Source organism: Sphaerotilus sp. FB-3, from assembly GCF_023706025.1.
Classification (GTDB): domain Bacteria; phylum Pseudomonadota; class Gammaproteobacteria; order Burkholderiales; family Burkholderiaceae_C; genus Sphaerotilus; species Sphaerotilus sulfidivorans.
In genome coordinates this window covers 165,248-221,858 of sequence record NZ_BQWE01000011.1, presented here as the reverse complement: position 1 = coordinate 221,858, position 56,611 = coordinate 165,248, and the positions used below count along the sequence as shown (strand labels likewise).

Below are 56,611 nucleotides of genomic sequence, written 5' to 3'. Positions count from 1 at the left end.
CGCAAGCACTTCACCGCCATAGACTGTGTCTTGCCAGTGCCTGCGGCACCACGCAGCCTCACGGGCCCGTCATGCGGCTGATCGACGAATTTGCGTTGCTCGCGGTTCAGGCGTTGGTCGTACCACTCCTGCAGCGTCCCAGAACTTGACAACCGAACGCCGAGCGGTTCGGAAAGCAAGACGCCGAAGTTTCCAACGGGTGGCGGGGCCGAGGGCTCCGTCAGCAGGGCATCGCAGAGGCCATCCATCGCGCGCTCAAACAGCGCACGGTCCTCAGGTACGCCGGCCAGGTCTTCCGGGTTCTCTGTGACGGCAAATGCATAGAGATTGCCATCCACGTCTGGCGCCTGATCAAAATAAATGCGTTGCCTGACGTTACGAGAGGACTGCCCGTATACCGAAAGCCGGGAGCCCATGTGATAGGGTTGCCATTGGATCGGAATTGCAATGCCGCGCTCGAAATGTCGTAGCGCAACGCGGATCACCCGATCGAAGGCAATACGCGGCTTAGCCAATCCAACAGTATTGGCGAAAATTTCGGTGTTGATGACCAAGTAGCCGCTTTCGAGCTCGGCTTCCTCGGACAGCAGGTAGACGATGTCACCGGATTGCACACGGCGAAGGCCGTCAGTGTTCTGCGGCACTTCAAATTTCCGAAACCAAATATCTTCTACGAACCCCCGGTCCAAAATTCGGATAGCCTTTTTATCGATGACGACAGCAGAGATGATGTCGCTATTGCAATCATTCATAGTCACACCTCCTTGATGTGCTTCTTGAAGAATTCTTCAACCGTGATTTCGGTCGCTGCCTCGCAGGCGGACTCGAATGTCGTAGGCATGCCAATACGAGAAAACAAGAACGCAAGCTTCTGGGTGATCGCAAACCGGATACCATCGTTGAGGCGGCCGACACGATGGAAGGCACCTGGGTGGCCATCGATACGAGCGTCCTGCTCAGTGAGGTAAAGCTCCGGCGCCATAATGGCCCACATCGAACGCAGCATCACCACGAATCCAAGACCGCTCTGCCTGGGCAACTCCGGGAGTACGAAGTAGTCTTGGAAGCCACCACCATCCTTGAAAGCGTTGCGAACACTGTCCTGTTGAGTCTTCTCGTCGGTGCCAAAAAGCTTCCAGGCATCTTTCAGCCGATCGAAAGCGCTAGTGCCTTCCTCGGCGATCACCGTGAGCGCGAAGCCTTGGAGGTCGCGCAGCTGCTTGGAATCCGGCGATGGCTTCTGGCCAGTGGTGCTAGTCAGAATTTCTGCAGCGGTTTTGTCGCGCAGCCACTGCACAAGGGATTCATGGGTCAGATCTGCAACGTCAACTTTCAGCTTGCGTATCTGCCCCGTGAGTTGCTGACAAATCGGTTTCGAACGCTTCTCGGAAAGCTTGCGCAGCTGCTCCTGCGCCCAAGGCCCCTCGATATAGGCGGCCATCGGCATAATTTCCAACAAAGTGTAGCGATCTCCGGCCTTCCTATTTGCGATATCGCAATCCGCCGTTATCACGACCCCCAGCTTTTTTACCACGCCCGTCTTAGTAGGATCGAGCTGGCGGATTATGTCGCCTTGACGCACATCTTCTGTATCATCGATTGACGTGAAGAAGTCGTTCATCTGTATTTTCCCGGATCAAAAAATCAGATAATAAGAGGAACAAGCCCAGCCGATACCGGGGCTTCACCACGCACCACCCAAAATCGGCAAATTTACACACAAACGACACGACTCATCCGTTTCAAAGCACAGCGCAAGCCTCGAAAAAGCATGAGCAGACCTGTGGTGACCTTGATGTCAAAGCCACGGCCCTGACAAGCAAAGCCGACTGACAGCACCGTCTATGTGGACAAAATTTTCTTTTTTATTAAACCGGCAACTATTTACATGACATGAATCCGATGTTTTCCCCTGCAAATCAATTACTTACAAATTTTCCAACATAATGCCTTTAATTGCCGGTTTAATAAATCAAAAACTTAAGATCATCCGTAGCCATTGACAGCCATCGCAACGAAATGTCTACCATGGGTCAAAGTACCGACTCCGATCCTGAAAACTCACGGTCATGCTTCCGCAGCGATTGGCGAATACCTCACCGTGACACCCGCCCGCGCATCCAGCCCGAGCGCAACCCGCTCCACCGCCCCCGACTCCCCACACGCCCCCAGCACCAGCCGATACGTCGCCCGCGTCATCGCCACATACAGCAGGCGCCATTCCTCCTCCTCGCTGTGGTGCGCGTCCGGCACGGCCTGCAGCCCGACGATGGCGACGGTGTGGAACTCCAGCCCCTTGGAGGCGTGCAGCGTGGTGAGCTTGACGCTGTCCGGCTCCCACGTTCCCGCGCGCTGCAGGCGCTGGGTGCGGATGCCGCGCAGGTGCAGCGCCTTTTCCACCGGGTCGAGCAGGTCGTGCCGGCGCGCCAGGACGCCCATGTTGGCCGGGGACACGCCGTCCGCCAGCGCCTCGGCGAGGCGCTCGGCGACCAGCTCGGCCTCCTCGCGCGGCGTGCGTCCGCGCAGCAGTTCCGGCGCGGGGCCGCTGCGGCCGGCGCCGAGCGGGGTCTGCTGCACGATGTCGCTGTCGCCCTCACCTGGGCCGTCCACCGCCCCGTCCGGCTCGCCGCCGCGCAGCAGCTGGCCGGCGGTCGCGGTGGCGAGCTTCAGCACCTCGGCCGTGTTCCGGTAGTTGACCTTCAGCACGCTGGTGCGCCCGCGCGCCTCGATGCCGACGCTGGCGAAGCTGAACTTGCGGCGCGGCTGGCGGTAGATCGACTGCGCGTCGTCGTAGAGCACCAGCAGCGAGTTCGTCGCCGGATCGACCAGCTGGGGCGCCAGCCGCAGCCACGCATCCTCGAAATCGTGCGCCTCGTCGATCATCAACGCCGCGTACTGCGCCCGCGGGATGCGGCCATGCGCCACCGCCTCGACCACCCGGTCGGCCAGCGCGTCGTAGTCCGGCCGGAAGCCCTTCTTCGGGATGCCGAGCTGGTAGGTGTCGGCCATGTCGTAGCACCAGCCGTGGAAGGTGCGCACCTGCACCCGCTCGTCCAGCCCCCGCTGCCGCATCAGCGCGTCGATGCGCGCCGCCAGCGGCCGGTTGTAGCAGAGCACCAGGATCGGCCAGTCCGGCCGCGCCGCGGCGGCGAGCTGCTGGGCGCGGTAGACCAGGATCATCGTCTTGCCCGACCCCGCCACGCCGTGAATGACCCGGTGCCCCTCGCCCATCGAGCGCGCGAGCTGCTCCTGCTGCAGGTCCATCACCAGCATCAGCGCCTCGCTCGGCGACGGCGCCGCCGCAGCGCCGGGCTCGCCCGCGTCGTCGCCGTCCTCGTCCAGCAGCGAGGCCTGCGTCTGCAGCCGGATCTCGGGAAAGAGGTGCCAGCGGATGCGGTCGCGCTGCGGCAGCGTCAGCGCCGTCTTCAGGCGGAACTCCACCGTGAACATGCCCCACAGCCGTTCCTGGAAGACGGCCGGATCCAGATCCTCGGCCAGATCCTCGCGGGTCAGCGTGGTGGCCGGCGGAAAGAACTCGTCCCAGTGCGGATCGGTGATGCGCTGGCGCTCGATGTTGGCGAACACCACCCCGCTGCCCCAGGGCACGGCCAGATTGCCCTTGTGGCGCCCCTCGGTCTGGCACAGGCAGGGATCGCGCTGCATCTGGTTGACCAGCTCGATCGCGTAGCCGCGCGCCTGCAGGCCGGGGTGGATCCGGCTCACCCGCCCCTGACCGTTGGCCAGGTTCAGCTCGACATCGTGGCGCGAGACCTGGTGCAGCGCGCCGGCCCGCCAGCCCTTGACCTCCAGCACCAGCAGGCCGCGGCCCGGATGCAGCACCACGAAGTCCGGCAGGCGCCCCTTGTTGCCCACCGGCACGTTGTGCCAGACGAGATAGTCGTCCTCCAGACAGCGCTGGAGCTGCCGCAGCACGCGCCGCTCGGCGCCGCCGTCCTCCGTGTTGCGGCAACGCGCCGCGATGTTCTGGTATCCCTGTGGAAAGATGGCCACGTCCGTACCCCTGAAGCGTGAATCGCTTTTTCTTGTTCAGGCTGGAAGCAGACCATAGCTACCGAACGGGAGCGGAATGCAGGCTCACAGGAGCCACACAAAAGCGGGCCATTTTTCACAGAACGGCCGTGGGGTACCACCGCGCCGCATCGAGATGCGGCGGCGCGTCGCCGCTCCCGTCATGCCCGCGAAGGCGCACCGGGCATGATGGCAGCCGATGCCGCCCACACCCACTCCCCGCCGCCCCCTGCCACGCATCGACCCCGCGCGCTGCACCGGCTGCGGCTGGTGCGTCGCGGTCTGCCCGCCGCATGTGCTGTCGCTGCAGGTGGTGGCCTGGCGCAAGCGCTCGGTGCTGGAGGACGAGGCCGGCTGCACCGGCTGCTCGAAGTGCGAGCCGCGCTGCCCCTTCGGCGCGATCCGGATGGAGCGGCCTCAGCGGCCCGACAGCGGCAGCGGCGAGGGATCCGGGTCGAGTTCTTCCATCTCGTAGGCGTCGGCCACATAGGCCGGGCCCTTCATCACCCGGACGATGAAGCAGCCGACCGCCAGCGTCAGCAGCAGCGACCAGTGCAGCACGACCAGGCCGATCATCTTGTAGGTCCAGATCATCAGGTCGCGTTCGGCCTGCGCGGTGGTGCCGCCCTCGCCGATCAGGTGACGCGCCAGCACGATCAACGCCGGCAGCAGCGTGCCCCACAGCAGCAGCGCCGGCAGCCGTCGCCACAGCGCCCACTCCAGCCCGGGCGCAGCCCGGACCGAGCCGGGCAGTCGTTTCAGCATGTCCATCGCCGACGACCTCCTCGCGGCCGACTGTAGGGGCCGCAGGACCCCATTCTTCGCCCGGGGTCAAGGGGCGTCGATCCGGGGGCACCACGAGCATCGCGATCGCCGAGGCGCAGCCGCGGTGATTTGTCAATGCGTGCGCCTTGGGCCGTCCTGAACAGGCGGCCGCACAAGGACCGGAACATGATCGATCTCATGTTCCCGTCGCGTCAGCCGGTCTAGATTGGGGCCATGAAGATCGCAACTGCACGCCCCTCTGTCTCGCTGCTGCCGGCCCTGCTGGCGGCCCTCGTGATCACCGCGGCTCCGGCCGCCCAGGCCGCCGATGGCTGGCAATGGCTGCCGGCGCTGAACGATCCGGCCTGGAAGCCCGATGCGACGCTGGCGCTGACCGGCAGCCGCATCGACCCGGATCCCGGCCGCAGCGCCAACGCCTGGGGTCTGGAGCTGGCGCTGCAGTGCGGCCTGATGCAGACGCCGGACCGCCGCATCCGCACCCATCTGAACTACAGCCACGCCTCGCGCGAGGGCACGCGCTTCGACACGCTGACGCTGTCGCCGCGCTACACCGTGCCGCTGGGTGACGGCCTGTCGATCGGCGCCGGCCCGAGCCTGGGCCTGTTCCGGGTCGAGGCCCCGAGCGCCGCGCGCACGCTGCCGGGCCTGGGCGTGGCCGCCGGCCTGAACTGGCGCATCGGCGCGCTGCTGACCGGCGTGGATGTGGGCTGGCACGGCACGCGCGAGCGCGGCGGCCTCGATCAGGATCCGCTGACGGTCGGCGCGAAGATCGGCTTCAGCTTCTGAGCTGGTCCTGGCCGCTCAGGGCGTAGCGCCGCAGCAGCTGCAGCGGCGCGCCGACGCTGGGCTCGACGAACAGGCTCAGCGCGTCGCAGCGCCAGGGCTGCTCGAGCGCCGGCGCGAAGAAGGTGCGCGCCAGCTCCAGCCAGACCGCACGCTCGCCCTCGTCGGGAATCAGGTCGCTGAGCGTGCAGTGGAAATGCCAGCGCTCGAGCACATGCGGACAGCCCCAGCGCGACAGCAGCGCCTGCTGCTCGTCGTCGAGCGGCGCACGCACCCGCCAGCGCGCCAGATCGGACGGGGTGGCGGGCTCGCGGAAGACATCCAGCTCGGTGATGCAGCGGTCCGCCAGGTCGCGCAGCGGATGGGCCTCGGCCAGCGGGCCGGCCGTCTGCAGCACGATCAGATCCTCGAACAGTCCCACCTCGAGCGCCGGCATGTCGAAGGGCGCCACGGTGCGCACCAGCGCGCACAGCGCCTGGTGCAGCGACTGCAGCGAGCAGCCCTCGGCCAGCCGCATCGGCGTCTTCAGCGTCGCATGAAAGCCGTAGCGCCACGGCGCGGCCCGGCGCGCCGGTGCCGCCGGCGCCTCGTCACCGGACGGATCTCGGCCCAGCCAGGTGCAGCCGGACTGCCACAGCGGGTGGTCGACAGGCGGAGTCAGGTAGATCGCGTAGCGGGCACTCATCGAGGCAGGACAACCGGGACAGACGGGAGATCAGGTTCGGACAAGGCCACATAGACTACCTTGTTCCGGCAGGTCGTGACATCCCACCGTGAGAGATTTGCGAATTCAATACCGCTGCGTACCTTTCCGGAAGCTGTGAATCGTGCACATCCGCGCACAAGCAACGGCGGTCACACTCGCGAACATGCAAGATTCACTCATGCAGGGAGAAAAAGTCCTGACCGGCGCACGGCTGGTGCTGGCGGATCAGGTCATGCTCGGCAGCGTGCGGCTGCGCGACGGGCGCATCGTCGACATCGATGCCGGGCGCATGCGGCTGCCGGGCGCGATCGACCTCGAGGGCGACCACCTGCTGCCCGGACTGGTCGAGCTGCACACCGACAACCACGAGCGCCACGCGATGCCGCGCCCGGGCGTGCAGCAGCCGGCCTGGAGCGCGGTGCAGGCGCATGACGCCGAGATCGCCGCCGCCGGCATCACCACCGTCTTCGACGCGATCGGCATCGGCGATCCCTACCGGCGGGGCTTTCGCGGCCGCGACCAGAGCGAGATGCTGGCGGTGCTCGATGCGCTCGACGAGGCCGGCGTGCTGCGCGCCGACCACCGGCTGCACCTGCGCTGCGAGCTGCCGGCCGACAATGCGCTGGAGCTGTTCGAACCCTATGCCGGACACCCCCGGCTCGGCCTGATGTCGCTGATGGATCACACGCCCGGGCAGCGCCAGTGGAGCGATCTGGTGCGCGCGCGCCTGTACTTCACCAGCAAGAAGGGCTGGAGCGGCCAGCAGTTCGATCAGGAGATCGCCCGGCCGCACGGCCCCGGGAGCGAGCGCGGCCGCCGGGCCGAGGCCAATCGCGGCGCCTTCGTCGCGCTGGCCCGGGCGCTCGGGGTGGCGCTGGCCTCGCATGACGACACCACCGCCGCGCATGTCGACGAGGCCCATGCGCTGGGCGCCTCGATCTGCGAGTTTCCGACCACGCTGGAAGCCGCCCGGCGGGCGGCCGATCTGGGTCTGCTGACCCTGGGCGGCGCGCCCAATCTGCTGCGCGGCCATTCGCATGCCGGCAACGTGCCGGTGGCGGCGCTGGTCGAGGCCGGCGTGCTCGATGCGCTCTCCTCCGACTATGTGCCGGCGACGCTGCTGGCCGCGGCCTGGACGCTGGCGCGCTGCAGCCTGGCGCAGCCGGCCGATGCGGCCCGGCTGCCGCAGGCCATCGCCAAGGTCAGCCGGGCCCCGGCCCGCGCCGTCGGCCTGCACGACCGGGGCGAGATCGCGCCCGGCCTGCGCGCCGACCTGGTGCGGGTGCGCGAGGTCGCGGGTCAGCCGGTGGTGCTGGGCGTCTGGCGCGGCGGGCGTCGGGTGGCCTGACACGAAACCCGGCAGGACCGGAGCAGCCCGGATGCCGGGCGCGCGGGCACTGCGTCATCATCGGGCCATGACCGCCGCCACCCTGCCCGACTTCCGCTCGCCCGATGTCCTGCGCGCGCACATCCGCCACACGATGGCCTTCTACGACGGGCGCTGCATCGACCCGTCCGGAGGCTTCTTCCATTTCTTCCGCGACGACGGCACGGTCTACGACCGGCGCACCCGCCACCTCGTCAGCAGCACCCGCTTCATCTTCAACCACGCGATGGCCTGGCGCCACCTGGAGCGCCGGCCGCAGTGGCTGGAGGCGGTGCGCCACGGCCTGCGCTTCCTGGACGAGGCGCATGCCCAGCCCCAGGGCGGCCACGCCTGGGTGATCGAGCACGATCCGGACCGCTCTGCCGGCGGCGCACCGGGCGCCCGCCCGCGGGTGATCGACGGCACGAACCACGCCTACGGCCAGGCCTTCGTGCTGCTGGCGCATGCGCACGCGCTGATGGCCGGCGTCGAGGAGGCGCGTGCCGGGCTGGAGACCTGCTTCGCGCTGATGGAGACGCGCTTCTGGGAGCCCGCGCACGGCCTGTACGCCGACGAGGCCTCGGCCGACTGGCAGACGCTCTCGTCCTACCGCGGCCAGAACGCCAACATGCACGCCTGCGAGGCCTGCCTGGCCGCGTGGGACGCCACGCAGGACGCCAAGTACCTGCAGCGCGCGCTGACGCTGGCGACCTCGGTCACGCAGCGCCTGGCCGCGCAGGCCGCGCCGCAGGCGGCCGACGGCGCGCTGGTCTGGGAGCACTGGCAGCGCGACTGGACGCCCGACTGGGACTACAACCGCCACGACCGCAGCAACATCTTCCGCCCCTGGGGCTTCCAGACCGGTCACCTGACCGAATGGACCAAGCTGCTGCTGCAGCTGGAAAGCCGGCTGCCCGCCAGCCAGCGGCCCGACTGGATCGTGCCGACCGCGCGGCATTTCTTCGAGGTGGCGATGCGCCGCGGCTGGGACGCGCAGCACGGCGGCCTGGTCTACGGCTTCGCGCCCGACGGCACGGTCTGCGACGCCGACAAGTATTTCTGGGTCCAGGCCGAGAGCCTGGCCGCAGCCGCGCTGCTGGCGATCCGCACCGGCGACACCGCCCTGTGGTCGGCCTACGATCGGCTGTGGACCTACAGCTGGACGCACCTGGTCGACCACCGCCACGGCGCCTGGTTCCGCATCCTCACGCCCGACAACCGCGCCTATTCCGACGAGAAGAGCCCCGCCGGCAAGACCGACTACCACACGATGGGCGCGTGCTGGGATGTGCTGCGGGCGATGGGGGCGTTGCAGACAACGTAGGATGCGTCCGGCCTCCAGAGCCGGTCTGGCCTGACGCGCGGATTGCAGCCGGGTGCGCATCATCAGGACACCCCAACCCACCGCCTCCGCCAGGAGGTCACAAGGAGTCCCGCATGAACTCGCCCTACATGACCACGCCGTCCTCCAGCCAAGGTGCCCGCATCGTCGGCGAGGGCCTGTCCGACACCAGCGGCCCCGGCCCGGAGCTGATGACCGCCGCCACGCTGACCGGCAACACCGTGGTCAACACCGCCGACGAGACGCTGGGCAAGATCGAGGAGATCATGCTCGACGTGCCGGGCGGACGCATCGCCTATGCCGTGATGTCCAGCGGCGGCTTCCTGGGCCTGGGCGAGAAGCTGTTCGCCATTCCGTGGGGCGCACTGACGCTCGACACCAATCGCGAATGCTTCGTGCTGGACGCGCGTGCCGAGACCTTCGAGAACGCCCCCGGCTTCGACAAGGACCACTGGCCGACCCAGGCCAGCGATCTGCAGTGGCACCGCGACGTGCATGCGCACTACGGGCAGAGCGTGACCCCGCTCGGCAGCGTCGTGCGCTGACGAACGCACAGCCGGCCTGGCGTGATGAAGCCCGTGCAGCCCGCCCGGCCTGCGATCGACACGCGCACGGCGCCGCTGCATCTGATCGTCAATCCGCGGGCCGGCGGCCGCCGTGGCGGGCCGGATGAACTCACCCGCCAGCTGACCGAAGCGCTGCCGCCCGGCACTCGGCGCTGGCATGTCCACCCGCCACGCTCGCCGGCCGAGCTGCCCGCGCTGGCGGCACGGGTGGTGGCGCGGGCCCGGAGCGACGGCGGCGTGATCGTCGCGGCCGGCGGCGACGGCACGCTCAACACCGTCGTGCAGGCGCTCTGGGAGCACCCGATTCCGTTCGGTGCGCTGCCGCGTGGCACCTTCAACTTCTTCGGCCGCCAGCACGGCCTGCCGACCGACACCGACGCGGCGCTGCCCCACCTGCTCGCCGCGATCGAGGCGGGCGACATGCGTCCGGTGCAGCTCGGCCGCATCGGCGACCGCATCTTCCTGGTCAATGCCAGCCTGGGCCTGTATCCCGAGCTGCTGGAAGAACGCGAGGCAATGAAGCGCCGCCATGGCCGCAGCCAGTGGATCGCGCGGCTGGCCGGACTGGCCAGCCTGATGCGACCACGCCGAAGCTGGCGGCTGCACCTGACCCGCACCGACCTGGACGGCCAGCGCCACCGCGAGCAGCGCGAGGCCTCCACCCTCTTCATCGGCAACAACCCGCTGCAGCTGCGCGAGGTCGGCCTGTCCGACGCGGCGCTGCACCAGGGCGGCCTGGGTGCGCTGACGCTGGCGCCGGTCGGCCGCGCGGGCATGCTGGGCCTGATCCTGCAGGGCCTGATCGGACGCCTCGGCCGGGCGCAGGCGGTGCAGGACTTCGCCTTCTCCCGGCTCGACATCGACCTGCCGGGGCGCCGCCAGGTCCGCATCGCGATCGACGGCGAGCGCATCCGGCTGCCGCTGCCGCTGCGTGTCGAGGTCGCGCCCCGGCCGCTGTGGCTGCTCGGCGCCCGCGACACGGCCGATTCAGCCTGATCCAGAAGGCATGAGCCGGCTGCTGCACCTGTCCGACACCCATTTCGGCACCGAGCTGCCCGCGGTGCTGAGCGCGCTCGAGCGGCTGGTGGCCTGCGTGCGCCCGGAGGTGCTGGTGCTCTCGGGCGACATCACCCAGCGCGCGACCGCCGCGCAGTTCGCCAGCGCCCGCGACTGGCTGGCGCGCCTGCCGGTGCCGCACCGGCTGGTGATCGGCGGCAACCATGACATTCCGCTGTTCGATCTGGCCGAGCGGCTGCGCCATCCCTACCGGCGCCTGAGCGCCGCCTTCGGCGCGGAGCGCGAGCCGCGGCTCGACCTGCCCGACTGGCAGGTGCTGACGCTCGACACCACCCGCTGGTGGCGCCACCGCGACGGCACGCTCTCGCGCAGGCAGATCGCACGCACCGCCGACGCGCTGCAGGCGGCCGCACCGGGCCAGATCCGCGTGGTCGTCACCCACCATCCGCTGCAGGTCACCCGCAGCGGCGACGAGGTGCACCGCCCGACGCATCACCGCGAGGCGCTGTCGGCCTGGGCCGGCGCCGGGGCCGACCTGCTGCTGAGCGGCCACATCCATCTGCCGGCCGTCGTGCCGGTGGCGGTCGAGCCGCTGCCCGCGCCCCCGGGCGCCGAGCCCCGGCCGCCGCGCCGGGTCTGGAGCATCCAGGCCGGCACCGCCGTCTCGCGCCGCCTGCGCGAGGGCATCCCGAACACCGTGATGCTGCTGGAGGCGCTCTCCGGCGAGCGCCACGGCCGGCTGTGCCGCTGCGAGACCTGGCAGTGCCCGCCCGAAGGCGGCGCCTTCCGGCGCGTGGCCTCGCAGCTGCTGGCGCTGTCGCCGCTACGCGGCTGAAGGCGCCTGCTCCAGCCACAGCACCGCCCCGTCGGCCAGCGACTCGCGCAGCACGATCTCGCCCGGCTGCAGCCGGCGCGCCGCCGGTCCGAGCTCGCGCGCCAGCCGCCCGCCCTCGCCGGCGCGCACCACATGCAGCGTCAGCCGGCGGCCGTCCAGCGCCAGCCGCAGCGTCGCCTGCGGCCAGTGCGGCGGCAGGCAGGGCTCGAGCGCCAGCGTGCCGGCGCGCAGCTTCAGGCCGCAGAAATGCTCGAGCGAGGCGCGCAGCAGCCAGGCGGCCGAACCGGTGTACCAGCTCCAGCCGCCCCGCCCGGCCCACGGCGCCTGGCTGTAGGTGTCGCCCGCCATCACATAGGGCTCCAGCGCGTACAGCGGCCCGAGCCGGGCATCGTTCCAGCGGTGCGCCGGGCTCAGGCCGGTGTAGACCGCCCAGGCGCGGTCGGCCTGGCCGAGCCGCAGCATCGCCATCAGGCCCCAGACCGCCGCATGGCTGTACTGGCCGCCGTTCTCGCGCACGCCCGGCGGATAGGCCTGGATGTAGCCGGCGTCGGGCTGGTGGTGCTGCAGCGGCGGGTCGAGCAGCACCAGCAGGCGGTGCTCGGCGTCGAACAGGCGCGTCCAGGCGCTGTCCATCGCCTGGCGGGCGCGCTGCGCGTCGCCCGCGCCCGACAGCACCGCCCAGGCCTGCGCGATCAGGTCGATGCGGCATTCGTCGTCCGCCGCGCTGCCCAGCGGCGAGCCGTCGTCGAAGAAGGCGCGCAGGTACCAGCGCCCGTCCCAGGCGCGGCGCTCGAGCGCCTGCGGCCAGCCCTGCAGCGCCTGGCGCCAGTGCGCGACGCGCGCGGCGTCGCCGCGGGCCTCGGCCCAGGGCAGCGCCAGCCGCACCACCTCGCACAGGAACCAGGCCATCCAGACCGACTCGCCGCGGCCCTGGTGGCCGATGCGGTTCATGCCGTCGTTCCAGTCGCCGGTGCCCATCAGCGGCAGGCCGTGCGGGCCCAGCCGCAGGCTGCGGTCGATGGCGCGCGCGCAGTGCTCGTAGACGCTGGCCGGGGTGCCGCCGACCTGCGGCGTCTCGAACAGATCCTCCGCGCCGGGCGGGATCTCGCCGCCGATCAGGAAGGGCAGCCGGCGGTCGAGCACCGCGGTCTGGCCGGTGCGCTCGATCAGGCGCGCGCAGGCCAGCGGCAGCCACAGCAGATCGTCGGAAAAATGCGTGCGCACGCCCGCGCCGCCCGGCTCGTGCCACCAGTGCTGCACGTCGCCGGCCTCGAACTGGCGCGCGGCGTGGATCAGGATCTGGCGCTCGAGCAGCTCCGGCGCCAGGTGCGTCAGCGCCATCGCGTCCTGCAGCTGGTCGCGGTAGCCCATCGCGCCACCGGCCTGGTAGAAGGCGGCGCGCGCCCACATCCGGCACGCCAGCGTCTGGTAGGGCAGCCAGCGGTTGGTCAGCATGTCGAACAGCGGGTCCGGCGTCTCGACCGTGACCTGGCCGAGCAGCGCGTCCCAGCGCTGGCGCGCCTGCGCGGCGCGCTCGTGCGGATCGCGCTGCCGGGCCTGCCTGGCCAGCGTCCGCGCCGCGGCCAGGTCCTCGCCGTGGCCGAGCAGCAGCACCAGCTCGACCGCGCGGCCGGGCACCAGCTCGACATCGAGCGCCAGCGCCGCGCAGGCGTCCAGCCCGGCGCCGCTGCGCCCGCCGGGCTGCTGCGGCAGGCGCATGCGCCCGTGCGCGTCGAAGAACTCGGTGCGGTCGCAGGTCCAGCCGGCCGGCTGCACCGCGTCGGCGTCCTGCGCGCGCGCCGGCTGCAGCAGCACGAAGGCGGTCGCGCCGCCCTGGCCGCCGAGGTGGTCGAGCTGGGTGCAGGCCAGCACCGGCCCGCCCGGGCCTTCGGGCTCCAGCATGCCGGTGCGCAGCGACAGCCGCTCCTGGCGCGCCGAGCCCATCAGCCACTCGACCCAGCCGGTCAGCCGCACCCGGCGCGCCGGGGCGCCCGGCGCCAGCGTCAGCCGCAGCAGGCTCTGGCGCAGCGGCGCCTCGGCATCGACCACCACCTGCAGCAGCGTGTCGACCGCGCCGAAGCGCTGGCCGATCTCGCTCCAGCCCTGGCCGTGGCGCACGCGGCGCAGCCCGCCGCCGTCGAGCGTGCGGCCGATCCAGCGCGCGCGGCCGTCCTGCTGCGGGTCGACCAGCAGCAGACCGTCGGACGGCGGATCGAGCAGCGCGTCATTCGACCAGGCAGTGATCATGTGCATGCGGCTGTTGCCGGCCCAGACATGCCCGCCGCCCGCCTCCGACACCAGCGTGCCGAAGCCCGGATTGGCCAGCACGTTGATCCACGGCCGCGACGGATGACGCTGTGCGTCGACCTCGAAGGCAAACGCGCCGGTGTCGGTCTCGAACCGGCCGTCCGGGGGCTCCGCGGCGGCCGCGGGAGCCGCGCCGGACGCCGGCGGCAGCAGGTCCGCCAGCGGCCAGGCCGGCTGCTCGCGGCGCTGGCGGTCCTGCTGCGCCAGGCGTGCGGTCCAGCGCTGCATCTGCTGGCCCAGCGTGCGGCTGTCGGCCTGCAGGTGCAGGCGCGCCAGCGTCTGCAGCGTGAACAGCTCGTCCTCGGTCAGCGCAGCGCGCGCCAGCGCATGCAGCGTCGAGCGCCGCACCGCTGGCAGCGCCGGGTCCTGCTGCGCCTGATGGCGCTCGCGCATCAGGTTGAGCTCATGCTGGACCGGGCTGAGGTAGGACGCCGGCTCGGTGTTGACCACCACCAGGTCGACCGCCAGGCCGCCCTGCGTCCACAGCCGCAGCGCGCGCTTGAGCGTCTGCACCAGCGCCAGCCCGGCCAGGTCCGACACCGTCGCCAGCAGGATCGGGCGGTCGCCCGAGATCGCGTGGCGCCACAGCAGGCGCCGGTCGCAGCGCAGCGCCGGCGCGCCCGGTCCGCCGCGCGGCGCCTCGCGCGACAGCGGCGCGGTCAGCGCGGTGGTCAGGCGCAGCAGCGCGGCCCAGCTCTCGGCGTCGAGCTGCATCTCGCGCAGCCGGATCGCCGCCATCGTGTGCGACATCGCCGCGACCCGGTCGACGATCGTGGGCTGGCGGTACTTGTCGACCAGCGCATCGAGCTGCTCGCGCGAGGCCGCCGCCGCGGTGGCGAAGGTCAGCCGCACCCGCGCGCCCGGCGCCAGCGTCAGCCGCACGCCGATCGCCGCCACCGGGTCCAGCCCGGTGTCGAGCGCACCGCCCGGCCCGGCCGGCTCGGCGCCCTCGGCGGCGCGCGGCCGGTGCGGCTCATGCCAGCGCCCGAGCCAGCGCGCGCGGTCGGTGGTGAACTGCGGCGGCTCGTCGAGCCCGGCCGGCGCACCGGCGAGGAAGTGAACCGCGTGCACCTCCGCCTCGCCCTGCAGCCGCGGCTTGCGGCGCAGGTGAATCGCCGCGTCGCCACGGTCGACCGCCGCCTCGACGAAGAGATTGGCGAAGGCCGGATGCGCCTCGTCGGCGCGCGGCTCCGACAGCGTCGCCTCCAGGCTCGAGACCAGGCGCAGCGGCAGCGGTCGATCGCCCAGATTCTCCAGCTCGACCTGGCGCAGCTCGAGATCGTCCTCCGGGCTGACGCGCACCTCGACGCGGCTGAGCAGGTCCGGGCGCTGCGCCTCGAACACCACCCGGTCGCCGTCGAGCGTGGTGCGGTAGCGCGCCGACGGATCGGGCGCGGGCATCGCGGTCAGCGTGGTCGGCGCCGAGGGCGGGCCGTCCTCGCGCATCAGCCACAGCACCGTGCCGGGCGAGCCGCGCAGCGCGTCGTCGCGCCAGCGGCTGATGCCGACGCCCTGCCAGCGGCTCCAGCCGCCGCCATGCGCGCGCAGGCCCACGCTGTAGCGGCCGTTGCCCAGCAGCTGCGTCGCCACCGGGCCGTCCTGCGGCACCTCCACCGTCAGCGAGGTGCGCTCGATGCGCAACCGGCGCGGCGGCGGCAGCGGCAGCGGCTCGCCCAGCGGCGGCGCCTCGCGCGGGGGCGCCTCGTGCAGCAGCGGCCGCACCGCGCGCATCAGCGCGTCGCGGCCCAGCCAGCGCCGCGGTGCCTCGTCGAGCAGCACCACCGCCAGCGCCACCAGCGACATACCCTGATGGTGCGCCATGACGGTGTCGACCCGCACCGGCTCGCCGGGCCGCTCCTGGCGCGAGACGGTGAAGTCCAGCGCCTCGATGAAGCCCAGCGGGCCGCGGGCCTGCAGGTCGCCCAGGCGCTGCAGGTTGGCCATCGCCTCGGGCAGGTCGACCATCAGCGCCATCACGGTCGCGTAGGGCGCGATCACGCGCTCGTCGGGCGGGGTGCGCCGCAGCGCCAGCCGCGCCGCGCCCTGCGGGCCGTACTGGTAGGCCAGCGTGTGGTCGCGCGCCGCATGCGCGGACTCCGACACGCCCCAGGGCAGGCCGTCGCGTGCGCCCTGCGCCCGCTGCTCCCGCACCGCCGCGTGGGCGGCCTGGTCGAGCACGCTGCCCTGCGGCTCGTCGAGCACCAGCGAGGGCATCAGGTACTCGAACATCGAGCCCGACCAGGAGCGCAGGCCCACCTGGTCGCCGATCGCCGCGAAGGGCCGGCCCAGCGCCGACCAGTGCCGCACCGGCACGTCGCCCTTGGCGATGGCCAGCAGGCTGGTCAGGCGGCATTCCGAGGCCAGCAGGTCGTAGTGGCTGCCGTCGAGCTGGCCGCTGTCGGCGCGCAGGCCGATGTGCAGCAGCCGGCGCACCGGATCGAAGAGCATCGCGTAGTCGGGCGCCAGCGCCAGCGTGCGGCAGCGCGCCGCCAGCTCGCGCAGCCGGCCCTCCAGCGAGGCCGGCGCGCGCAGGTCCTCCAGCAGCGCCTCCAGCGTGTCGAGGTGGTCGCGCAGCAGCCACAGGCTGCGCTCGTCGCCGCCCGGGGCATCGACCTCGGGCACGCGCTGCCACAGCGCGTCGAGCTCGGTGCGGGCCTCGGCCAGCCACTGCGGCAGTAGCGCGAAGTCGGCCTCGTCGACCGGCGGCAGCTCGCGCATCGGCGCCAGCTGCGCCAGACGATGCGTCACCCGTCCGGCCAGCAGCGCCGGCCGCAGCGGCGCCAGGCGCTGCGCCGATTCGCCCAGCGCCAGCCGCAGCATCGGCTGGCCGTGCCAGAGCTGCGGCTGCGTCGCCAGCTCCTCGCAGGCGCCGGCCACCGCCAGCAGGTGGCCGCCGAGGTTGCCGCTGTCGACCGTCGAGACATAGGCCGGCGGCAGCACCGCGAGCGTGCGGGTGTCGTACCAGTTCAGGAAATGGCCGCGGTGGCGCGGCAGGCGCTCCAGCGTCGACAGCGTCGCGTCGAGGCGGCGCACCATGTCGCCGACGCCGATGAAGCCGAAGGCCCGCGCGGTGGCCACGCCCAGCAGGTACATGCCGATGTTGGTCGGAGAGGTGCGCGAGGCGATCATCGGCTGCGGGCTGAGCTGCAGGTTGTCCGGCGGCAGGTGGTTCTCCTCCGCCGTGACGGTGCGCAGGTAGAAGCGCCAGGTGTCGCGCGCCAGATGGCGCAGCGACTGGCGCACCGGCTCGGCCAGCGGCGCCGGCGGCGGCCCCGGCACCCGGGCACCCCAGGCGACCCAGACCGGCGCCAGCGCCCACAGCAGGGCCAGGCCGAGCGCCCAGGGCAGCGTCGCCGCCGGGCCGGCCAGCGCCAGCGCGCCCGCCAGCGCGGCGGCGGCCAGCGTCGTCGGCGCGTGGCGGCGCGCCAGCGCCGGCAGCGCGGTGCTGGCAGCCGCGGCCGCAGACGCCGCGGTCGTCCATTCCAGCAGGCGCCGGCGCGACACGCACTGGCGCCACAGCGCCCGCGCGATCGCGTCCAGCGACAGCAGCGCCTGGTCGAGCAGCAGCGCCAGATGCCAGGCGCCGGCCCCCAGCGCGCGGCTCATGTCCGCCAGGCCGCGGCGCCAGAACAGGCCCAGCGAGATGTCGTCGCGGCTCGGCGCCAGACCGGCGACCGTGCCCAGCAGCGGCCCGATCGCGTGCGCCAGCAGCGCCAGCAGCAGCACCCGGCCGGGCGGCAGCACGCCGGTGGCCAGCGCCAGCACGATCAGCGCCAGCGTCGCCGGCGCCACCAGCGAGCGGCGCAGGTTGTCGACCATCTTCCAGCGGCTGATCAGCGCCATCGGCCAGCGCCGCGGCGCCAGCAGGAAGGGCAGCAGCTGCCAGTCGCCGCGGGTCCAGCGATGGATGCGCGAGGCCGCGACGTCCGGATGCCCGGGCGCGTCCTCCACCAGCGTCACATCGCTGACGCCGGCGCAGCGTGCGATCGCGCCCTCGAGCAGGTCATGGCTGAGCACATGGCCTTCGGGCAGGCGCGCGCCCAGCACCGCGTGCAGCGCCTGCACATCGAGCAGGCCCTTGCCGGTGAAGGTGCCCTCGCCGTGCAGGTCCTGGTAGATCTCGGAGCTGGCGGCGCTGTAGGGATCGATGCCGCCCTGGCCGGCGAAGAGGCGGTGGAAGCGGGTGCGCGCGGCGCGGGCCGCCAGCGGCAGCGCCACCCGCGGCTGCAGGATCGCGTGGCCGGCGACGACGCGCCGGTGCTGCGCGTCAAGGCGCGGCCGGTTGAGCGGATGCGCGGCGATGCCGACCAGCTCGAGCAGCCGCCCCGGCGGCATGTCGGTGTCGCTGTCGAGCGTCATGACATGGCGCACCGGATGGCGCACCTGCGTCAGAGCGTCGAGCGCCAGGAAGGGCGAGGCGGGCGGCACCGCGCCGCGGCCGGCCTCGTCGAGCCAGCCGACGAGCTGCTCGAGCTTGCCGCGCTTGCGCTCGTGGCCGATCCAGCGCGCCTCGGTGCTGCTGTAGCGGCGCATCCGGTGCAGCAGCAGGAAGCGCGGCGCGGCTGGCGCGTCGCGGTCGGCCGCACCGCCGGCCGGGCCGTGCACCCGGTTGAGCGTGCGCAGCGCCTGCTCGGCATGCTGCAGCAGCGCCTCGTCGTCGGCGGCATGCGGCGTGGAGGCGTCGGCCCAGTCGCTCAGCAGCGCGTACTGGACCTGCGGATCGCGGGTCGAGAGGTGATGCTGCTCGAGCTGCGCGACCAGCTCGTCGGTCTGCGCGTCGGACGAAAGCATGCACGGGATGACCACCAACGTGCGCCGCTGCGGCCCCAGGCCCTCGTCGAGCGCCAGCCGCGGCAGCCGCGCCGGGGGCACCGACTCGCTGATCAGCCGGTTGACCAGGCTGACGACCAGCTCGCTGACCGGAAAGGCCAGCAGCAGCGCGGTCAGCGCCAGCAGCCCGGCCGACCAGGGCACGGCGGCCGCGCCATGCGGCATCAGCCAGGCCACCATCAGCAGCGTCGGCAGGCCCAGCGCCGCCAGATGCAGGCCGGCACGCCAGCGCCGGCTGGCGGCCAGCCGCTCGGTGAAGCCAGCCGGCGGCAGGCCGAGCGCCTGGCGCAGCGCCTCGCGCCCGGCGCCCAGGCACCAGTGGCCCGGCGCCGCCTCGGGCGCGTCCGGCGCCGGCGCGGCGTCGACGCGGCGCATCAGCTCGGCGGCGACCCGCGATTCGGGCAGGCCGCCGTCGAGCGCCAGCTGCTCGACCGCGCGCAGCGTCTCGTCCTGCGTGTCCTGGCGCTCGGCGGCGAAGACCGGCGAGCGCGCCAGCGTGCGCACCGTGACGCTGACGCCGGCGATCAGCTCGCGCCACTCCAGCCGGTCGATGCCGCGCAGCGAGGTGATGGCATTGCGCACGCTCTGGTGGTCGCGCGTCATCTCGTCGTGCAGCTGCGCCTGCGCCGCGGCCGGGTCGGGCAGGTGCGTGTCGAGCCAGACCTGCAGCCCGGCATGCAGCGCATGCGGCACGTCGGCCTCGCGCAGCGACAGCTGCAGCGCGAAGGCCTGCAGCACGCCGCGGCGCGACAGCGCCTGGCCCAGGTGCTCGAGCTCGGCCAGCGCCGCCGGCGCATGCGCCTGCTCGAGCCACGAGTGGGCGCGCTCGCGTGCGTCGAGCATCGCCGCGGTGCGCTCGGCCAGACGGCGCAGGTTCTCGATCAGCACCAGGCGCAGCGTCGTCGGCAGCGCCCACAGCTCCGCCAGCGACAGCTCGCGCTCGCGGTCATAGGCCTGCAGGCAGGCGCACAGCAGCTCGGCGTCGAGCCCGCTGTCGCTGTGCGCGACCCAGGCCCAGGCGATGCCGTAGATGCGCGGCAGCCCGTCGAGCGGCTCGCCACACAGCACCGGCAGCCGCGCGAAGTAGCGCGCCGGCAGCTGCCGGCGCACCTCGTTGACCTGCTCGTCGATCAGGCTGGCGTTGTCGAGCAGCCATTGCGCCGCCGGCCCGAGGTTCAGCCCGTCGCGCGACAGGCGCTCCAGCGCCGCCACCGCGCCGCGGATCACCGCGATGTTCTCGTCGAGCCGCGGGAAGAAAGGCACCGCGGCCGGCGCACGCACCGCACGGCATTCGTGCGAGAGCGCCAGCCGCGCGGCGTGCTGCTCGAAATGGCCTCGCCCGAACAGCACCGAGCGGATCGGCGGCTCGATCGGGAGGGGAACGGGGGCCGCGGTCGTCTCGACCGCCTCGCTCGCCGCTGCAGCCATCCGTCAGGACCAGGAAGCCGCCAGCGGCAGCACCGCCACCGCGACCATCACGGTCGTCACGAAGCGGCCGGCCACGCGCGCATGGACCCGCTCGGCCAGGCAGCCCAGCGCGAACATCGGGCCGCGCGCATGGCGGCACTGCCCCAGATGGGCGCGCAGCGTGTGCAGATGGTCTTCAAGCAGCAAGGCGGGGGTCAGGGCGCTGGCCGGTCGCGTCGGTGTCATGGAATCTCCCTGGCGTGTCGTGTTGGATGTCGTTCCGGATGTCGTGTCGGATGAGGTCGGGTCAGCCCTTGGCGACAACCAGGCGGTTGTCGACCGCGACCACGCCCTTGACCGCCCGGGCCAGATCGCTGGCACGGCGGCGCGAGCTGTCGTCCGGCGCCGTGCCCTTGAGCTCGACGCGGCCGTTCGAGGTGTCGACATCGATCTTCAGCGCGCTCAGCTTCGGGTCGCCGGCCAGCGCGGCGTTGACCGCGACGGTGATGCCGGCGTCATCGACGCTGGCGCGGGCTTCGGCGGTGGCTTCCTTGGCGTCGGCCTTGACCTCGGCGGCCGCATCGCGGGCTTCCGCCTTGGCCACTTCGGTGCGCTGCTCGGCCGCGGCGACAGCGCCGTCGATCTTCTGGCCGACGGTGCGATCGTCATCCGGCTTGCCGCAGGCGGCCAGCGCCAGACCCAGCACCGCCGTGGCGGTGAGGGTCAGCAAGCGGCGGGCGGCGGGGGTCGAGAGGGAGAGCATGTGGGAGAGGCGGGAGGCGTTGCGCGGGGTGTTCATGTCGGGCTCCTGGAATGGGGGCGGGGGTGGGTTCCCGCCTGCGCGGGAATGACGGGAATGGCGGGGAACGAAGGGAGTGGCGTGGAACGACGGGGCTGCCGGGGCGACTCAGGCCGGGTCGTCGCGGGCATCGGCGCGGGCCGGCAGGCACAGCGCCAGCAGGGCACCGGCGGCGGCAGCCAGCGCCACCGCCTTCAGCGGCTCCTCGCGCACCCAGGCCAGGGCCTCGTCCTGCATCCGGGCCAGCAGGCCGGACAGGTCGGGTCCGGCCGACGGATCGAGCGGGCTCGGCGGGCCGACAGGATCGACCGGATCAAGCGGATCGGAGTTCATGCGTCGTCCTGCGTCAGGTGCGGCGGATCAGGCCCATCACGAAGCTGACCAGCGCCATGACCAGGAAGACGATGAAGAGGATCTTGGCGATGCCGGCCGCACCGGCGGCGATGCCGCCGAAGCCGAACAGCGCGGCGATCAGGGCGATGACAAAGAAGACGACGGCGTAGTGCAGCATGGCGGGCTCCTGGGGCAGAAGGTGATTCCGGGGGTTCGGGGGGTGCCGGCGATGCGCCGGGCATGGAGCCACTTTAGGAACGCCACCGGCCTGCGACCATCGGGCCGCAGCCGCGTCGCGGTGTGGGCCTGAGGGCGTGCGCCCTGTAGGAATGCGCCGACTGCGTCGGCCGCACATCGGCCCTAAACTGCGTGAAGCCGTTCACGCGCCACCGCGCTCGGCACCGAATCCACCAGGAGAGCCCCATGATCCGTGTCGCCATCGTCGACGACCACGCCATCGTCCGCGCCGGACTGAGGCAGTTCTTTTCCGAGCAGGTCGACCTGCGCGTGACCGGCGAGGCCGCCAACGGCCGCGAAGCGGTCGATCTGGTGCGCCGCGGCGAGGTCGACGTGATGGTGATGGACCTGTCGATGCCCGAACACGGCGGCGTCGACGCGCTGGCCGCGATCCGCGCGCGCGCACCCGATCTGCCGGTGCTGATCCTCAGCGGCTTTCCCGAGACGCACTACGCCACCACGCTGCTGCGCCAGGGCGCCAGCGGCTATCTGAACAAGGAATGCGATCCGGAGGAGATCGTCCGCGCGATCCGCACCGTCTACCGCGGCCGGCGCTACATCACCGCGCCGGTGGCCGAACTGCTGGCCGACAGCCTGGGCGGCAACCCCGACAAGCTGCCGCACGAGCAGCTCTCCGAGCGCGAGTTCCAGGTCTTCCTGCGGCTGGCCAAGGGCGAGACCATCGGCAACATGGCCGACAGCATGTCGCTGAGCCGTCAAGACCGTCAGCACCTACCGCACGCGGGTGATGGAGAAGATGAAGCTCGAGTCCAACAGCGACCTGACCTACTACGCGCTGAAGAACGGCCTGATCGTCTGACCCGGCCACGCCGGGCCGGGGGCCTCAGGCCTCGCGGTCGCGCAGCGCCGCCTCCAGCGCGTCGACGAACATCGCCGCCACGTCGAAGCCGGTCTGCTGGGTGATCTCCTGGAAGCAGGTCGGGCTGGTGACGTTGATCTCGGTGACGCACTCGCCGATCACGTCCAGGCCCACCAGCAGCAGGCCGCGCGCGGCCAGGATCGGGCCCAGGTGCTCGGCCAGCTCGCGGTCGCGGCGCGACAGCGGCTGCGCCACGCCCCGGCCGCCTGCGGCCAGATTGCCACGCACCTCGCCGCCCTGAGGAATGCGCGCCAGCGCGAAGGGCACCGGCATGCCGCCGATCAGCAGGATGCGCTTGTCGCCCTGCGCGATCTCCGGCAGGAAGCGCTGCACCATGATGGTGGTGGCGCCGTCGTCGGTCAGCGTCTCGATGATCGAGCCCAGGTTCATGCCGTCCGGGCCGACGCGGAAGATGCCCATGCCGCCCATGCCGTCGAGCGGCTTGAGAATGATGTCCCGGTGCTCGGCGTGGAAGGCGCGGATCGCCTCGGGCTGGCGGGTCACCAGCGTCGGGCCGATCAGCTCGGGAAACTCCAGGATCGCGAGCTTCTCGGGATGGTCGCGCAGCGCGGACGGCCGGTTGAAGACCCGCGCGCCCTCGCGCTCGGCCTGCTGCAGCAGGTGGGTGGCGTAGATGTACTCGGCGTCGAAGGGCGGGTCCTTGCGCATCAGCACCGCGCCGGTCTCGGCCAGGACGCATTCGCCCTCGGCCAGCACCTCGAACCAGTCGGCCTGCTCGCGCCCGGTCAGCGCCAGCGTGCGCGCACGTCGCGCCACGACGCGGTGGCCGCGCACCCACACCAGATCGCTCGGCTCGCAGACGATCAGGCGGTGGCCGCGCCGGGCGGCCTCGCGCATCATCGCGAAGGTCGAGTCCTTGTGGGTCTTGAACGTTTCGATCGGGTCGGCGACGAAGAGCAGGTCCATGGTCGTTCAGGCCGCGGGCGCGGCGCTCGGGTGGGGTTCGCGGCAGTGTTGCACAGGCCGCGCGGCCCTGCCGTGACCCGGCTCAGCCCGCGCGCAGCCGCATCACCGCCACGCACAGCGTGCCGGCGACCACGCCCCAGAAGGCCGAGCCGATGCCCGCCATCGACAGGCCGCTGAGCGTGACCAGGAAGGTCACCAGCGCCGGCTCGCGCCAGGTGAGATCGCCCATCGCCGCAGCGAGCCCGCCGCCGATCGTGCCCAGCAGCGCAAATCCCGCCACCGCCAGCACCAGCGCCTTCGGGAAGGCGCCCAGCAGACCGGCCACCGCGCCGGCCGCCAGCCCCACCGCCAGATAGAACAGCCCGGCCATCACCGAGGAAGTCCAGCGCCGCGCCGGATCCTCGTGCGCCTCGCGGCTCATGCAGATCGACGCGGTGATCGCCGCCAGATTGAGCGCGTAGCCGCCGAAGGGCGCCAGCAGCAGCGTGGCCACGCCGGTGGTGGCGATGACCGGCGAGACCGGCGTGTCGTAGCCGGCGGCCTTCTGCGCCGCCACGCCGGGCAGGTTCTGCGAGGCCATCGTCACGACGAACAGCGGCAGCGCGACGCTGAACAGGCCGCGCCAGGTGAATTCCGGTGCCATCCAGACGGGGGCGCCCAGGCGCCAGTCGACCGCCTCCAGGTGCATGCGCCCGGTGCCGGCGGCCACCAGCAGGCCCGTCAGCAGCACGCCCGGCACCGCGTAGCGCGGCCACAGCCGCCGCCCGAGCAGATAGGCCAGGAACATCGAACCCACCAGCAGCGGATCGCCCGGCATCGCCGCGAAGGCGTCCAGCGCGAAGCGCGCCAGCACGCCGCCGAGCAGCCCGGCGGCCAGCGGCTGCGGAATGCGGTCCATCACCCGCGCGAACAGGCCCGTCGCACCCGACAGCGCGATCAGCAGCGCCGAAACCACGAAGCCGCCGATCGCCTCGGGCAGCGTGACGCCGGCGGCGGCGCTGACCAGCATCGCCGCGCCCGGCGTCGACCAGGCGGTCAGCACCGGACGGCGGTACCAGAGGCTCAGGCCCAGGCTGGTGAGCCCGGTGCCGACGCAGGTGGCCCAGATCCACGAGGTCACCTGCGCCGCGTCGGCGCCGAGCGCCTGCGCGGCCTGGAAGACGACGACGATGGAGCTGGTCACGCCGACCAGCATCGCCACGAAGCCGGCGACCACCGCCGACACGGAGAGGTCGCGACCGAAGGCCGTCAGGCGGTTCACTGCGGCGTCCGGGCGGGCATCAGAAGGTGTAGCCGTCCTCGGCCTTCACGTCGCCGATCTGCTCGAGCAGGCGCGCCAGCGGCGTCAGCACCGAGTAGCGCATCGCCACATGGTGCGCGTAGCGCCAGACCAGCGGCAGGTCCTTCAGGTAGCCGTCCTTGCCGTCGCGGTGGGACAGGCGCGCGAAGATGCCCAGCACCTTCAGATGGCGCTGCAGGCCCATCCACTCGAGGTCGCGCCAGAACAGGCCGAAGTCCTCCTGCACCGGCACGCCGGCCTTGCGGGCACGCTCCCAGTAGCGCGCGGCCCAGTCGATCTGGATCGCCTCGTCCCACTCGATGTAGGCGTCGCGCAGCAGCGAGACCACGTCATAGGTCACCGGGCCCCAGACCGCGTCCTGGAAGTCGAGAATGCCGGGCCGGGTCGCGTCGCCCTCGGCGTTCACCATCAGGTTGCGGCTGTGGAAGTCGCGGTGCACCAGCACGGCCGGCTGGGCCTCGCAGGTCTTCAGGATGAGCTCGAAGCATTTCTCCAGCTGTTCCTTCTGCCTGGCGTCCAGCGTCACGCCGCAGTGGCGCGCGACATACCACTCGGGGAAGAGATCGAGCTCGCGGCGCAGCAGCGCGCGGTCGTAGGCCGGCACCTGCGCCTGCGCGTCGATCTTCTGCAGCCCGATCAGCGCGTCGAGCGCGCCGCGGTACAGGGTGTCGGCCGCCTTCAGGCCCTCGCGGGTGGCGAAGTCCTGCGCCTGCAGCTCGGCCAGCAGCGTGCGCGCGCCCAGGTCGGTCAGCAGCAGGAAGCCCTGCGCCTCGTCCCAGGCAAGCACCTCGGGCGCGTTCAGCCCGGCCGTGCCCAGCAGGCCGGCGACCTGCACGAAGGGGCGGCAGTCCTCGTGGCTGGGCGGCGCGTCCATGATGACCAGGCTGCGGCCGGAGCCGTCGGCCGCATCGACGCGGAAATAGCGGCGGAAGCTCGCGTCGGCGCTGGCCGGGCGCACGCTGGCGGCGTCCAGGCCGTGCGCGGCGGCCTGCACGGCCAGCCACTGCGCGAAGGCCGCGCGGCGCGCGTCATCGCTCCAGGCGATCTCGGTGGAGGAGGACGACGGAGCGGGCGAGGTGGGCAGGGAATCGGCGGTGGTCACGGGCGGAACGGGGCTGCGTGAAATAATCGGCTGATTCTAGCGAGCCGCCCTTGCCGCCCCTGCCGACTTCCCGCCCCTGCTCTCGTCCGCTGCCGCGCCCGCGATCGCTCTCGCCGGTGGCCCGGGCCTGTGTCTGCCTGCTGCTGCACGGCCTGGCCGCGCCCGTCATCGCCCAGGAGGCCACCTGCCGCCCGGCCGCGCCGGCCTGGGTGCGCGAGGGCGGCCTGCAGCTGCCCTGGGTGAGCCCGAACGCGGCGGAACCCTCTGCCGAGGCGGCAGCCGGCGGCGAGGATCCGATCCTGGTCGAGGCCGATCGCCTGATCGGCCAGACCGGCCAGTCGCTGCGGGCGGAAGGACGGGCCACGCTGCGCCGCGGCCTGCTGTCGCTGCAGGCCGACCGCATCGAGTACCGCCAGGACGACGACCGGGTGCACGCGCTCGGCACGGTGCGGCTGCAGCGCGAGGACAGCCATTTTCTCGGCACCGAGCTGGACCTGCAGACCGAGCATCAGGAGGGCTACTTCCTGTCGCCGCGCTTCTACCTGGGCCGCACCCAGGCGGGCGGACGTGCCGAGCGGGTCGACTTCATCGGCCGCAACCGCATGGTGGTGAGCCGGGCCAGCTACAGCAGCTGCGATCTGGTCGACGGCGAGACGCCGGCCTGGGAACTCAGCACCCGGCGGGTGCGGCTGGACTTCGACGCCAACGAGGGCCTGGCCGAAGGCGCGGTGCTGCGCTTCCAGGGCGTGCCGATCCTGGCGCTGCCGGTGATGAGCTTTCCGGTCACCGACGCGCGCAAGTCCGGCTGGCTGCCGCCGATGATCAGCACCTCCAGCACCACCGGCCTGGGCGTGTCGGCGCCCTATTACTGGAACATCGCGCCCGAGCAGGACATGACGCTCACGCCCACGCTGATGAGCAAGCGCGGCGCGGCACTCGAGACCGAGTACCGCTACCTGCAGCCCGGCTGGAGCGGCGAGGCCAATCTGTTCGCGCTGCCCAACGATCTGCAGACCGGCCAGCAGCGCTGGGCGCTGCGCTCGGAGCAGCGCGGCGCCTTCGCCGCGGCCGGCGGCCTGCGCTACGACTGGAGCCTGCTGCGGGTCTCGGACGGCGACTACTGGAAGGACGGCCTGCGCGGCGCCGAATCGCTGACGCCGCGGCTGCTGTCGAGCCGCGGCCGGCTGGAACAGCGCCGCCGCCTGCGCGCCACCCCGCTGGGCGAAGTCGACCAGCAGCTCTACGCCCGGGTGCAGCGCTGGCAGCTGCTGCAGGACAGCGGCTCGAGCACCCGCATCGTCGCGCCCTACCAGCGCGCGCCGCAGGCCGGTGCGCGCTGGAACGATCCGGGCGGCGGGCCGCTGCAGTGGTCGCTGCAGACCGAGGTCAACCAGTTCGTGCATGCCGACGCCGACCGGATCCAGGGCAGCCGCGCCCACCTGCTCGGCCAGATCGCGCTGCCGCTGGGCGACGCCGGCTGGCGGCTCACGCCGCGCCTGAGCCTCAACAGCGCCGCCTACCAGACCGACCGGCCGATGAGCGACGGCCGCCGTCGCGCCCACCGCACCATTCCCGGCTTCAGCGTCGACAGCGCCTGGACGCTCGAGCGCGAGACCGCCGCCTTCGGCCGCGCGCTGGTGCAGACGCTCGAGCCGCGCCTGCTCTATGCGCTGACCCCGTGGCGCGACCAGTCGGCGCTGCCGGACTTCGACAGCGCGGCGCTCGACTTCAACGCCACGACCGTCTTCTCGGACAACATCTTCTCCGGCATCGACCGGGTCTCGGACGCCAACCAGGTCACCGCCGGCCTGACCACCCGCTACCTGGACCGGGCCAGCGGCGCCGAGCTGGCGCGCTTCGGCATCGCGCAGCGCTACCTGCTGCGCGACCAGCGCATCACCGCCGACGGCGTGCCGCTGTCGAACCGCTTCTCCGACCTGCTGCTGCAGGCCTCGATCGGGGTGGTGCCGGACTGGACGCTCGACACCTCGGTGCAGTTCAACCCCGACACCGACCGCCTGGTTCGCACCATCACCAGTGCGCGCTGGTCACCGGGGCCGCTGCGCACGCTCTATGCCAGCCACCGCCTCAAGCGTGGCAGCAGCGAGCAGCTCGCGCTGGGCTGGCAGTGGCCGCTGGCCGATCTGGGCCGTCCGCTGGCCGGACTGCTGGGCAGCCGTGTCGCACCGGCGGCATCCTCGGCCGGCGACTGCCGGGGCCGCGTCTACGGCGTCGGCGCGCTCGACTACAGCCTGCGCGACCGCCGGCTGAGCGGCGCCATCGTCGGCTTCGAGTACGACGCCGGCTGCTGGATCGGCCGGGTCGTCGCGCGCCGGCAGTCCACCAGCGCGCAGAACGCCTCGACGCAGCTGATGCTGCAGCTCGAGCTGGTCGGCCTGTCCCGGCTCAGCGCCGGCAGCAACCCGCTGTCGATCTTGAAGGACAATATCCCCGGCTACCAGCTGCTGCGCGACCCGCGCGGCGCAACCGCCGACAACTCCGGTGCCCCCTGATCCCGCCATGTCCGAGCCGACGTTCCCGCCTTCCGATCCGCGCCGCACGGCGGCCTCGCCGTGGCAGCGCCGCCTCGGTGTCCTGCTGGCCACCGCGCTGCTGTGCGGAGCCCTGCCGGCCCAGGCCCAGAGCGGCGGCAGCACCCGCAAGCCCGCGCGCACGCCCGCCACGCCCAAGGTCGCCCCGGCCCCCGCCCCGGTCACGCCTGCTGCACCCACCTCACCCGCCACACCGGCAGCGGCAGTGCCTGGGGCTGCAGCCGCCGAGGCGGCCGCCGCGCCGGCCAGTCGCCGTGGCGGCGACCACATCGTCGCGATCGTCAACCGCGAGCTGGTGACCAACAGCGAAGTCCAGCTGCGGGTGGCCCGCATCGAGCAGGAAGCCGCCCGCAGCGGCACACGCCTGCCCGACCGCGACACGCTGCAGCGCGAGGTGCTCGACCAGCTGATCGACGAGCGCGCCCAGCTCAGCCAGGCCCGCGAGAGCGGCACCCGCGTCGACGAGGCCGAGATCGATCGCGCGCTGGCCAATGTGGCCGCGCAGAACCAGCTCAGCGTGGCGCAGCTGCGCGAGCGGCTGCGCGCCGAGGGCATGGACTACGTGCGCTTCCGCGAGACGCTGCGCGACCAGATGCTGCTCGAGCGGGTGCGCGAACGCGAGGTGCAGGGCCGCATCCGCATCGTCGACGCCGACATCGAGAGCTGGCTGACCGAGCAGCGCCAGAAGAACGGCGCCGCCACCGAATACAACGCCGCGCAGATCCTGCTGGCGCTGCCGGAGAACGCCACGCCCGACCAGGTCGCGCAGAAGCGCCAGCTCGGCGTGACGATCCTGCAGCGCCTGCGGGCGGGCGAGGATTTCGCCGCGCTGGTGCGCGAGTTCTCCGACGCGGCCAAGGACAACGGCGGCGAGCTCGGCCTGCGCCGCGCCGACCGGCTGCCCGATCTCTTCGTCGACGCACTGACCCCGCTGCGTGCCGGCGAGGTCGCGCCCCAGGTGCTGCGCTCGGGCGCCGGCCTGCACATCCTGAAGCTGGTCGAGCGCCGCGACGCCGCGCTGACGGTCACCCAGCAGCGTGCGCGCCACATCCTGCTGCGCCCTGGCGCCGGCCTGACGCAGGAGACCATCCTGCGCCGCATGGCCGGCTGGAAGCGCCAGGTCGAGGCCGGCAGCGCCCGCTTCGAGGACCTGGCGCGCCAGCACTCGGAAGACGGCAGCGCCGCCCAGGGCGGCGATCTCGGCTGGGCCGGTCCCGGCCAGTTCGTGCCGGAGTTCGAGCAGGCGCTGTCGGCGCTGCGCCCGGGCGGCCTCTCCGATCCGGTCGTCTCGCGCTTCGGCGTGCACCTGATCCAGCTGCTGGAACGCCGCGAGGTGCGCCTGGACGTGCGCGAGCAGCGCGAGCTGGCCCGCAACGCGCTGCGCGAGCAGAAGTCCGAGGAGGCCTATGCCGAGTGGGCCCGCGACGTGCGCGCCCGCGCCTATGTCGAGCTGCGCGACCCGCCGGGGCCGTGATGTCGACCGCCTGCCCTGCCTGACCACCCTGCACGACCGCCCGCCTGCGCGGGCTCCCTCCCTTGAAGCACATTCCCCGCAAGCGCTTCGGCCAGCATTTCCTGACCGACACCGGCATTCTCGACGCGATCGTGCGCGCCATCGACCCGCGCCCGGACGAGATCCTGGTCGAGATCGGCCCCGGCATGGGCGCGATGACCGATCCGGTGGTCGAGCGCTGCGAGCGCCTGACCGTCATCGAGCTCGACCGCGACCTCGCCGCCCGGCTGCGCCGCCGCCCCGAGCTGAACGTGGTCGAGTCCGACGTGCTGAAGGTCGATTTCCGCGCGCTGGCCGAATCGCTGGGCGCGGCCCCGGGCAGCGGCCGGCGGCTGCGCGTGATCGGCAACCTGCCCTACAACATCTCCAGCCCGATCCTGTTCCACCTGCAGGATGCGGTCGACCTGATCGAGGACCAGCATTTCATGCTGCAGAAGGAGGTGGTCGACCGCATGGCCGCCGCGCCCGGCAGCAAGGACTACGGCCGGCTGTCGGTGATGCTGCAGTGGCGCCAGGAGGTCGAGTCGCTGATCGACGTGCCACCGGAATGCTTCGATCCGCCACCGCGGGTGGATTCGGCGGTGGTGCGGGTGGTGCCCAAGGCGGTGGCGCCGGCACTGGACGCCGCGCTGCTGGGCGAGCTGGTGACGGTCGCCTTCTCGCAGCGGCGCAAGGTGCTGCGCAACACGCTCGGCCGCTGGCTCGAGGGCCGCGAGGGCGTGCCGGACTTCGACCTGCAGCGCCGTGCCGAAGAGGTGCCGGTGGCCGACTACATCGCGCTGGCCGCAGCGCTGTCGCCCCGCCGCTGACCCCGGGTCGGCGCTGGATGCCGCGCTGAAATGCGCAGGGCCCGCACGCGGCGGGCCCTGTCCATGGATGGCGAATCCGGCGGGTCGGCGTCAGCCGACCCCTTGCGTCAGTGCAGGCTCATGCGGCCACGGCGACCAGCGCCGAGGTGTCGAAGGCACTGCTCATCACCGGCATGTGCGGCGCGAAGGCCGGCGCGGCGTTCTTGCTTGGCCGCGGCGGCGGCTTGACCGGCTCCTGGGCGACTTCCGCCCGCTCCCATTGCCCGTTGTCCTGGGAGCGGGCTACTGAAAAGAATAGAAGCACCGGAAGGGAATCTTCCGTTCGGCCCAGAAATCGGCCGTGTCGCGGAAGACATCGAGCAGCTGCTCGCGTCCCTCGCGGTCGAACTTGGCGCTGTCGGGTAGCTGCTCCAGCACCACGACGAAGCCGGGCTGCGTGCCCGACTTGCAGACCAGATCGGTCATGCAGTCATGCAGCGCATCCAGGTTCTTGCCGAAGTGGGCCGGGAACAGGAAGGCCCGGGCGATCGTCTCCAGCACCTCCTGCTTGGTGGTGGCGCCGGAGAGATTGGCGTACAGGAAGTGGTGGCCCAGATCCTGGGCCGCCGACATGAGGTCGTCCACACGGAAGGCGCGGATCGCCTGCACGATGTTCGGACGCACGGTCTGCATAAGCATGGTGGATGGTCCCTTGGGGCTCTCGATCCTCGAGGAACTCACGGCGCGATGCGGCGGAAGCTCGCGTAGTGGTCCTGCGTGTAGTAACAAACATCCGGAGTCTTCGGCTCTCTGCCGCCGCACACGATGCGCCGCGCGCCCCGGTCGCGCGATCCCGGAGTCGGGACGGTGTATTCTCTGTAGTATCCTCGCGTCTGTCGCGGCAGCAGCCTTTCCCGGTTGCCGAAGACGCTGCCGTCCTTCTCCGGATGGCGGAAGGGCCCGCCGGCCAAGATCTGCCGATGCACCTCGCCGGCCTCTTCCGGCAGCTCGGTCAGCGACACGGCCGCCGAAGCGGCGGACTCGGAGAGTTCCTGCGAGGACCGCGCCAGAGCGGGCGGAGACACGGCCAGCGCGCCAGCCAGCATGGAGCCGGCCACCAGCACATGGAGCGCCGCAGCAACGAAACGCCCGCGAGTTGCCCTGGCAAGCCATGGAACCGCAGGTCGAGCCTGATCTGACACGGGTTTTCCTGAATCGTGGAGGGGCGATGGTAGCGAATCGGGGCCCCGATCTCAAGCCTTCTGCCTCAATTTTCAGCATGCCGACAGGGACAAGCCCCCTGGCGCGGGACGCCGAGGGGGCTTGTCCGGGCGGAATCCGGACCGGATCCGCAGGAATCATGCAGGCGATGCCACCGGGCCGGATCACCCGACCCGTGCCGATCAGCGCGTTGCGTTGGCGTCGGCGACCGTCAGCGCGGTCATGTTGACGATGCGGCGCACGGTGGCCGAGGGCGTCAGCACATGCACCGGCTTGGCCGCGCCGAGCAGCACCGGGCCGATCGCGATGCCGCCGCCGGCGGTCGTCTTCAGCAGGTTGTAGCTGATGTTGGCCGCGTCGATGTTGGGCAGCACCAGCAGGTTGGCCTCGCCGACCAGCGTGCTGCGCGGCATCAGCTCGGCGCGATAGGCCGGGTCGAGCGCGGCGTCGCCGTGCATCTCGCCGTCGACCTGCAGGTCGGGCGCGCGCTCGCGCAGCAGCGCCAACGTCTCGCGCATCTTCACCGCCGAGGGCTGGTTGCTCGAGCCGAAGTTCGAGTGCGACAGCAGCGCGACCTTCGGGACGATGCCGAAGCGGCGCATCTCCTCGACCGCCAGCAGCGTGATCTCGCAGAGCTGCTCGGCGCTGGGGTCGTAGTTGACATGGGTGTCGACCAGGAAGACCTGGCGGCCCGGCAGCACCAGGCCGTTCATGCAGGCGTAGGTCTTGACACCAGGGCGGCGGCCGATCACCGGGTCGATGTACTGCAGGTGGTACGAGGTCGAGCTCCAGGTGCCGCAGATCATGCCGTCGACCTCGCCCTTGTGCAGCAGCATCGAGCCGATCAGCGTCATGCGCCGGCGCATCTCGATCTTGGCGAGCTGCTCGGTGACACCCTTGCGGTCCATCATGCGATGGTAGGTTTCCCAGTAGTCGCGGTAGCGCGGATCGTCGTCGATGCTGACGATCTCGTAGTCGCGACCCTCCTCCAGGCGCAGGCCGAGCTTCTCGATGCGGGTGCGGATGACCGCGCTGCGGCCGATCAGCACCGGGAAGGCCAGACCCTCGTCGACGACGACCTGCACCGCGCGCAGCACCCGGCGGTCCTCGCCCTCGGCGTAGGCGACGCGGCGGGCCTTGGCGCGCTTGGCCAGCGCGTAGATCGGCTTCATCACCGTGCCGGCGGCATAGACGAAGGCGCGCAGCTTCTCGACATAGGCGTCCATGTCGGCGATCGGGCGCAGCGCCACGCCGCCCTCGGCCGCCGCACGCGCCACCGCCGGCGCGATCTGCATCATCAGGCGCGGATCGAAGGGTTTCGGGATCAGGTAGTCCGGGCCGAAGGTCAGCGTCGCGCCACCGTAGGCGGCCGCGACCACGTCGTTCTGCTCGGCCTGCGCCAGCTCGGCGATCGCGTGGACCGCGGCGATCTCCATCTCGTCGGTGATCGTCGTGGCGCCGCAGTCCAGTGCACCCCGGAAGATGTAGGGAAAGCACAGGACATTGTTGACCTGGTTCGGATAGTCGGTGCGGCCGGTGGCCATGACCGCGTCGTCGCGCACCTCGCGGACCTGCTCGGGCATGATTTCCGGGTTCGGGTTCGCCAGCGCGAAGATCAGCGGCTTCGCTGCCATCGAGGCCACCATGTCGGCCTTGAGCACGCCACCGGCCGACAGGCCCAGGAAGATGTCGGCGCCGGCGATCGCCTCGCGCAGCGTGCGCAGCTCGGTCTTCTGCGCGAACTCGGCCTTGTCCGGGTCCATCAGCTCGGTGCGGCCCTCGTAGACCACGCCGGCCAGGTCGGTCACCCAGATGTTCTCGCGCGGCAGGCCGAGCTTGACCAGCAGGTTCAGGCAGGCCAGCGCCGCCGCGCCCGCACCCGAGGACACCAGCTTGACCTCCTTGATCGACTTGCCGACCACCTTCAGGCCGTTGAGCATCGCCGCGCCCACGACGATGGCGGTGCCGTGCTGGTCGTCGTGGAAGACGGGGATCTTCATGCGCTCGCGCAGTTTGCGCTCGACATAGAAGCAGTCCGGCGCCTTGATGTCCTCGAGGTTGACGCCGCCGAAGGTGGGCTCCAGTGCCGCGATGATGTCGACCAGCTTGTCGAGGTCGTTCTCGGCGATCTCCAGGTCGAAGACATCGATGCCGGCGAACTTCTTGAACAGGACGCCCTTGCCCTCCATCACCGGCTTGGACGCCAGCGGACCGATGTTGCCCAGGCCCAGCACCGCGGTGCCGTTGGTGACCACGGCCACCAGATTGCCGCGGCTGGTGTAGCGGAAGGCATTGGCCGGATCGTCGACGATCTCCTCGCAGGCGGCAGCCACGCCCGGCGAGTAGGCCAGGGCCAGATCGCGCTGGTTGACCAGCTGCTTGGTCGGCGCGATGGCGATCTTGCCGGGCGTCGGGAACTCGTGGTACTCGAGCGCGGCGCGGCGCAGTTCGGCTTGTTTCTGTTCGGACATGGTCATGGGCGGATTCCGCGGGGAGAGAGTCGGGCGTCTCGATCTCGGGGTCGGCACGGTGACCGATCCGGAGCGGCTGGCGATTGTAGGAAGCGGGGGGCCATCATGCGCGGCCCGGTCTGACCGCTCGTCGCATGGGGCCATGCGCGACGTGCATGAGCCGGACCCCTGCTTCTCGGCAGCGCCGGGAGGCGGCCATGATGCGCCTCTTGGGCGGACGGATTCATCCGAGAAACTGCGTAGCCGCCCCCCCGGGGCAGGCCGGGAATACTGCGATCATGTCCGACATGCCGCTGCCCGACCCGCAATCGATGATCTTCGGACTGTCGCGCCGCTGGCGTGGCACGCCGCTGTGGGTGGCGCTGGTGGCATTGGTGGCCCTGGTGCTGGCCGCGCTGCTGTGGATGACCTGGCAGCATGAGCAGGCGCAGGTCCAGGAGGCGACCGACACCGCCGCCCAGGCCGCCGCGGCCGATGTGCGCCAGCGCCTGGGCGACGACATGCAGGCGCTGCAGCGCCTGCTCTGGCAGAGCGCCGACGGCCCCGGCTGGCACCTGCAGGCCGAGGCGCTGCTGCGCGCCAGTCCCGAGATCATCCGGGTCGAGCGGCGCGACGAGCGCTTCACGGTGATCGACGCGGTGCGCTCGCCGGCCTATCCGCAGCAGTTCAGCAGCATTCCGCGCAGCGCGATGTCGGTCGATGCGGAGATCGCCTGCGCCACCGCGCGGCGCTTCTCGGCGCCAGCCTTCTCGCGCAGCTATTTCCTGCCTTCGGCCGGCGGTCTGGGGCTGGAGGTGGTGGACCTGTGCGTGCCGCAGTCGGCCGATGGCCGCGCCGACACCACGCTGGTGGCGACGCTGGTGCTGCAGGACCTGCTGCGCGAGGCGGTGCCGGCCGAGGTGGCGCGACACCACGAGGTGCTGCTGGTCGAATCCGATGGCACCCGGCTGGCGCGCACCGGTGCACGACGCGGCGCCGGCGTCTTCGTGGCCGACCGGCTGGTCGACATCTCGGGCTTCACCGTGCTGCTGCGGCTGGACAACCTGGGCGGGCGCCCGCCGCTGATCCCGAACCTGAGCGCGGCGCTGGTGGTGATGCTGTCGGTCGCGCTCAGCGGCGTTCTGGTGGTGCTGCTGCACGATGTGCGCCGGCGCACCGCCGCCGAGCAGGCGCTGGCCGAGGCGCTGGCCTTCCGCAAGGCGATGGAGGATTCGCTGGTCACCGGCCTGCGTGCACGCTCCTCGGACGGGCGCATCACCCATGTCAACGCCGCCTTCTGCCAGATGGTCGGCTTCAGCGCCGAGGAGCTGCTCGGCGCGACGGTGCCGCCCTACTGGCCGCCGGAAATGGTCGAGACCTACACCCGCCGCCAGGCCGAGCGCAACGCCGGCGACACGCCCCCGCGCGAGGGCCACGAGACGCTGTTCATGCGCCGCGGCGGCGAGCGCTTCCCGGTGCTGATCTTCGAGGCGCCGCTGGTGGACGCACGCGGCCGGCGCAGCGGCTGGATGAGCACGGTGCTGGACGTGAGCGCGCAGCGCCGCATCGAGGAACTCTCGCGCCAGCAGCAGGAAAAACTGCAGGCCGCCGCCCGGCTGGCGACGATGGGCGAGATGGCCACGCTGCTCAGCCACGAGCTCAACCAGCCGCTGGCGGCGATCGCCAGCTACGCCACCGGCTCGCTGAACCTGATGCCCGCCACCGAGGACGAGCCTGCCGCCGACCTGGAGACGCAGCTGATGATCCGCCAGGCGATGGTGCGCATGGCCGAGCAGGCCGAGCGCGCCGGGCGGGTCATCCGCAGCGTGCACCAGTTCGTGCGCCGGCGCGAGCGGCTGCGCGAGAACGTGCGCACCACCGAGCTGATCGAGGCGGTGCTGCCGCTGGTGCGCCTGGCCGCGCGGCGCAGCCACACCCGCATCGAGGTCGACATTCCCGAGCCGCCGCCGCGGGTGTCGTGCGACCGCACGATGGTCGAGCAGGTGCTGCTGAACCTGGCGCGCAACGGCATCCAGGCGATGGAGGACGAGGCGGTGGCGCCGGCCGGGCGCGAGCTGCGCCTGGAGGTGCGCGCCCAGGGCGAGCGCTGGGTCGAGCTGCGCATCATCGACCGCGGCCCCGGCATCCCGGAGGAGATCGCGCGCCAGCTCTTCACGCCCTTCTTCACCACCAAGCCCGAGGGCATGGGCATCGGCCTGGCGATGTGCCGCACGGTGGTCGAGCAGCACGGCGGCGCACTCGACTTCGAGGCCGGCCCCGATGGTCGGGGCACGGTGTTCCGGTTTACCCTTCCGGCCTCGGCGCCGGCGGCGCCTCCTTCGTCCAGCACCTGAGTCATGACCCAAAGCGCACGCGTCCAGCACACCAGCGGCACCGTCTTCGTCGTCGATGACGAGGAGGTGCTGCGCGACGCCCTGTCGTGGCTGCTGCGCTCGCGCCGGCTGCTGCCGCGGGCCTTCGCCTCGGCCGACGACTTCTGGGCCGCGGCCGAGCGCGGCGACGTGAGGCCCGACTCGCCCGCCTGCCTGCTGCTGGACATGCGCATGCCCGGCATGAACGGCATGGCGCTGTTCGAGCGCCTGATCGAGAACGGCTGGCTCGGCCTGATGCCGGTGATCTTCCTGACCGGACACGCCGACGTGGCCACCGCGGTGATGGCGGTCAAGCGCGGCGCCTTCGACTTCGTCGAGAAGCCCTTCTCGGACAACGCGCTGGTCGACCGGGTGGTCGAGGCGCTGGCGCGCAGCGCCGAGGCGCTGGCGCAGCGCCACGAGCGCGAGGGCCTGCGCCGCCACCTCTCCGAGCTGACCGAGCGCGAGCAGGAGGTGATGCGCCTGGTCATCGCCGGCCGGGCCAACAAGCAGATCGCCGACGAGCTCGACATCAGCGTGCGCACCGTCGAGGTCCACCGCGCGCGGGTCTTCGACAAGATGGACGTGAAGTCGGCGGTCGAGCTGGCCAACCTGCTGCGCGGCGCCGGCCTGGACTGAACAAGGCCTCACCGCGCGACAGCGGCGAGAATGCGCACATGGCCCTCGGAGAATTCGACCTCATCGCCCGTCACTTCACCCGCCCGGTTCGGCGCAGCCCGCTGGGCGTGGGTGACGACTGCGCCCTGATCGCGCCGGCCGCCGGCATGCAGCTGGCCGTCTCCAGCGACATGCTGGTGGAGGGGCGGCATTTCCTGTCCACCGTCGCGCCCGAGCGGCTCGGCCACAAGGCGCTGGCGGTCAATCTGTCGGACCTGGCGGCCTGCGGCGCGCGGCCGCTGGCCTACACGCTGGCGCTGTCGCTGCCGCGCGCCGACGAGGCCTGGCTGGCCGCGCTGGCCTCGGGGCTGCACGCGCTGGCCGACCGCCACGACATCGAGCTGGTCGGCGGCGACACCACCGCCGGGCCGCTGAACCTGTGCATCACCGTGTTCGGCGAGGTGCCCGCGGGCGACGCGCTGCTGCGCAGCGGCGCGCGGGCCGGCGACGATCTGTGGATCAGCCACCCGGCCACGCCGGACGAGCCCGGCTGGCTCGGCGAGGCGCGGCTGATGCTGGAGATCTTCCGCGGCACGCCGGGCGTGCGCACCGAGGGGATCGACCTCGACCGGCTGCGCCTGGCGATGGAATGCCCGCAGCCGCGGGTGGCGCTCGGGCTGGCGCTGCGCGGCGTGGCGCGCAGCGCGATCGATGTCTCCGACGGCCTGCTGGGCGATCTCGGCCATGTGCTGCGCCGCTCCGGCGGCCTGGGCGCACGCATCGAGGCGGCGGCCCTGCCGCGCAGCGCGGCGATCCTGCGGCAGCACGAGGCGCTGCAGCTCGAATGCCTGCTGGCCGGCGGCGACGACTACGAGCTGCTGTTCAGCGCCGACCCGACCGACCGCGACACCGTGTCCGCGCTGGCTGCGCGCGCCGGCTGCGGCGTGACCCGCATCGGAACGCTCGGCGCGGCGGGCACGCCGCTCGAGGTGGTCGACGCCGACGGCCGGCCGCTGGCCACCGCCTGGGCCTCCTTCGACCATTTCCTCAGCCGGTGATCCTGAGCCGATGAGCATCGATCTGCGTTTCCTGATCGCGCATCCGGCGCACTTCATCGCGCTGGGAGCGGGCAGCGGACTGAGCCGCATCGCGCCCGGCACGGTCGGCACGCTGTGGGCCTGGATCGGCTTCGTGCTGCTGTCGAACTGGCTCGACGCCACCGCCTGGGGCTGGACGCTGCTGGCCGGCCTGCCGCTGGGCTGGTGGGCCTGCACGCTGACCGCCCGCCATGCCGGCATCGACGATCCCGGCTTCATCGTCTGGGACGAGGTGCTGGCCTTCTGGCTGGTGCTGTGGGTGCTGACGCCCGCCACGCCGGTGATGCAGCTGATCGCCTTCGGGCTGTTCCGCTATTTCGATGCGGCCAAGCCCGGCCCGGTGCGCTGGGCCGACCGCCGCTTCAAGGGCGGCGGCTGGCGCGGCGGCTTCGGCATCCTGTTCGACGATCTGGTCGCCGCCGGCTGCACCCTGTTCGTGATCGCCACCGCGATCACCTTCGCCCGGCTGCTGCACGGCCAACTCGCGGGATGATGTGATGACCGACGCCTCTTCCTCCGCCCTGCCCCAGGACCCTCATCCGGACCCGCATCCGGACCTGGACGCGCTGGCGGCCGCGCTGCGCGGCCGCGGCTGGCGCCTGGCCAGCGCCGAGAGCTGCACCGGCGGCCTGATCGCCGCGGCCTGCACCGATCTGGCCGGCTCGAGCGACTGGTTCGAGCGCGGCTTCGTCACCTACAGCAACGCCGCCAAGACCGAGCTGCTGGGCGTGCCGGCCGCGCTGATCGAGGCGCACGGCGCGGTCAGCGAGCCGGTGGCGCGCGCGATGGCCGAGGGCGCGGCGCGCCACGCGCCGGTGCAGTGCACGCTGGCGGTCACCGGCATCGCAGGCCCCGGCGGCGGCAGCGCGGCCAAGCCGGTGGGCACGGTCTGGTTCGGCTGGACGCGGCCCGGACGCAGCTGGACCGAGATGCGCCGCTTCGACGGCGACCGTGCGGCCGTGCGCCGCCAGACCCGCGACCACGCGCTGACCGTGCTGCTGGACGCGCTGCGATGAGCGTCCTGCTGGCCTGCGACTTCGACGCCGCGGACTGGGCGGCCTGGCTGCCCGCGCTGCAGGCGGCGCTGCCGGGCGAGCGGCTGCTGCTGCCGCAGGACCTGGCCGCGCAGCCCGCGCTGCGCGAGGACATCGATGTGGCCATCGTCGCCAATCCGCCGCCGGGGCAGCTGGCCGGGCTGCCGCGGCTCGGGCTGATCCAGTCGCTGTGGGCCGGCGTCGACCGGCTGCTGGCCGACCCGACGCTGCCGGCCGAGGTGCCGCTGGCGCGCATGGTCGATCCGGCGATGAACACCGCGATGGCCGAGACCGCGCTGTGGGCGGTGCTGACCCTGCACCGCCATTTCCATCTGTACGCCCGCCAGCAGCGCGCAGGCGTCTGGCAGGCGCTGCCCCAGCTGCGCGCCGACGAGATCAAGGTCGCCGTGCTCGGCCAGGGCCAGATGGGCGGCACGGTGATGCACGCGCTGCGCCAGCGCGGCTACCGCGCCGCCGGCTGGCGCCGGGGCGAGCCGCTCGAGCCGGTGCTGGCCGACTGCCGCATCGTCATCAACCTGCTGCCGCTGACCGCCGACACCCGCGGCCTGATCGACGCGGCCTTCCTGGCGCGGCTGCCCGCGCGCGCCAGCCTGGTCAACCTGGCGCGCGGCGCGCACCTGGTCGAGGCCGACCTGCTCGCGGCGCTGGATGCCGGGCAGATCGCGCATGCGGTGCTGGATGTCTTCCATCAGGAACCGCTGCCGCCGGCGCACCGCTTCTGGCGCCATCCGGCGGTCACGCTGCTGCCGCACGCCGCTGCGCAGACCGATCCGCGCAGCGCAGCGCGCATCGCCGCCGCAGGCATCCGCGCTTGGCGCGAGGGCCGCACGGTGCCGAACCAGGTCGAGCGCAGCCGCGGCTACTGAGCGGCGATCGCGCTGCGGTCAAAGCAGCTGGAAGTCGGTGTCGAGCTTGACCGCGCCGGTCTGGGGCGCCTGCCAGCGCTCGACCCACGGCAGCCAGTCGTCGATCGGCATCGGCCGGGCGATGCCGTAGCCCTGGGCCTCGTCGCAGCCGAGATGCTCGAGCATGGCCATCAGCTTCGGGTTCTCGACGCCCTCGGCCACCACCGTCAGCCCCAGCGTGTGCGCCAGGCCGATGGTCGAGCGCACGATGCGCGCATCGTCCAGATCGCGCTCCATGCCCATCACGAAGCTGCGGTCGATCTTGAGCTCGTCGACCGGCAGCCGCTTCAGGTAGGCCAGCGAGGAATAGCCGGTGCCGAAGTCGTCGATCGACAGCTGCACGCCCAGCTCGCTCAGGCGCTGCAGCGTCTGCAGCGCGCGGGTGGGGTCGTCCATGATCGCGCTCTCGGTGATCTCCAGGCACAGCCGGCCGGCCGGCACGTCATGCCGGCGCAGCAGGCTGTCGACCCGCTCGACCAGATCGACATCGAGCAGGTCGCGGGTCGAGAGATTGATGCTGAGCTTGAGCGGCTGGCCCAGCTCGGCCCAGCGCGCCATCTCGCGCACGCCGGTGGCCAGCATCCAGCGGGTGATCTCGCGGATGAAGCCGGTCTGCTCGGCAAACGGAATGAACTGCATCGGCGGCACCATGCCGCGCGCCGGATCGACCCAGCGCACCAGCGCCTCCGCGCCCAGCACCCGGCCGCTCTTCAGCCCGACCTTGGGCTGCAGGAACAGGCGCAGCTCGTTGCCGAGCACCGCCCGGCGCAGCTCGCTGAGCAGCGACAGCGAGACGCTGCTGCGGCTGTCCATCGACGGCTGGTAGACCAGCACGCCGGCCAGCCGGCGCTTGGCCTCGTACATCGCCACCTCGACCTGGCCGAGCAGGGCTTCGGGTTCGGTGCCGTGCTCGGGCGCCAGCACGATGCCCAGTCCGGCCGAGCAGTCGACCATCTGCTCGTCGATGCGCAGCGGCTGCTGCAGCGTCGCCAGCACCGCACGCGCCACCTCGCAGGCGCGCGCCGCATCGGCCTGCGGCAGCATCAGCCCGAACTCGTCGCCACCCAGCCGCGCCAGCAGCCCGCCGGAGGCCTGCGCCGCCGGCTCGAGCCGGCGCGCCACCTCGCACAGCATGCGGTCGCCGAAGCCATGGCCCAGGCCGTCGTTGACATGCTTGAAACGGTCCAGGTCGAGCATCAGCACCGCCAGCGGCCGCCGGGCATCGGCCGTGGCCAGCAGCGCGCCCAGCCGCCCGACGAACTGGGCCCGGTTGGGCAGACCGGTCAGCGTGTCCCAGTAGGCCAGCCGGCCGATGTGCTGCTCGCGCTGCTGCACCGCCTGGCGCATAGCCTCGAAGGAGGCCGCCAGGCGCAGCAGGTCCTGCGGCGTGCGGGTCGGATCAGGCAGCGCGACCGGCGTGTCGATCTCGCCGGCGCCCAGGCGCTCGGCCGCCCGGCACAGCGTCAGGATCGGCGCGCTGAAGCGTCGCGCCAGCGCCAGGCTGCCCAGTGCCAGCAGCACCAGTGCAACCGCGGCCAGCTGGATCTGCTGGCGCTGCAGATCACGGAAGGGCAGCAGTGCCGGCGCGATCGCGCGGGCCAGCACCACATGCAGCGTCTGGCTGTCGGCCGGCGCATCGGCACGGGCCGAGGCCAGCCGGATGCGGAAGTCGCAGGCCTGCCAGTCCTCGCCATGCAGCTGCAGCAGCAGGTCGCAGCGCACATCCTGGAGCGGCGCGGCCGGCAGCGGCGCATCGATCGTGCTGGCGATCACCTGGGAAGCGCCCGGACGATCGAGCGCCAGCGCCACCCGCAGCCCGGTGATCTCGCCCATGCGATCCAGCAGGGCCCGGTCGAGGCTGAAGCCCATCAGCACCCAGCCGATCAGCCGGGGCGCGCGCACCGGCACCGCGACGATCTGGTAGGGCCGGCCGCCGACCATGACCAACCCGGGCACCTGCATCGCCTCACCCGCGCCGGCGGCATCGCTGCGGGCCTGCTGCAGCGCCCGGGCCTCGGCCAGCAGCGGCGCGATCTCGGCGGCATCCAGCGGGGTGGTGGCCACCGCACGCCAGTCCGGATCGGCATACAGCGCCAGCGCCGCGCCGATGCGCTGGCCCTGGTTGAGCAGGGCATCCTGCAGCGTCGAGGTGTCGCCGCTGGCGATCGCGGAGCGAAAGCCGTAGTCGCTCGACAGCAGCCGGGCGGCCTCGCCGAGCCGCTCGGCACGCTGCGCCAGCAGCTGCTCGAAGATGCGCCGGCCGGTGAGCAGCTCGGTCTCGATGGCGCGGGTGGCGCTGCGGTCGATCGCATCATGGGTCAGCCACAGGCCCACCGCCCGCCACAGCAGCACCATCGCGACAAAGGGCAGCGCGATGTAGAGCGCCAGCGAGCGATTCGGCCGACCCAGCATCCGGCGCATCGCGGCCTCAGGGCTGGACCGGCAGCCGCACTGCGGCCGCCACGGGCGAGGTGCCGACGCGCAGCGGCTGTGCCTGCAGGTCCAGCCCCTCGCGCATGTCGGGATGCCAGGCCTTCAGACGGTGTTCGCCCGCTGGCACCTCCAGCACCAGCCGGCCGGCCGCATCGGTGCGGCCGAACAGCGGGGTGTCGACCACCACCACATGGGCGATCATCTGGTCGTGAATGTTGCAGCCCAGCGTGATCACGCCGGCCCGATCGAACAGCACCGGCGCAGCCGGTCGGCCCGCATAGAGCTTGATCTCGAAGGTCTTGACCGGCGAGAAGGAGTAGACATGGTGGCGCACCGTGTCCTGGTTGGGAAAGTCCACCTGCGTGCCGGTCTGCACCACCAGCACACCCGGATCGAAGTTGCGCTGGCGCTGCACCACCTCGGCGCGCGTGCCGGCCGCGGCGGTGCGGGCAGCCCCCCCGATCTCGACCGCCACCACTGCGCCGGCCAGCGGCCGGCCGCTGGGGCGTCGGCGACGCTGACCGTCAGCGATGCGGCCTGCGCTGCGCCCGCCAGCAGGCAGGGCAGAAGCATCGACAAGACGACAGGATGAACGGACAGGCGCATGACAGGGGCGGCAAGCGGCGCGCATGGCGCGGGCAGAAGCCGAGCATCCCCGATGGCGGCGGTGTCCAGCCGCCGAAAAACCGCGCCGAAGCCGCCGCTATTGGCTGTTGGCTATCGGCTGTTGGCGCGGGGAGCGCCCCGCTGGTGCCGGTGCCGTCACCAGCGCCGGCACCCCGGCACGGGGCGCCACCGCGGCCAGCGTCATCAGCACCAGCTGCTGCAGCGCCGCCCACGGGTCGTCCGGCCAGCGCGGGTCGCGCAGGCCCTTGACGATGCCATCGCAGACATGGGCCGCGTCGACCAGCGCGGCCAGCTCGGTCGCCTCCAGCCGGGGCAGCACCCGCTCGAAGAGCTTTTCCTTCAGGCCCCAGACCCGCGCCTCGCGCAGCGCCATCGGCAGCGGCCGGCCCTGGCGCACGGCCGCGTGCACCCGCTGCAGGCCGCGCAGGTCGTCGGCCAGCGTCCAGTGCACCAGCACCGCCGCCTCGCCCTCGGCCTGCAGGCCGTCGAGCATGCGCAGCGCACGCGCCGCGTCGCCCGCCAGCACCGCCTCGCCGAGGCGGAAGACGTCATAGCGCGCGACATCGAGCACCGCCGCCTCGATCTGCTCGCGCGCCAGCACCGCGGGCGCGCCGCGCGGATCGGCCGGCGCGTGCAGCAGCGCCAGCTTGGCGATCTCCTGATGGGCCGCCAGCAGATTGCCCTCGACCCGGTCGGCGAAGAAGGCCAGCGCCTGCTGGCCGGCCGCGCCGTCCTCGACCCGCAGACCGTGCTGCGCCAGGCGCTGCGCGATCCAGACCGGCAGCGCGCGGCGCTCGACCGGATCGACCCGCACCGCCAGCCCGGCGCCGTCGAGCGCGCCGAACCAGGCGCTGCCGAGCTGGGTGCGGTCCAGGCGCGGCAGCAGCACCAGCGTGATGTCGTCGTCGCCGATCTGCTCGACATAGCGCTGCAGCGCCTCGGAGCCGTCCTTGCCCGGCTTGCCGGAGGGAATGCGGATCTCGATCAGCCGGCGCTCGGCGAACAGGCTCAGCGCGCCGGCATCGCCCAGCAGGCCGGCCCAGTCGAAATGACCGCCGGCGACGGTATGCACCGTGCGCTCGCTGCAGCCGGCCGCACGCGCGGCGGCGCGCACCGCGTCGGCCGCCTCCTGCGCCAGCAGCGGCTCGTCGCCGTGGATGACATAGAGCGGGCGCAGGCCCTTGGCCAGGGCGGCGGGGAGTTGGTCGGCGCGGATCTGCATGGTGGAGCGAGTGTAGCCAGCAAGTGTTGAACAACACGCTGCAGTTGCACGGCGTCAGTGGATCACCAGCGCGCCTGGCGTTATCCCCAGTACCCTGCGGAAAGAGCGGATAAAGTGCGCTTGGTCGTAGAAGCCCAGCTCCAGCGCCACGTCAAGCGAGCGCATCCCCCCGGTGATCATCGTTTTCGCACGGCAGATCTTGCGCGAAATCAGATAGGCATGCGGCGAGATACCCCGAACTGCAGTGAAGCTTTGGATCATGTAGTTGGGGTTGAGTCCTACCTCGGATGCGAGGTCGGCGATCGTCAGGTCTTCGCCCGTGCAGGTATCCACATGCGCGTCGATCCGTTCGACGATTCGGCGGATCGCCTGCGGCTCCCGTCCGGGGCCGCGCAGTTCCTGTCGGCCATGGTGCTGGAACGTCTGCGCGAGCAGGCCGACCAGCAACTCGTCAGTTTGCATTGCTGCACCCGGAACGCCGCCCCGTTTAAGCAAGCTCGCCAGTTCCTGTAACGCCAGCGCTGTCATGTTCCCACGGTCAATGGGATTGATCTCCGAAAATCCGCGCAGTGGCCCGGGATCGAGCAGCGCGTCCACCGCTTCTTCGGGAACGTAGAGCATCTTGTACCGCAAGGAACTACCTACCGCGTAGCCGGTGTGCGGCTCATCCGGGTTCATCAAGGTCAAGGTGTGGCGCGGCAGAACATAGTGCGTGCCGCGGCACCAGTAGCCGCCGACGCCCAGGATGATCGACCCGATCGCGAAGCTGCCGTGGGCGTGCTTGCCATAGGACTGTCGGGTTTCGTTGGCCTCGAAGAGCTCGATGCCGCACAGGCGTGTCAGTACGTGCAACTGGTTCTTGGTCATAAATCCGCCCTGAGACAAAGAGAAGTCTAGCCGGCTGCGGGGCTCTGTTGCACAAAGCGGCCCACAGACGCCAGGACCCCTGCCCCAGACGGACTCATGCCACGGCGGCCACCGGCACGGTCTGCGCCCGGCCGATCTGACCGAAGCGGTTGAGCAGGGCCACGCGCACATGCAGCTCCACCACCTGACGCGCGAAGGTGCGCGCCGTGACCCGCTCGCCCAGGCGCTTGAGGCAGTGCATCTTGGTCTCCGCCAGGCTGCGCCGGTGGTAGCCGCTCCAGGTCTTCCAGATCCGTCTGCCCAGCCGGCTGCACGCACGCACCGCTTCATTGCGAGACTCGGCGTCCGGGCTGGGCTGGCACCACAGGCTGGCGTTCTTGCGCGGAGGACACCGCCTGCGCCCCGCGCAGGGCAATCGCGTCCCGGCAGGCTCGCGTGTCGTAGGCGCCATCGGCGCAGACGCTGGCGATCGCCTCTTCAGGCGGAATCTGTGCCAGCAGCTCCGGCAGCATCGGCGCGTCGCCCATCGTGTTGCCGGTGACCTCGACCGCCCGGATCTCCAGCGTCTGCGCGTCGATGCCCAGATGCACCTTGCGCCACTCGCGCCGGTACTCGGCCCCGTGCTTCCTGCGCTTCCATTCGCCTTCGCCCAGGAACTGGATCCCGGTGCTGTCGACCAGCAGCTGCAAGGGCTGCGCGCCGGGCCGATAGCCGATCTCGACCTGCAGCGTCTTCTGCCACCGGCACTCCGTGCTGTAGTCCGGCACCGGCCAGTCCAGCCCCGCCAGCCTCAGCAGGCTCTCCACCCGCCCCAGCGTCTGCCGCAGGGCCAGCCTGAACAGGCCCTTGATGCTCAGGCAGAACTGGATCGCCGCGTCCGAGAAGGTCTGCTGGCGGCCACGCTTGCCCGAGGGCGCTGCCAGCCACTGCATGTCCCGGTCCAGCCACAGCGTCACCGCGCCTCGCGCCTTCAGCGCCGCGTTGTAGGTCTTCCAGTTCGTCGTGCGGTACTTCGTCCGGCGCTTCTTGGCTTTGCTCACCGGCTCAGTCTACGAGCAGCAACGGCGGGCTTTGTGCAACAGAGCCCGGCTGCGGGTAACAAGTCCTGCCACGGCAGGCTTCCTACCGCTCTGCGGCCTTCGCTGCAGCATACCGAGCGATACATCGCCCAAAAGTTCTCTCGGGCCGACCAATCGCAAACCCACGGCAAGGCCGAGCGCGTCATTCAGCTCGCATTGCGCGAGCGAGTGCGCGTACTCACGGCCGACGACAGCGGCAAACCCGGCGCAGCATCACCGCCGTTAGGCCGGCGAGCAGTCTGAATTTTGTCCAATCCTGCCCCCCCAACCATGCACTAGGGTTGGACCTGAACAACATCAGCAGAGGACATCGATGCTTTTCAATCAGGCTTTCGATCAATTCATGGCTCGCAGCAATGCGGCAAGCCGAAGAGTCGCCACGCTCGGCTCAAACGGAACCAGTTCCTATACGGCGGCAGTTCACTTTGCCAAGACGTACCCGTCGAGCATCCTGCTCTTCCCGACCTACGAGGATGCCGCGGATGCCGTCCGTTCTGCCCCGCGCGACAGCGCCCTCGTTGTTGCGAATGCCTACGCATCGATCAATCGGTTCTACATCTCGCACGCGCTGAGTCCGATCGGAGCCTTCTTCAAAGACACCCCGGCCTACGTCGTCGCTGCCTTCGACGATGACGCCCTTGACGACGCCGACGTCACGATTGCCAGCCACCCGGCGCCGCAGCACCTGATCGCCCATCTCGCTGCTCGTCCCAACGTCACGATTCTCGATGCGGATTCGACCCATCAAGCGGCCGCACTGGTTGCCGAAGGCAAAGCCCGAGCCTGCCTGACGACGCGGATCGCGGCCGATCTCGTCGGACTCAAGACACTCGACGTCGTCATCCAGACGATCCCCATGCTCTGGACCGTCTTTGCCAGCAAAGAACACTGAGCCATGGACACGAAATCTGTCATCCTCCTGCTCGATACCCTGCCCACAGGCCTCAAGGCCAATATCGCAGCAGTACTGGGCATGAGCCTCGGACGCTATTGCCCCGAGTTGGTGGGCGGCCCGGTCATTACCGCCGATGGCTGCGAACTGCCCGGGATCACCACAATTCCGGTACCGATCCTGAGCGCGGACGAATCGGTGCTGCGAGACATTTTCCTGACGGCGGGCGATCTCGATCTGTTGGTACCCTTCGGAACGGCGGCGCTGACCACGAAGGATTACGACGACTACAGCCGCAAGCTGCGCTCGCTGGCCATCGGCGATCAGGGCGTAAGAGGGCTTCTGCTATGCGGGCCCAAGAAGACCGTGAACAAGCTGGTGGGTCAGCTCGCACTCCTGCGGTGAGATCATGAGCACGCTCGAAGCCCTTTGGCCCAACATGATTCTCCTGCACACCGCGGGCTTTACCCGTGGGTCGGCGCGATTCCCGAACGAAAGCCCGGTACGCAGGGTCCCACTCAGCCCCTACTTGATCGACCGCCTGCCGGTCACCAACGCACAGTTTGCCCGCTTCATAGCCGAAGGCGGCTACTGCACTCCTCGCTTCTGGACCAAAGTCGGCTGGCGCTTCGTCCGGGATCATGGCCTGCAGGCGCCCAACTACTGGGCGGATTCAAACTGGAACGATCCCGATCTGCCGGTGACGGGCATCAGCTGGTGGGAGGCTCGCGCCTATGCCGCTTTCGTCGGCAAGACGCTGCCCACCGAGGCCCAATGGGAATATGCGGCTGGCCTTGGCGGGCGGACTTATCCCTGGGGTGATGCCGGCCCGACACACGAGCACGCCAATTTCGCGCCTGGTTGCGAACCCCAAGAGTTGCGACGACGCGGCACCCCGGTTGAGGGGCTGCCGTTGAACTTCGCAGCGTCCGGGTGCCGCGATATGGCAGGCAATGTCGGCGAATGGTGCCTTGACAACGCCTCGAACAACTATGAATGGGACCGTGGTGACCCCGATCCGCTGTTCACGACGCGCGAGGACGATCCGCATGTCTTGCGCGGCGGTTCGGGACTTCATGACGAGGACGCGCTGCGCTGCGCGAGCCGCGATTACTACGCCCCTACGCTTCGCGACAACATCACCGGCCTGCGCTGCGTAGTCTGGCCGCTGGAGGCCCCTGATGAGGACAACTGATACCCTGAACCGAAAGACGCCCTTCCTTGAGAAGAAGCCGAGCTCACTGCGCTATTTTCAGGAGGGGCCGGCACCGATCGACCCGGTCCAGTGGCGGCTCGACGTGATGGGCCTGGTGGCGCATCCGCTCTCGCTCGATCTGGCTGCGATTCGGGCGCTACCCGCGGCTTTCCACCATCGCCGCACCGTTTGTGTCTGCCTCTGGACGATAAAGCGGCACTGGTTCGGCGTTCTGCTGCGCGACGTGCTGGCGCTGGCCGGGGTCGATCTGACCGATCCGTCACTCTATCTGCGCCAACTCAGCAACGGCACTGACAAGGGCCGCTATGACACCACGATTCATTTGCAAAGCGCGATCATGCGCGATGCGATCCTTGCCTATGAAGTCGACGACGCCCCATTGACGATCGAGACCGGATTTCCGCTGCGCCTCATAGATTTTGGGCTCTTCAACTACAAGTGCGTCAAGGCGCTGCGCTCGCTCGAAGTGACACGGGTCAACGGACTAGGCTATTGGGAGAAGCATTCGGGCTATGCCCTCGATGGTACCGTGCAGGCCAAGAAGTATTACGCTGTCGATCTGCAGCACAAGATCTGGTTCGGTGGCTCCGGCGAAGTGAAGGACACAGACCTATGATCTTCAGCGATGCCGCCCTGCCGATGGCGCTCTTTGCGTTGGCCACTTCTGCCACGCCGGGGCCGGTCAACGTGCTTTCGGCAATGTCAGGCGCTCGTTTCGGCATTTGGCTCAGTCTGCCCTATGTGCTGGGCGCCACCACAAGCTTTGTCGCGATCCTCGTCGGGCTAGGAATGGGCCTTCAGGCGATCCTGAACCTGATTGAGCGCTTCTCGCTGGCGATGAGCCTCTCGGGCGCGGCCTATATGCTCTATCTCGCCTGGCGGATTGCAGCCGACTCCGGCGATCTGTGCTTTGAGAAAATGCAGCGACCGCGCCCGGGTTTCGCTACTGGCCTGGTGACGCAGGCGCTCAATCCCAAGGCGTGGATCGTCTCACTCTCGGCGATCACGATCTACGTTGCGCCGCATGGCGACTACATGGTGAGGCTCGCGACCTTCTCGGCGATCTTCTACCTGATCTGCGCGGCGTCGTTAGCGACCTGGGTGGTAGTCGGTGCGCAGGTGGCGCGGTTCAGCGGTAATGTGGCGCTCTTCAACCGGGTGATGGCAGGGCTGCTAGCGCTCTCGGTGATCGTCATACTGATCGAGGCTCTGCCGACGCGCTAGAGTGAAGTGCGAGATGGGCCAACCTCAGCTTGGCTCGAGCGCCGTCAGCCGGCGCAGCACCTGCATCGCCAGGTCGGCATGCATCGAGCGGAACAGCAGCGCGGCCTCGTGCTGCTTGGCCAGCGCATTGCGCTCGCTGTAGCTCATGTCGCGGGTCTGGGCCAGCTCGGTCGGTACGATCAGCTCGCGCCCGGCCGGGGTGCGCACCCGGAAGCGCAGCCGTGCGCGCAGCGTCATCTCCGAGATCTGCGAGGTCGAGGTGGTGGCAGCCACCAGATGCTCGCTGCTGTCCTGCAGCGACTCGACGATCAGGTCGGCATCGGCCGGCGTGTCGGCCACCGTCACGCCGGGGCTGGCGCGCAGCTGGCGGCGCAGCTCGTCGGCCAGCGCCGAGTCTTCGGAAAAGCCCGACAGGAAGATGCGCTTCCAGGCCAGCTCCGGCGGGCGGCGCAGCTGGAAGCCGCAGCCCGCCAGCATTGCGGCCAGCGCAGCAGCCCCCAGCAGACGGCGGCGTGACGGGCGGTGCATCACGGCCTCAGACCACCACGTTCACCAGGCGGCCCGGCACGACGATGATCTTCTTGGGCGTGCGGCCTTCCGAGAACTTCTCGACCTCGGGGCTGGCGGCGGCGGTGGCCTCGATCGCGGCCTTGTCGGCGCCGGCCGGCACCTTGATGGCGCCGCGCGTCTTGCCGTTGACCTGCAGCACCAGCTCGATCTCGTCCTGCACCAGCGCGGCCTCGACCACCGCCGGCCAGGCGGTGTCGAGCAGGTCGCCCTGCGCGGCGGCGTAGCCCAGGTCGGCCCAGAGCTTCCAGGTGATGTGCGGGCAGGCCGGATAGAGCGCGCGCAGCAGCACCGAGAAGCCCTCGCGCAGCACCGCGGCGGAGCCGGCGCTGCCGTCATGCCGGTAGCCTTCCAGCGCGTTGAGCAGCTTCATGCCGCCGGAGACGACGGTGTTGTACTGCATGCGCTCGAAGTCGTGGCTCACCTGGCGCAGCACCAGATGGACCTCGCGGCGCAGCGCCTTGGCCTCTGCGGACAGTTCGCCCGGCACCTCGGCCGGCGCGCCGGTCAGCACCGTCTCGTTCTTGAACGCGAAGGCCCAGATGCGCTTGATGAAGCGGTGCGCGCCCTCGACGGCCGACTCGTTCCACTCCAGCGTCTGCTCCGGGGGCGCCGCGAACATCACGAACAGGCGCGCGGTGTCGGCGCCATAGCGGTTGATCAGCTCCTGCGGGTCGACGCCGTTGTTCTTCGACTTGGACATGGTGCCCACGCCCTGGTAGTCGATCGCGGTGCCGGCGGGCAGGTCGCCCTTGGCTTCCTTCAGCCTGGCGCCGACCACCTTGCCGCCGGCATCCAGCACGTTCTCGACCTCGTGCGGCCAGAAGTACTCGATGCCGCCCTTCTCGGTGCGGCGCGAGTAGATGTGGTTGAGCACCATGCCCTGCGTCAGCAGCTTGGTGAAGGGCTCGTTGGCCTTCACCAGGCCCAGGTCGCGCATGACCTTGGTCCAGAAGCGCGCATACAGCAGGTGCAGGATCGCGTGCTCGATGCCGCCGATGTACTGGTCCATCGGCATCCAGTAGTCGGTGCCCTCCGCGACCATCTTCTGGTCGTTGCGCGCGTCGCAGTAGCGCATGAAGTACCACGACGAGTCCACGAAGGTGTCCATCGTGTCCGTCTCGCGCTGCGCGGGCTGGCCGCAGCAGGGGCAGGCGACGTTCAGGAAGTCGGTGCGTTTCTTGAGCGGATTGCCCGAGCCGTCCGGCACGCAGTCGATCGGCAGCACCACCGGCAGATCCTTCTCGGGGACCGGCACCGGGCCGCAGCTCTCGCAGTGGATGATCGGGATCGGCGTGCCCCAGTAGCGCTGGCGGCTGATGCCCCAGTCGCGCAGGCGCCAGGTGATCTTCTTCTCGCCCAGGCCCTTGGCGCCAAGGAGTTCAGCCACCTTGGATACGGCCTCGCTGTAGCTCAGGCCATCCAGCTCACCGGAGTTCACACACTCGCCGTTTTTAGTCGCGTACCACTCACTCCATGCTGCGGTCGAAAAATGCGGTGTGTCTTTCGCCGGGGCATCCGGTGCATAAAACTGAGCAACCCACCTAGGTTTCACAACATCTTTGATCTCGATGCCGTACTTCTTCGCAAACGCGAAATCGCGCTCGTCATGCGCCGGCACGCCCATCACGGCGCCGTCGCCGTAGCTCATCAGCACGTAGTTGCCGACCCAGACCTCGACCTGCGCGCCGGTCAGCGGATGGGTGACGAACAGGCCGGTGGGCAGCCCCTTCTTTTCCTGCGTGGCGAGTTCGGCTTCGGTCGTGCCGCCCTGGGCGCATTCGGCGATGAAGGCGGCCAGCGCCGGGTTGGTGGCCGCGGCGTGCGCGGCCAGCGGGTGCTCGGGCGCGACGGCGCAGAAGGTCACGCCCATGACCGTGTCGGCGCGGGTCGTGAAGACATAGAGCTTGCCGTCCTGGATCAGCGCGCCGTCCGCGCCCCTGATCTCGTGCGGGAAGGCGAAGCGCACGCCGGCGCTCTTGCCGATCCAGTTCTCCTGCATCAGGCGCACGCGCTCGGGCCAGCCCGACAGGTAGTTCGGGTCCTGCGGATCGGCCACCGCGCCCAGCAGCTCGTCGGCGTACTTGACGATGTTCAGGTAGTAGCCGGGGATCTCGCGCTTCTCGACCAGCGCGCCCGAGCGCCAGCCGCGGCCGTCGATGACCTGCTCGTTGGCCAGCACGGTCTGGTCGACCGGATCCCAGTTGACAGTCTGGGTGCGGCGCTCGGCGATGCCGGCCTCCAGCATCTTCAGGAACAGCCACTGGTTCCACTTGTAGTACTCGGGGTCGCAGGTGGCGACCTCGCGCGACCAGTCGATCGCCAGACCCATGGCCTGCATCTGGCCCTTCATGTAGGCGATGTTCTCGCGCGTCCACTTCTCGGGCGGCACGGCGTTCTTCAGCGCCGCGTTCTCGGCCGGCAGGCCGAAGGCGTCCCAGCCCATCGGCATCAGCACGTTGAAGCCGCGCATGCGCAGCTGGCGCGCCAGCATGTCGTTGATGGTGTAGTTGCGCACATGGCCCATGTGCAGCTTGCCGCTCGGGTACGGCAGCATCGAGCAGGCGTAGAACTTGGGGCGGCTCGCGTCTTCGGTGACGCGGTAGGCATCGGCGGCGGTCCAGGCGGACTGGGCGGCGGCTTCGACGGCGGCGGGATCGTAGCGGTCTTGGAGGCTCATGGGCGCGGGAGGACTCGGGGCGGCAAAAGGGCCGCGGCGCCGTGCCCGCCGGACAAGCAGTCCGGCCAGCGGCTCGGCGAGGAATCCGGGGATTATCGCGCGCCCGCGCGCTCGGTCACGAAGGCGATCCGGTTCAGCCCGGCCTGCTGCAGCTGGCCGATCAGCTCGGCCACCCGGCCATAGGCCACCGACTGGTCGGCGCGCAGCATCACCTCGGGCCGCTCGCCGGGGCGGCGGCCCACCTCGGTCAGCCGGCGCTCGAAGGCGTCGGCCTCCAGACGCTCCTCGCCCCAGTAGAGCGCGCCATTGGCCTGCAGCGACAGCCGGATCGCCTCGGGCGCCTGCTCGGTGGGCTGCGCGCCCTCGGCCTCGGGCAGCTCCAGCTTCAGGCTGGAGGTCATCAGCGGCGCGGTGATCATGAAGATCACCAGCAGCACCAGCATCACGTCGATCAGCGGCGTCATGTTGATGTCGCTGATCGGCGCATCGGCCCTGCGGCGCTCGAGGCGGCCGAAAGCCATCTCAGACCTCCCGGCGGGCGCGCTGCAGCGCCATCTCGCGCAGGTCGTGCGCCCAGCCCTCCAGATCGGCCTCGCACGAGGCGACCTGCTTGCCGAACAGGTTGTAGGCCAGCACCGCCGGAATCGCCACCGCCAGGCCGGCGGCGGTCATGATCAGCGCCTCGCCGACCGGGCCGGTCACCCTGTCCAGACTGATCGAGCCGCCCGCGGACAGGCCCACCAGCGCGTGGTAGATGCCCCAGACCGTGCCGAACAGGCCGACGAAGGGCGCGGTGCTGCCCACCGAGGCCAGCAGCACCTGGCCCGACTGCAGCTGTGCCAGCGCCCGGTGCAGCGCGTCGCGCAGCCGGCGGGTCAGGCGCGATTCGTCCTCGCTGCCGGCGTCGAGCGTGCCGGCCTCGGGGCGCTGCAACGCGGCCTCGAGCGCGGGCAGCAGCACCCGCTCGCGGTCGAGCGTGGCCAGGCGCTCGCGTCCGGCCTGCAGATCGGGCGCGGCCCAGAAGGCCGGCACCGCGCGGGCCAGATCGGCACGGACCCGCGTCAGCACCCAGGCCTTCCACAGGATCACCACCCAGGCCGACACCGACATCGCCAGCAGCAGCAGCGCCACCGCCCGCGACACGGCGTCGCCCGCCGACCAGATCTGAGCGAGCGTGTTCACGCGCGAGGTCCGTGGCGCCGGCTCAGAAGCCGAGCACGTCGTCCATGCCGTACAGGCCGCTGGCCCGACCGGCCAGGAAGCGCACCGCACGCAGGCTGCCCTGGGCGTAGGTGGCGCGGCTGCTGGACTTGTGGGTGATCTCGATGCGCTCGCCGGTGCCCATGAACATCACGGTGTGGTCGCCGACCACATCGCCGCCGCGCACGGTGGCAAAGCCGATGGTGCTGGGATCGCGCTCGCCGGTGACGCCTTCGCGGCCGTAGACCGCGCATTCCTTCAGGTCGCGGCCGATCGCGGCGGCGACGACCTCGCCCATCTTCAGCGCGGTGCCGCTGGGCGCGTCGACCTTGTGGCGGTGATGGGCCTCGACGATCTCGATGTCGTAGCCTTCCTTCAGCGCCCGCGCCGCGGTGTCGAGCAGGCGCAGCACGACATTGACGCCGACGCTCATGTTCGGCGCCATCACGATCGCGATGTCCTTCGCGGTCGCGCCGATCTCGGCCTTCTCCTCGCCGCTGAAGCCGGTCGTGCCGATCACCAGCTTGACGCCCAGCTCGCGGCAGACCGCCAGATGCGCCATCGTGCCTTCGGGGCGGGTGAAGTCGATCAGGCAGTCGGCGTTCTTCAGACCCTCGCGCAGGTCGGAGGCGATCTTCACGCCGCTGAGCCTGCCCAGGAAGGCGGTGGCGTCCTGGCCGACGGCCGGGCTGCCCTCGCGGTCGAGCGCGCCGGCGAGCACGCAGTCGTCGGAGGCCAGCACCGCCTCGATCAGCATGTGGCCCATGCGGCCGGTGCAGCCGGCAATGGCGACGCGCAGGCGGGCGTCGGCGGAAGAAGCGGAAGCGTTCATCGGGAAACGGTCTCGAGCGGAGGATAGGAACGGGCGGGCCCGCTGGCGGCGGTGCCCGGCACCAGCGCGGCGGCGCGCGTGGGTTTCGGGGGCGCGATCGCGCGCAGCTGCTGCTCGTCGAGCTCCAGCGGCGTGCGGCGCGGCTTCGGCGGGGAGACGTTGATCGAGTCGACGAACTCGCGCTCGCTCGGCGCCTCGCCGGCATCGAAGCGGTTCAGCCGGTCGCCATCGAAGAAGACCGTCACCCGGCGCTGCTGCGGCTCGGTCCCCTGGCGGCGGATCGTGAAGACATAGTCCCAGCGGTCGCCGTGGAAGACATCGGTCAGCAGCGGCGAGCCGAGCAGCTGCCGCACCTGGTCACGGCTCAGCCCGGGGCGCAGCTGCGCGACCATTTCCCGGGTGACCACATTGCCCTGGACGACTTCCATCCGGTAGGGCGTGACCAGACCGAGCAGGCGACCGTCGGACGAGATGGTCGAACACCCCGCTCCCGCGGCAAGCACCACGACGGCCAGGGCGGGACGAAAAAGGCGGGACAGAGCAGCCATGTCGTTTTGGGTGGAGGAGACCGACGAGAGACGGGATAGGCGCATCCCGATATGATCCGAGGATTCTAGCGAGGCCACCGAGGCCTGCACGACACAGGCGACCCCATGACCAACGCGGAAGAACTCAAGAGCTCGGGCCTGAAGGCCACCCTGCCGCGCATCAAGATCCTCGACATCTTCCAGCGCGCCCAGCAGCGCCACATGACAGCCGAGGATGTCTTCAAGATCCTGCTCAGCGAAGGCTCGGACATCGGCCTGGCCACCGTGTACCGGGTGCTGATGCAGTTCGAGCAGGCCGGCATCCTGAGCCGCAACCACTTCGAGAGCGGCAAGTCGGTCTTCGAGCTCAACGAGGGCCAGCACCACGACCATCTGGTCTGCCTGGACTGCGGCCATGTCGAGGAATTCTTCGATCCGCAGATCGAGTCGCGCCAGCGCATGGTCGCCCAGGAGCGCGGCTTCACGCTGCAGGAGCACACGCTGGCGCTGTACGCGCACTGCACCAAGGACGCCTGCCCGCACCGCAGCATCAAGTGATGCGGGCCGTGAGCGCTCTGGCGCTCACAGTCCCTGGTCGCCGCGCTCCATCAGCTCGCGGTGGCGCTTGATGAATTCCTTGTAGGTGTCGATGCCGCGCAGCTGCAGCACCGTGTTGCGCACCGCAGCCTCGACCAGCACCGCCAGGTTGCGCCCGGCATCGACCGCGATCACCGCCTTGCGCACCGGCACACCCAGCACCGTCTCGTGCAGCGGCTCGTAGGGCAGGCGCTCGAAGTCGCGCTCGAGCGTCTCCTTGCGCACCAGGTGCACGATCAGCTTCAGCCGCATCTTGCGGCGCACTGCGGTCTCGCCGAAGATCGCCTTGATGTCGAGCAGGCCGATGCCGCGCACTTCGAGCAGGTCGCGCAGCAGCTCCGGGCAGCGCCCCTCGATCGCCGACTGCGAGACGCGGAACAGGTCGACCACATCATCGGCCACCAGGCCGTGACCGCGCGAGATCAGCTCCAGCCCCAGCTCGCTCTTGCCCAGGCCGGACTCGCCGGTCAGCAGCACGCCCAGGCCGAGAATGTCCATGAAGACGCCATGCCGCGAGGTGCGCTC

General features: G+C 70.8%; 50 protein-coding genes and 2 pseudogenes (2 of these 52 cut by a window edge). 23 read left to right on the top strand and 29 right to left on the bottom strand.

What is annotated here, in order from left to right; genetic code table 11:
- The 3 genes from NFT33_RS06090 to NFT33_RS06080 form a co-directional block, all read right to left on the bottom strand.
- A protein-coding gene (locus NFT33_RS06090; RefSeq protein ID WP_251673911.1) for a UvrD-helicase domain-containing protein crosses the window boundary here: on the bottom strand, positions 1-752 show its 5' end (the start). It extends 1,471 nt beyond the left edge of the window; only the first 752 of its 2,223 coding nucleotides appear in the window; its start codon is at positions 750-752; its stop codon lies beyond the left edge, outside the window.
- A 2-nt stretch (positions 753-754) separates the two neighbouring features.
- Positions 755-1,621 (bottom strand): hypothetical protein, encoded by an 867-nt coding sequence (locus NFT33_RS06085; protein WP_251673909.1) that lies wholly within the window; start codon positions 1,619-1,621, stop codon positions 755-757.
- Positions 1,622-2,067: 446 nt separating this feature from the next.
- Positions 2,068-4,011: a DEAD/DEAH box helicase gene (locus NFT33_RS06080; protein WP_251673907.1), complete on the bottom strand. Its 1,944-nt coding sequence runs from the start codon at positions 4,009-4,011 to the stop codon at positions 2,068-2,070.
- Between the two features lie 217 nt (positions 4,012-4,228).
- Here NFT33_RS06080 and NFT33_RS06075 point away from each other — a divergent pair, with 217 nt between their 5' ends.
- A complete protein-coding gene (locus NFT33_RS06075) occupies positions 4,229-4,504 on the top strand; it encodes an indolepyruvate ferredoxin oxidoreductase subunit alpha (RefSeq protein ID WP_251673905.1) in 276 nt (91 codons plus the stop codon).
- Here NFT33_RS06075 and NFT33_RS06070 read toward each other — a convergent pair.
- On the bottom strand, positions 4,447-4,800 hold the full coding sequence (locus tag NFT33_RS06070; RefSeq protein ID WP_251673903.1) for a hypothetical protein: 354 nt from the start codon (positions 4,798-4,800) through the stop codon (positions 4,447-4,449). The genes NFT33_RS06075 and NFT33_RS06070 overlap by 58 nt on opposite strands.
- A gap of 228 nt (positions 4,801-5,028) precedes the next feature.
- Between NFT33_RS06070 and NFT33_RS06065 the strand changes: the two genes are divergently transcribed.
- Entirely contained in the window at positions 5,029-5,601 is a 573-nt protein-coding gene (locus tag NFT33_RS06065; RefSeq protein ID WP_149504776.1) for a hypothetical protein, read from the top strand.
- Here the strand turns inward: NFT33_RS06065 and NFT33_RS06060 are convergent.
- Positions 5,591-6,283 carry a DUF1045 domain-containing protein gene (locus tag NFT33_RS06060; protein ID WP_251673901.1) on the bottom strand — a complete coding sequence of 231 codons (693 nt, stop codon included), beginning with the start codon at positions 6,281-6,283 and terminating at the stop codon, positions 5,591-5,593. The genes NFT33_RS06065 and NFT33_RS06060 overlap by 11 nt on opposite strands.
- Before the next feature lie 184 nt (positions 6,284-6,467).
- Between NFT33_RS06060 and NFT33_RS06055 the strand changes: the two genes are divergently transcribed.
- From NFT33_RS06055 to NFT33_RS06035, 5 genes are all read left to right on the top strand, one after another.
- Positions 6,468-7,652 carry an alpha-D-ribose 1-methylphosphonate 5-triphosphate diphosphatase gene (locus NFT33_RS06055; protein WP_246606948.1) on the top strand — a complete coding sequence of 395 codons (1,185 nt, stop codon included), beginning with the start codon at positions 6,468-6,470 and terminating at the stop codon, positions 7,650-7,652.
- Between the two features lie 67 nt (positions 7,653-7,719).
- Positions 7,720-8,994 carry an AGE family epimerase/isomerase gene (locus NFT33_RS06050; RefSeq protein ID WP_251673899.1) on the top strand — a complete coding sequence of 425 codons (1,275 nt, stop codon included), beginning with the start codon at positions 7,720-7,722 and terminating at the stop codon, positions 8,992-8,994.
- A 113-nt stretch (positions 8,995-9,107) separates the two neighbouring features.
- Complete coding sequence (locus tag NFT33_RS06045; protein WP_244954348.1) at positions 9,108-9,557, top strand: PRC-barrel domain-containing protein; 450 nt, start codon at positions 9,108-9,110, stop codon at positions 9,555-9,557.
- A gap of 24 nt (positions 9,558-9,581) precedes the next feature.
- On the top strand, positions 9,582-10,574 hold the full coding sequence (locus NFT33_RS06040; RefSeq protein ID WP_251673897.1) for a diacylglycerol/lipid kinase family protein: 993 nt from the start codon (positions 9,582-9,584) through the stop codon (positions 10,572-10,574).
- Between the two features lie 10 nt (positions 10,575-10,584).
- On the top strand, positions 10,585-11,430 hold the full coding sequence (locus NFT33_RS06035) for a metallophosphoesterase family protein (RefSeq protein ID WP_251673895.1): 846 nt from the start codon (positions 10,585-10,587) through the stop codon (positions 11,428-11,430).
- On the opposite strand, the gene NFT33_RS06030 is transcribed toward NFT33_RS06035, so the two are convergent.
- The 5 genes from NFT33_RS06030 to NFT33_RS06010 form a co-directional block, all read right to left on the bottom strand.
- Entirely contained in the window at positions 11,419-19,995 is an 8,577-nt protein-coding gene (locus tag NFT33_RS06030) for a GH36-type glycosyl hydrolase domain-containing protein (protein ID WP_251673893.1), read from the bottom strand. The two genes, NFT33_RS06035 and NFT33_RS06030, sit on opposite strands and share 12 nt — an antisense overlap.
- A gap of 3 nt (positions 19,996-19,998) precedes the next feature.
- Positions 19,999-20,220: a hypothetical protein gene (locus NFT33_RS06025; protein ID WP_149504782.1), complete on the bottom strand. Its 222-nt coding sequence runs from the start codon at positions 20,218-20,220 to the stop codon at positions 19,999-20,001.
- 61 nt (positions 20,221-20,281) lie between these two features.
- Complete coding sequence (locus NFT33_RS06020; RefSeq protein WP_251673891.1) at positions 20,282-20,773, bottom strand: BON domain-containing protein; 492 nt, start codon at positions 20,771-20,773, stop codon at positions 20,282-20,284.
- Positions 20,774-20,881: 108 nt separating this feature from the next.
- Entirely contained in the window at positions 20,882-21,106 is a 225-nt protein-coding gene (locus NFT33_RS06015; RefSeq protein WP_251673890.1) for a hypothetical protein, read from the bottom strand.
- A gap of 13 nt (positions 21,107-21,119) precedes the next feature.
- Positions 21,120-21,284, bottom strand: a complete 165-nt coding sequence (locus NFT33_RS06010; protein WP_149504784.1) for a DUF1328 domain-containing protein — start codon at positions 21,282-21,284, stop codon at positions 21,120-21,122.
- Between the two features lie 245 nt (positions 21,285-21,529).
- Here NFT33_RS06010 and NFT33_RS06005 point away from each other — a divergent pair.
- Positions 21,530-22,163, top strand: a pseudogene (locus tag NFT33_RS06005) (response regulator).
- Positions 22,164-22,187: 24 nt separating this feature from the next.
- On the opposite strand, the gene gshB reads toward NFT33_RS06005, so the two are convergent.
- From gshB to NFT33_RS05990, 3 genes are all read right to left on the bottom strand, one after another.
- Entirely contained in the window at positions 22,188-23,150 is a 963-nt protein-coding gene (gene gshB, locus NFT33_RS06000) for a glutathione synthase (protein WP_149504786.1), read from the bottom strand.
- Between the two features lie 82 nt (positions 23,151-23,232).
- Positions 23,233-24,402, bottom strand: coding sequence for a benzoate/H(+) symporter BenE family transporter (locus NFT33_RS05995; protein ID WP_149505384.1), 1,170 nt, complete (start codon positions 24,400-24,402; stop codon positions 23,233-23,235).
- Between the two features lie 28 nt (positions 24,403-24,430).
- Positions 24,431-25,552, bottom strand: a complete 1,122-nt coding sequence (locus NFT33_RS05990) for an aminoglycoside phosphotransferase family protein (protein WP_251673888.1) — start codon at positions 25,550-25,552, stop codon at positions 24,431-24,433.
- 116 nt (positions 25,553-25,668) lie between these two features.
- Here NFT33_RS05990 and NFT33_RS05985 point away from each other — a divergent pair, with 116 nt between their 5' ends.
- From NFT33_RS05985 to rsmA, 3 genes are all read left to right on the top strand, one after another.
- Entirely contained in the window at positions 25,669-28,065 is a 2,397-nt protein-coding gene (locus NFT33_RS05985; RefSeq protein WP_251673886.1) for an LPS-assembly protein LptD, read from the top strand.
- A 7-nt stretch (positions 28,066-28,072) separates the two neighbouring features.
- Positions 28,073-29,578, top strand: a complete 1,506-nt coding sequence (locus NFT33_RS05980; protein ID WP_251673884.1) for a peptidylprolyl isomerase — start codon at positions 28,073-28,075, stop codon at positions 29,576-29,578.
- A 62-nt stretch (positions 29,579-29,640) separates the two neighbouring features.
- A complete protein-coding gene (gene rsmA / locus NFT33_RS05975; RefSeq protein ID WP_220784606.1) occupies positions 29,641-30,426 on the top strand; it encodes a 16S rRNA (adenine(1518)-N(6)/adenine(1519)-N(6))-dimethyltransferase RsmA in 786 nt (261 codons plus the stop codon).
- A 118-nt stretch (positions 30,427-30,544) separates the two neighbouring features.
- On the opposite strand, the gene NFT33_RS05970 is transcribed toward rsmA, so the two are convergent.
- The 4 genes from NFT33_RS05970 to NFT33_RS05955 form a co-directional block, all read right to left on the bottom strand.
- Positions 30,545-30,730 carry a hypothetical protein gene (locus NFT33_RS05970; protein WP_149504790.1) on the bottom strand — a complete coding sequence of 62 codons (186 nt, stop codon included), beginning with the start codon at positions 30,728-30,730 and terminating at the stop codon, positions 30,545-30,547.
- A complete protein-coding gene (locus NFT33_RS05965) occupies positions 30,709-31,257 on the bottom strand; it encodes a barstar family protein (RefSeq protein ID WP_375130815.1) in 549 nt (182 codons plus the stop codon). Before NFT33_RS05965 ends, NFT33_RS05970 begins: the two co-directional genes overlap by 22 nt.
- Entirely contained in the window at positions 31,143-31,511 is a 369-nt protein-coding gene (locus tag NFT33_RS05960) for a guanyl-specific ribonuclease (RefSeq protein WP_149505386.1), read from the bottom strand. Before NFT33_RS05960 ends, NFT33_RS05965 begins: the two co-directional genes overlap by 115 nt.
- Positions 31,512-31,808: 297 nt before the next feature.
- Entirely contained in the window at positions 31,809-34,103 is a 2,295-nt protein-coding gene (locus NFT33_RS05955) for an NADP-dependent malic enzyme (protein ID WP_309296122.1), read from the bottom strand.
- A 272-nt stretch (positions 34,104-34,375) separates the two neighbouring features.
- Here NFT33_RS05955 and NFT33_RS05950 point away from each other — a divergent pair, with 272 nt between their 5' ends.
- Genes NFT33_RS05950 through NFT33_RS05925 form a run of 6 tightly spaced genes read left to right on the top strand, consistent with a single transcriptional unit; the run spans position 34,376 to position 40,084 of the window.
- A complete protein-coding gene (locus NFT33_RS05950) occupies positions 34,376-36,430 on the top strand; it encodes a sensor histidine kinase (protein WP_251673881.1) in 2,055 nt (684 codons plus the stop codon).
- Between the two features lie 3 nt (positions 36,431-36,433).
- Positions 36,434-37,087, top strand: coding sequence for a response regulator transcription factor (locus NFT33_RS05945; RefSeq protein WP_251673879.1), 654 nt, complete (start codon positions 36,434-36,436; stop codon positions 37,085-37,087).
- A 38-nt stretch (positions 37,088-37,125) separates the two neighbouring features.
- Entirely contained in the window at positions 37,126-38,124 is a 999-nt protein-coding gene (thiL, locus tag NFT33_RS05940) for a thiamine-phosphate kinase (RefSeq protein WP_251673877.1), read from the top strand.
- Positions 38,125-38,134: 10 nt separating this feature from the next.
- Positions 38,135-38,656 (top strand): phosphatidylglycerophosphatase A family protein, encoded by a 522-nt coding sequence (locus tag NFT33_RS05935; RefSeq protein ID WP_251673875.1) that lies wholly within the window; start codon positions 38,135-38,137, stop codon positions 38,654-38,656.
- 4 nt (positions 38,657-38,660) lie between these two features.
- Positions 38,661-39,179: a CinA family protein gene (locus NFT33_RS05930; protein WP_251673873.1), complete on the top strand. Its 519-nt coding sequence runs from the start codon at positions 38,661-38,663 to the stop codon at positions 39,177-39,179.
- Positions 39,176-40,084, top strand: a complete 909-nt coding sequence (locus NFT33_RS05925) for a 2-hydroxyacid dehydrogenase (RefSeq protein ID WP_251673871.1) — start codon at positions 39,176-39,178, stop codon at positions 40,082-40,084. Before NFT33_RS05930 ends, NFT33_RS05925 begins: the two co-directional genes overlap by 4 nt.
- A gap of 18 nt (positions 40,085-40,102) precedes the next feature.
- Here the strand turns inward: NFT33_RS05925 and NFT33_RS05920 are convergent, their stop codons facing one another.
- The 5 genes and pseudogenes from NFT33_RS05920 to NFT33_RS05900 form a co-directional block, all read right to left on the bottom strand.
- On the bottom strand, positions 40,103-42,544 hold the full coding sequence (locus NFT33_RS05920) for a putative bifunctional diguanylate cyclase/phosphodiesterase (protein ID WP_251673868.1): 2,442 nt from the start codon (positions 42,542-42,544) through the stop codon (positions 40,103-40,105).
- A 7-nt stretch (positions 42,545-42,551) separates the two neighbouring features.
- The gene (locus tag NFT33_RS05915; RefSeq protein ID WP_251673867.1) at positions 42,552-43,031 is read right to left on the bottom strand and encodes a methylamine utilization protein; all 480 of its coding nucleotides are present in this window, start codon (positions 43,029-43,031) and stop codon (positions 42,552-42,554) included.
- Between the two features lie 228 nt (positions 43,032-43,259).
- The gene (gene holA / locus NFT33_RS05910; RefSeq protein ID WP_251673865.1) at positions 43,260-44,405 is read right to left on the bottom strand and encodes a DNA polymerase III subunit delta; all 1,146 of its coding nucleotides are present in this window, start codon (positions 44,403-44,405) and stop codon (positions 43,260-43,262) included.
- A gap of 54 nt (positions 44,406-44,459) precedes the next feature.
- Positions 44,460-45,272 carry an AraC family transcriptional regulator gene (locus NFT33_RS05905; protein ID WP_251673863.1) on the bottom strand — a complete coding sequence of 271 codons (813 nt, stop codon included), beginning with the start codon at positions 45,270-45,272 and terminating at the stop codon, positions 44,460-44,462.
- A 94-nt stretch (positions 45,273-45,366) separates the two neighbouring features.
- Positions 45,367-46,312, bottom strand: a pseudogene (locus tag NFT33_RS05900) (IS5 family transposase).
- 352 nt (positions 46,313-46,664) lie between these two features.
- On the opposite strand from NFT33_RS05900, the gene NFT33_RS05895 reads away from it, so the two are divergent.
- Genes NFT33_RS05895 through NFT33_RS05875 form a run of 5 tightly spaced genes read left to right on the top strand, consistent with a single transcriptional unit; the run spans position 46,665 to position 49,683 of the window.
- Entirely contained in the window at positions 46,665-47,243 is a 579-nt protein-coding gene (locus NFT33_RS05895) for a prephenate dehydratase domain-containing protein (RefSeq protein ID WP_251673861.1), read from the top strand.
- Between the two features lie 3 nt (positions 47,244-47,246).
- Complete coding sequence (locus NFT33_RS05890; protein ID WP_251673859.1) at positions 47,247-47,648, top strand: DUF2000 domain-containing protein; 402 nt, start codon at positions 47,247-47,249, stop codon at positions 47,646-47,648.
- Between the two features lie 4 nt (positions 47,649-47,652).
- Entirely contained in the window at positions 47,653-48,438 is a 786-nt protein-coding gene (locus NFT33_RS05885) for a formylglycine-generating enzyme family protein (RefSeq protein ID WP_251673856.1), read from the top strand.
- Positions 48,425-49,075: a molybdopterin-dependent oxidoreductase gene (locus NFT33_RS05880; RefSeq protein WP_251673854.1), complete on the top strand. Its 651-nt coding sequence runs from the start codon at positions 48,425-48,427 to the stop codon at positions 49,073-49,075. Before NFT33_RS05885 ends, NFT33_RS05880 begins: the two co-directional genes overlap by 14 nt.
- Positions 49,072-49,683 carry a LysE family translocator gene (locus NFT33_RS05875; RefSeq protein ID WP_251673852.1) on the top strand — a complete coding sequence of 204 codons (612 nt, stop codon included), beginning with the start codon at positions 49,072-49,074 and terminating at the stop codon, positions 49,681-49,683. Before NFT33_RS05880 ends, NFT33_RS05875 begins: the two co-directional genes overlap by 4 nt.
- Before the next feature lie 24 nt (positions 49,684-49,707).
- On the opposite strand, the gene NFT33_RS05870 is transcribed toward NFT33_RS05875, so the two are convergent.
- The 6 genes from NFT33_RS05870 to NFT33_RS05845 all read right to left on the bottom strand — a co-directional run bounded on the left by NFT33_RS05870 (position 49,708) and on the right by NFT33_RS05845 (position 55,510).
- Positions 49,708-50,211, bottom strand: coding sequence for an LPS-assembly lipoprotein LptE (locus NFT33_RS05870; protein WP_251673850.1), 504 nt, complete (start codon positions 50,209-50,211; stop codon positions 49,708-49,710).
- A gap of 7 nt (positions 50,212-50,218) precedes the next feature.
- Positions 50,219-52,930: a leucine--tRNA ligase gene (leuS, locus tag NFT33_RS05865; RefSeq protein WP_251673848.1), complete on the bottom strand. Its 2,712-nt coding sequence runs from the start codon at positions 52,928-52,930 to the stop codon at positions 50,219-50,221.
- A gap of 92 nt (positions 52,931-53,022) precedes the next feature.
- A complete protein-coding gene (locus NFT33_RS05860) occupies positions 53,023-53,451 on the bottom strand; it encodes an ExbD/TolR family protein (RefSeq protein WP_251673846.1) in 429 nt (142 codons plus the stop codon).
- Between the two features lies 1 nt (position 53,452).
- Positions 53,453-54,112: a MotA/TolQ/ExbB proton channel family protein gene (locus NFT33_RS05855; protein WP_251673844.1), complete on the bottom strand. Its 660-nt coding sequence runs from the start codon at positions 54,110-54,112 to the stop codon at positions 53,453-53,455.
- Between the two features lie 22 nt (positions 54,113-54,134).
- Positions 54,135-54,962, bottom strand: a complete 828-nt coding sequence (dapB, locus tag NFT33_RS05850) for a 4-hydroxy-tetrahydrodipicolinate reductase (RefSeq protein ID WP_251673842.1) — start codon at positions 54,960-54,962, stop codon at positions 54,135-54,137.
- On the bottom strand, positions 54,959-55,510 hold the full coding sequence (locus NFT33_RS05845) for an outer membrane protein assembly factor BamE (protein WP_149504804.1): 552 nt from the start codon (positions 55,508-55,510) through the stop codon (positions 54,959-54,961). Before NFT33_RS05845 ends, dapB begins: the two co-directional genes overlap by 4 nt.
- Before the next feature lie 105 nt (positions 55,511-55,615).
- On the opposite strand from NFT33_RS05845, the gene fur reads away from it, so the two are divergent.
- Positions 55,616-56,047 (top strand): ferric iron uptake transcriptional regulator, encoded by a 432-nt coding sequence (gene fur, locus NFT33_RS05840; protein WP_149504805.1) that lies wholly within the window; start codon positions 55,616-55,618, stop codon positions 56,045-56,047.
- 24 nt (positions 56,048-56,071) lie between these two features.
- Here fur and hprK read toward each other — a convergent pair whose 3' ends face one another.
- Positions 56,072-56,611: the 3' portion of an HPr(Ser) kinase/phosphatase gene (gene hprK / locus NFT33_RS05835; protein WP_220784625.1), read on the bottom strand. Its footprint extends 420 nt past the window's final position; the window shows 540 of its 960 coding nt (coding positions 421-960); the start codon falls outside the window, past its right edge; its stop codon occupies positions 56,072-56,074.

Bases quoted from the DNA above. Each gene is read 5' to 3' on its own strand.
- NFT33_RS06085 (WP_251673909.1), bottom strand. From the start codon at position 1,621: ATGAACGACTTCTTCACGTCAATCGATGATACAGAAGATGTGCGTCAA.
- NFT33_RS06075 (WP_251673905.1), top strand. From the start codon at position 4,229: ATGCCGCCCACACCCACTCCCCGCCGCCCCCTGCCACGCATCGACCCC.
- NFT33_RS06070 (WP_251673903.1), bottom strand. From the start codon at position 4,800: ATGGACATGCTGAAACGACTGCCCGGCTCGGTCCGGGCTGCGCCCGGG.
- NFT33_RS06065 (WP_149504776.1), top strand. From the start codon at position 5,029: ATGAAGATCGCAACTGCACGCCCCTCTGTCTCGCTGCTGCCGGCCCTG.
- NFT33_RS06060 (WP_251673901.1), bottom strand. From the start codon at position 6,283: ATGAGTGCCCGCTACGCGATCTACCTGACTCCGCCTGTCGACCACCCG.
- NFT33_RS06055 (WP_246606948.1), top strand. From the start codon at position 6,468: ATGCAAGATTCACTCATGCAGGGAGAAAAAGTCCTGACCGGCGCACGG.
- NFT33_RS06050 (WP_251673899.1), top strand. From the start codon at position 7,720: ATGACCGCCGCCACCCTGCCCGACTTCCGCTCGCCCGATGTCCTGCGC.
- NFT33_RS06045 (WP_244954348.1), top strand. From the start codon at position 9,108: ATGAACTCGCCCTACATGACCACGCCGTCCTCCAGCCAAGGTGCCCGC.
- NFT33_RS06040 (WP_251673897.1), top strand. From the start codon at position 9,582: ATGAAGCCCGTGCAGCCCGCCCGGCCTGCGATCGACACGCGCACGGCG.
- NFT33_RS06035 (WP_251673895.1), top strand. From the start codon at position 10,585: ATGAGCCGGCTGCTGCACCTGTCCGACACCCATTTCGGCACCGAGCTG.
- NFT33_RS06030 (WP_251673893.1), bottom strand. From the start codon at position 19,995: ATGGCTGCAGCGGCGAGCGAGGCGGTCGAGACGACCGCGGCCCCCGTT.
- NFT33_RS06025 (WP_149504782.1), bottom strand. From the start codon at position 20,220: ATGACACCGACGCGACCGGCCAGCGCCCTGACCCCCGCCTTGCTGCTT.
- NFT33_RS06020 (WP_251673891.1), bottom strand. From the start codon at position 20,773: ATGAACACCCCGCGCAACGCCTCCCGCCTCTCCCACATGCTCTCCCTC.
- NFT33_RS06015 (WP_251673890.1), bottom strand. From the start codon at position 21,106: ATGAACTCCGATCCGCTTGATCCGGTCGATCCTGTCGGCCCGCCGAGC.
- NFT33_RS06010 (WP_149504784.1), bottom strand. From the start codon at position 21,284: ATGCTGCACTACGCCGTCGTCTTCTTTGTCATCGCCCTGATCGCCGCG.
- gshB (WP_149504786.1), bottom strand. From the start codon at position 23,150: ATGGACCTGCTCTTCGTCGCCGACCCGATCGAAACGTTCAAGACCCAC.
- NFT33_RS05980 (WP_251673884.1), top strand. From the start codon at position 28,073: ATGTCCGAGCCGACGTTCCCGCCTTCCGATCCGCGCCGCACGGCGGCC.
- NFT33_RS05960 (WP_149505386.1), bottom strand. From the start codon at position 31,511: ATGCTGGCTGGCGCGCTGGCCGTGTCTCCGCCCGCTCTGGCGCGGTCC.
- NFT33_RS05955 (WP_309296122.1), bottom strand. From the start codon at position 34,103: ATGACCATGTCCGAACAGAAACAAGCCGAACTGCGCCGCGCCGCGCTC.
- NFT33_RS05950 (WP_251673881.1), top strand. From the start codon at position 34,376: ATGTCCGACATGCCGCTGCCCGACCCGCAATCGATGATCTTCGGACTG.
- NFT33_RS05945 (WP_251673879.1), top strand. From the start codon at position 36,434: ATGACCCAAAGCGCACGCGTCCAGCACACCAGCGGCACCGTCTTCGTC.
- thiL (WP_251673877.1), top strand. From the start codon at position 37,126: ATGGCCCTCGGAGAATTCGACCTCATCGCCCGTCACTTCACCCGCCCG.
- NFT33_RS05935 (WP_251673875.1), top strand. From the start codon at position 38,135: ATGAGCATCGATCTGCGTTTCCTGATCGCGCATCCGGCGCACTTCATC.
- NFT33_RS05930 (WP_251673873.1), top strand. From the start codon at position 38,661: ATGACCGACGCCTCTTCCTCCGCCCTGCCCCAGGACCCTCATCCGGAC.
- NFT33_RS05925 (WP_251673871.1), top strand. From the start codon at position 39,176: ATGAGCGTCCTGCTGGCCTGCGACTTCGACGCCGCGGACTGGGCGGCC.
- NFT33_RS05920 (WP_251673868.1), bottom strand. From the start codon at position 42,544: ATGCGCCGGATGCTGGGTCGGCCGAATCGCTCGCTGGCGCTCTACATC.
- holA (WP_251673865.1), bottom strand. From the start codon at position 44,405: ATGCAGATCCGCGCCGACCAACTCCCCGCCGCCCTGGCCAAGGGCCTG.
- NFT33_RS05905 (WP_251673863.1), bottom strand. From the start codon at position 45,272: ATGACCAAGAACCAGTTGCACGTACTGACACGCCTGTGCGGCATCGAG.
- NFT33_RS05895 (WP_251673861.1), top strand. From the start codon at position 46,665: ATGCTTTTCAATCAGGCTTTCGATCAATTCATGGCTCGCAGCAATGCG.
- NFT33_RS05890 (WP_251673859.1), top strand. From the start codon at position 47,247: ATGGACACGAAATCTGTCATCCTCCTGCTCGATACCCTGCCCACAGGC.
- NFT33_RS05885 (WP_251673856.1), top strand. From the start codon at position 47,653: ATGAGCACGCTCGAAGCCCTTTGGCCCAACATGATTCTCCTGCACACC.
- NFT33_RS05880 (WP_251673854.1), top strand. From the start codon at position 48,425: ATGAGGACAACTGATACCCTGAACCGAAAGACGCCCTTCCTTGAGAAG.
- NFT33_RS05875 (WP_251673852.1), top strand. From the start codon at position 49,072: ATGATCTTCAGCGATGCCGCCCTGCCGATGGCGCTCTTTGCGTTGGCC.
- NFT33_RS05870 (WP_251673850.1), bottom strand. From the start codon at position 50,211: ATGCACCGCCCGTCACGCCGCCGTCTGCTGGGGGCTGCTGCGCTGGCC.
- leuS (WP_251673848.1), bottom strand. From the start codon at position 52,930: ATGAGCCTCCAAGACCGCTACGATCCCGCCGCCGTCGAAGCCGCCGCC.
- NFT33_RS05860 (WP_251673846.1), bottom strand. From the start codon at position 53,451: ATGGCTTTCGGCCGCCTCGAGCGCCGCAGGGCCGATGCGCCGATCAGC.
- dapB (WP_251673842.1), bottom strand. From the start codon at position 54,962: ATGAACGCTTCCGCTTCTTCCGCCGACGCCCGCCTGCGCGTCGCCATT.
- NFT33_RS05845 (WP_149504804.1), bottom strand. From the start codon at position 55,510: ATGGCTGCTCTGTCCCGCCTTTTTCGTCCCGCCCTGGCCGTCGTGGTG.
- fur (WP_149504805.1), top strand. From the start codon at position 55,616: ATGACCAACGCGGAAGAACTCAAGAGCTCGGGCCTGAAGGCCACCCTG.